Below are 57,261 nucleotides of genomic sequence, written 5' to 3'. Positions count from 1 at the left end.
CGAAAGGGACGACCCGTGTCACTCTCCCGTTCGGCACGTCTGGGGGCAGTCGCCACCGCCGCTGCCTCCCTCCTCGTCGTCGCCGCCTCCTCCGCCCCCACCCCGGGCGCCCCCGGCATCGGCGACCCCTACTTCCCGCAGCTCGGCAACGGCGGCTACGACGCCCGCCACTACGACCTCGACCTCGCCTACGCCCCGGACACCGGCCGCCTGGACGGCCGTACGACCCTCACGGCGCGCGCCACCCAGACGCTCTCCTCCTTCGACCTCGACCTGCAGCAGCTGGAGGTCACCGGCGTCCGGGTCGACGGCAGACGGGCGGAGTTCACCCGCGACGGCGACGAGATGACCGTCACCCCGCGCCGCGCACTCCCCGAGGGCCGTGTGTTCACCGTCTCCGTCACCTACGGCGGCGTACCCGAGCCCCTCGGCGGGCCCATCATCTTCGGCTCCTCCTACGGCTGGATGAAGACCGGCGACGGCGTCTTCGTCGCCTGCGAGCCCAACGCCGCCTCCACCTGGTTCCCGTCCAGCGACCACCCCGCCGACAAGGCCACCTACGACATCCGGATCAAGGCCCCGCGGGGCCTGACCGCCGTCTCCAACGGCCGGCTGGTGTCGACGTACGACAAGGGCGGCTCGACGTACACCCACTGGCGGGAGTCGAGGCCGATGGCGACCTACCTCGCCACCGCCACCATCGGGAAGTTCGACGTGCGCACCGGCCGCACCCCCGGCGGCATCCCCGTCTACGTCGCCGTCGACCCCGTGCTGAAGGACGGCAACAGCGTCGACGTCTACGGCGTCACCGCGGCCGCCACCGACTACTGGTCGGAGGTCTTCGGGCCCTACCCCTTCGAGGAGACCGGCGCGATCGTGGACGACATGCCGGAGGCCGGGTTCTCGCTGGAGGTGCAGAGCAAGCCCGCCTACTCGGCCGTGCGCAACGAGACGACCATCGTGCACGAGCTGGCCCACCAGTGGTTCGGCGACTCGGTGAGCGTGGCGCGATGGAAGGACACCTGGCTCAACGAGGGCTTCGCCACCTACGCCCAGTGGCTGTGGGCCGAGCACCGGGGCACCCGCTCCGCCCACGACTCCTTCCTCGCCGGGTACAACGCCCGCCCCGCCGACTCCGCCTTCTGGCAGATCAAGGTCGCCGACCCGCAGCGGGACACGATGTTCGCCTCGGCCGTCTACCAGCGCGGCGCGATGACGCTCCAGGCGCTGCGCGAGCGGATCGGCGACAAGGCCTTCTTCACGCTCCTGCCCGCCTGGACGCGCCTCCACAGGTACGGCAACGCGGACACCGACGACTTCGTCCGCCTCGCGGAGCGCGTCAGCGGACGGCAGCTGGACGACCTGTTCGACACCTGGCTGTTCACCACAGGGAAACCCGCCCTGTGAGCCTGGCTTTGTAAGGTTCACCCACTCCGACAGGTGAGAATGTCAGGGTGCAGCTCCAGCAACTCTTCAGTCCCTCCGTCCAGCACACGCTCGATGTGATCGGCATCTTCGTGTTCGCGATCTCCGGCGCCCTGCTGGCGGTGCGGAAGAACTTCGACGTCTTCGGCATCGCCGTGCTCGCCGAGGTCACCGCGCTGGGCGGGGGACTGTTCCGCGACCTGGTCATCGGGGCCGTCCCCCCGGCCGCCTTCACCGACCTCGGGTACTTCGTCACCCCGCTGCTCGCCACGCTCGTCGTCTTCTTCCTGCACCCGCACGTGGAGCGCATCCAGGCGGCGGTGCTGGTCTTCGACGCGGCCGGCCTCGGTCTGTTCTGCGTCAGCGGTACGACGAAGGCGTACAGCTTCGGCCTCGGCCTGACCGCGTCGGCGACGCTGGGCCTGGCCACCGCCGTCGGCGGCGGTGTCCTGCGGGACGTGCTGGCCAACGAGGTGCCCTCACTGCTGCGCTGGGACCGCGACCTCTACGCCGTCCCGGCGATCGTCGGTGCCTCGATGGTCGCGCTGTGCATCCGCTACGACGCCCTCACCCCGCTCACCAGCGGGCTCGCGGTCGTCACGGCTTTCGTGCTGCGCCTGCTCGCGATGCGGTACCACTGGCGAGCGCCGCGCGCGTGGAACCGCCGGTCGACGGTGACGGAGGAGTAGCCCCGGGGGTCGCCGCCGCGGTCCCGGGGGTGCCGGGAGCTGTCCCGGGGGCCCCGGGAGCGGTCCCGGCGACGGAGGTGTCGTGCCCCTTGGCGCGGCTCTCGCCCATCTGCAGGGTCAGCCAGCGGAAGACGGTGTCCACCTGCGGGCGCCACAGCGCCATGGTGTGACCGCCCGCACTGCGCGGCAGGAACACCACCCGCACGGTGGTCGGCGCCTTGGCGGCCGCCTCCAGGGCCAGGCCGGCCTGGTAGCCGTCGCCGGACTGGCCGGAGAGGTACAGCGCGACCGGGGGCGGGGTGGGGGCCTTGCGCAGCATCAGGTAGGGGTTGTTCGCGGCACGCAGGGCGGGGGTCTGCGCGGCGAGGGAGTTGCGCTCGCCGATCGGGTCGTTGTAGCCGGACATGCTCACCGCGGCCCGGTACCGGTCGGGATGGGCCACGGCCAGCTTGACCGCGCAGTGCGCGCCCGCCGAATAGCCGGCCACCGCCCAGCCCCGGGGGGCCGGCTCGGCCCGGAAGTTGTCCGTGACCATCTTCGGGACGTCGATGCTGAGCCAGGTGTCGGCGTTGACCTGGCCCGGGATGTTGGCGCAGCCGGTGTCCACACCGGCCAGCAGGTTGGTGCGCGGGGCGACCAGGATGAACGGCGCCACCCGGCCGCTCCGCATCAGCGGCAGCAGCTGCTCGTGGGCCTGCAGCGAGCCGAACCAGGCCTTGGCGGAGCCGGGGTACCCCGGCAGCACCTCCACCACCGGGAACTTCCTGTGCCGGTAGGCCGGGTCGTCGTACTGCGGCGGAAGCCAGACGTAGACCTCGGCGTTCACGCCGGAGACCCGGCCCCTGAGCTGGGTGACGCGCACCCCGCCGGCCGCGCGCATGCCGGGGCCCTGGGCCTCCGCGAAGGTCTGGCGCACCTTGGGCAATCGTTTCACCGCGATCCCGCCGGTGCCGTCCCGGCCGAGGTCGGCGGCCTGCTGCACGTGGTCGCCGGTGCCGAGGAGGTCGGCCCAGTTGTCGTACAGGTTGTTCTGGTTGTTGACCAGCACGAAGACCAGGGTGACGGCCGTGCCCTGGGCGAACAGCAGCATCAGCACCCGGGCCGCGGTGCGCAGCGGCCTGGGTCCGCGCATCCGTGACCACAGGACGAGCGGCAGGATCAGGGCGACCACGGACAGCACGATGGTCGTGTAGAGGAACGGAGTCCCGGTGAGGCTCATGTCCCCTTAGAGGGAGAACCGAGCCCCGGGGTTGAGGACGAGTCCGGACACTTACCGAGAAATTGCCGGACCCTCACCTGGCGGCCGCGCCCGACGCTCGCCCCAGCGAGAAAAGCTACCGCTTAGTAGTTTCCTGCTGTACCGTTCATCCATGCCAGAAGCAGCTTCCGTCCCCGCCGCCCCGGCCCTGATCGGTGACAGCGAGTTCGACCGCGACACCGCGGTCACCCGGCGAGAGCCCGGCGTCTACGACATCGACCTCTCGGCCGGCTGGACCATCATCAGCGCCGTCAACGGCGGCTATCTGCTGGCCGTGCTCGGCCGGGCCCTCGCGGACACCCTGCCGCACCCGGACCCGTTCACCGTCTCCGCGCACTACCTGACCGCCTCGCAGCCCGGCCCGGCGGTCGTCCGCACCGAGACCGTGCGCACCGGCCGCACCCTCTCCACCGGCCAGGCCTCGCTCTACCAGTACGACGACGAGGGCAACGAGATCGAACGCATCCGCGTCCTCGCCTCCTACGGCGACCTCGCCGCCCTCCCCGACGACGTCCGTACGACGGCCACCCCGCCCGCGATCCCGCCGCCGGAGCAGTGCTTCGGCCCCGAGGACGGGCCGGCCCCGGTCGACGGCAGTTCCGCGATCACCGACCGGCTGATGCTCAAGCTGGACCCCGCCACCCTCGGCTGGGCGCTCGGCGCGCCCTCCGGCAAGGGCGAGATGCGCGCCTGGTTCGGCCTCGCCGACGGCCGTGACGCCGACCCGCTCTCGCTGCTCCTCGCCGTGGACGCCCTCCCGCCCACCGCCTTCGAGCTGGGCATCAAGGGCTGGGTGCCGACCGTGGAACTCACCGTCCACGTCCGCCACCGGCCGGCCCCCGGCCCGCTGCGGGTGTCGATCACCACCCGCAACCTGGCCGGCGGCTTCCTGGAGGAGGACGCCGAGGTCTGGGACAGCGAGGACCGGCTGGTCGCCCAGTCCCGCCAGCTGGCCCGGGTCAGACTCGGCTGAGCGGCGAGCGGCCCAGCCAGGCCGCCAGCTGCTCGTACACACCGGCTCCCTCCGGCGTCTCACGGCGTGCGGCGAAGGGCGTCTCCGCGTCGCGGGGACGGGAGTCCGGCAGCACGGCGCGGGCGGTGGCGAGCGCGAACCCGGCCAGTTCCGGGTCGAGCCCGTCCCGCCGGCCGAGCGCCTCGGCGAGGTCCCAGGTGTGCGTGACGATCTCCATGACGTAGCCCGAGAGCGCCGCGTGGCCGGGGACCTCACCCCAGGGGACCCGTACCGGGGCCGTCATCCGCTCGTCGCTCTCCCAGGCCTTCAGGACCCGGACCCGCACCTCGTCGTAGGCCGCGGCCCAGCCGTCGTCCGCGACCCCCTCGGTGACCGGGTCCACGGCGAGACCGTCGCCGCCCTCGCCGACCACCGCGATCCGCCGGGTACCGCCGACGATGTGGCCCAGCAGGCCGCGGACGTCGAACTCGCTGCAGGGGGTCGGCCGGTCCAGGTCCCCGGGCCGTACCTCCTTGATCAGGGCGGCGGCCTGGTCGGTCGCGCGGACGTAGAACGGGCGCGGGTCGATGAACTCGGTGCTGGTCATGGTGTGCCTCTCCCGTGGTGGTGCTCGTGTTCGGTGGGAAGAGGATGCGCGGATAACCTGACACCTCCCGTCAACATTTGCGCGGCACTCGGCGCCCGCGGGATCCTGGGCGCGTGAAGTCCGACCGGCTGCTGTCGATCCTGCTGCTCCTGCAGACCCGGGGCCGCGTCCCCGCCCCCGAACTCGCCGACCGGCTTGAGGTGTCGGTCCGCACCATCTACCGGGACGTCGAGGCGCTGTCCGCCGCGGGGGTCCCGGTGTACGCCGAGCGCGGCCGGCACGGCGGCATCGAACTCCTCCCCGGCTTCCGGACCGACGTCACGGGGCTGACCGCCGACGAGTCCCGGGCCCTGTTCATCCTGGGGGCGCAGGGTGCCCATGCCGCGCTCGGGCTGGACGCGGCCCTCGGTTCGGCCCTGCGCAAGGTGATGGCCGCGCTCCCGGCGCCGCACCGGCCCGCCGCCGAGGTGACCAGCCGCCGCATCCTGGTCGACGCCACCCGCTGGAAGAGCGGCCCGCAGCAGGCCGTCGACCTGGACGTGCTCCAGGACGCGGTCTTCTCCGACCTGCGCCTGAGGCTCCGTTACCGGCACAGCGGGCAGCACGAGCCGCGGACGTACACCGTGGATCCCTACGGCCTCGTCGCCAAGGCCGGGGTCTGGTACCTGGTCGCCGACCGCCGCGGCCTGCCCCGGCTGTTCCGCGCCGACCGGATCCGCTCCGCCCGGCCGCTGGACGAGCCCGTACGGCGCCGGCCCGGGGTCGAACTCGGCGACGCCTGGGAGGTGTTGCGCCGGCAGGTGGAGGAACGGGAGAACACGGTCGAGGTCACCGTGCGGGTACGGCGCGAGCGGCTCGACCTGTTCCAGCGGCTGGTCGCCGCCCAGCTGACGGCCCTGCCCGACGATCCCGGCACGGGCGAGTGGGCCACCGCGCGGCTGGCCTACCCGAGCCTGCGGGCCGTACGGCAACTCCTCGGACTCTCCGACCAGGTGGAGGTCGTGGACCCGCCCGAGGCGCGGGCGGAACTGCTGGCGGCGGTGCGTTCGGTCACGGAGCTGTACGAGGGGGCCGGCCCGGGGAGCGGCAGCCGGCGGGCAGCACGGGCCCACGTGCCGCCCGGGTGACGCCGGTCGTCGGAGCCGGCTCTCGTGAAGCGTGTCCGTCTCGTCCCCGCTGCTGCCGGCCGCGTGCGGCTCGGGTGACTCGTCCTCGCCCTCGTCCCGGTCCTCGGCCTGGGGCTCCGCGGGCAGCGGCGGCGCCGGTGGGCGGCGGGGCCGTCAGGGGCCGTCCGGCACGCCCACAAGCGGGGCCGGAGGGTGCCGGCCGGAGGAGCGAGCGCCGTCGGGGGCGTCGTCCGCGAGGCCGACCGGCACGCCCGGCGGGGTGCCGAGCGGCGTGCCCGGCGGTCGGGGCGGCTCCGGCGATGGCCCGGGCGGTGCCTGCGGCGCCGCGGCGCCGCGGCGGGAGGCCCGGCAGGGCCGAAGGGCGGCTCAGTCGAGCCAGTGGCTGCGGCCGATGCTGATGAGCCGCAGCTGGCGGGCGGCGAGCTGGGTCACCCGCTCCCGCTCGTCCTCCGGGGCCTCCAGCGCCTCCAGGAACAGGGAGGCGGTGACGAGCATCTGGTCGACGTAGAGGTGCGCGAGCATCAGCAGGTCGTCCTCGCTCCACCCCTCCGCCTCCGGGTCGTTGGCCAACTCGGTCCTCACCTCCTCGGCGAACCGGGCCAGCTGCGCCCGGATGGCCTCGCGCACCGGCTGGACCCCGCCGTGCCGTTCCCGGGCGATGAAACGGACATGTGCGGGGTACTCGTCCACGTGACGGGCGATCAACTCGATGGCACGCGCGATGCGTTCCTCGCTGTCGCCCGTGGTGGACACCGTCGTCCGCACCATCGGATGCAGGCTGCCCAGCGCCTCGTCGACCAGGGCCACGCCGAGGTCGGCGGTCGAGCGGAAGTGCCGGTAGAAGGCGGTCGGGGCCACCCCGACGGCCCGGGTGACCTCGCGCAGGCCGAGGCTGCTCAGGCTCTGCTCCTCCAGCAGGGCGAGCGCCGCGTCGAGGAACGCCTGCCGGGTCTTCTGCTTCTGGGCCTGCCGGATGCCGAGGGTGTGACTCATGTCATCCAGTTAACAACTGTTCTCTGGAATTTGAAAGCCGTCGGGAGCGCTAGACTCGAAGTCAGTGAACAACTGTTACTACAACTGTTCACCGAAATTTCACACCGGCCGAAACACGAGGCACCTAGGAGGGGGATCCGATCCCATGCTGTTCCTCGTCGCCGCGCTCATGCTGCTCGGAGTCGTGCTGGGCACCGTCGCCCACGCACCGCTGACCGTCACCGCCGTCCTGGCCGCCGTCATCGCCGTCTGGCTGGGCGTCTTCGCGATCCGCGAGCGCCACGGCCGTCGCCGCCGCACCTCGGCGAACTGACCGCGGGCAGAACCCGAGACCCAGGGACCACGGACCCAAGGAGCTGAGCACCATGCAACTCACCGCACCGGCCGCCGGCCGCACCGACACCCGCCCGCGCACCCGTGACGCCGACGGCATGGCCGTCGCGTCCTTCATCCTCGGCCTCCTCGGCCTGCTCGTCCTCAACGTCTTCCTCGGGCCGGTCGCCATCGCCCTCGCGGCGGTCTCCCTCTGGCGCGGCACCAGCCGCCGGGGCCGCGCCTACCTGGGTCTCGCCCTCGGCGTCGCCGACCTGGCCGTCCTCGTCGTGGCCATGCAGATCTCGGGCACGGTCTCCTGGAGCCTGTGACCCCGGCGCGCCCCGAGGACGACGGGGCAACCGCGCCTCCTGCCGCACCGGGTGAGCCGCACCGCCGCGGACGGGCTGCGCCGCCGCACCACCACGCCGCCGTGGGCAGTCGTCCCGCAGGGAGGAACGGGTGGGCACGGCAGACAGTGCCGGGCACCTCGTCACCCGGCCCGGGTTCAGCCGACCCGGGGCCCCGAAGACCCACCCGCAGCTAATCCCGGCCGACGCCGACCGCGGGGGCCCGGCGCCGTAGAATCGGCGTCACCATGGCTTACCTCGACCACGCCGCGACCACGCCGATGCTCCCGGAGGCGGCAGAGGCGTTCACCGCCCAGTTGAGCATCACGGGCAACGCCTCCTCCCTCCACGCGTCCGGCCGCCAGGCCCGCCGTACGGTCGAGGAAGCCCGCGAGACCCTCGCCGAAGCGCTCGGCGCCCGCCCCAGCGAGGTCGTCTTCACCTCGGGCGGCACCGAGGCCGACAACCTGGCCGTCAAGGGCCTGTACTGGTCCCGCCGCTCCGCCGACCCGGCCCGCACCCGCGTCCTCGCCAGCCCCGTCGAGCACCACGCCGTCCTGGACGCCGTGCACTGGCTCGGCGAGCAGGAGGGCGCCACCGTGGAGTACCTCCCCGTCGACTCCCGTGGCCGGGTCCACCCCGACGCGCTGCGCGAGGCCATCGCCCGCAACCCCGACGACGTCGCCCTGGCCACCGTGATGTGGGCCAACAACGAGATCGGCACGGTCATGCCGGTCCGTGAACTCGCCGACGTCACCGCCGAGTTCGACGTCCCGCTGCACGCCGACGCGGTCCAGGCCTTCGGCCAGGTCCCGGTCGACTTCGAGGCCTCGGGCCTCGCCGCCATGACCGTCTCCGGCCACAAGATCGGCGGTCCGTACGGCATCGGCGCCCTGCTCCTCGGCCGTGAGCACACGCCCGTACCCGTCCTGCACGGCGGCGGCCAGGAGCGGCACGTCCGCTCCGGCACGCTCGACGTCCCGGCCATCGCCTCCTTCGCCGTCGCCGGCCGGCTCGCCGCCGAGCACCGCGAGTGGTTCGCGCGGGAGATCGGCGCCCTGCGCGACCAGCTGGTCGACGCCGTCCTCACGGCCGTACCGGACGCGATCCTCGGCGGCGACCCGGCACCCGGGGGCCGGCTCCCGGCCAACGCGCACTTCACCTTCCCCGGCTGCGAGGGCGACTCCCTGCTGCTCCTGCTGGACGCCCAGGGCATCGAGTGCTCCACCGGCTCCGCCTGCACCGCGGGCGTCGCCCAGCCCAGCCACGTCCTCCTCGCCACCGGCGCCGACCCCGACCTGGCCCGGGGCACCCTGCGCTTCTCCCTGGGCCACACCTCCACCGAGGACGACGTCGAGGCCGTGGCGAAGGCGATCGGCCCGGCGGTGGAGCGCGCCCGGGCGGCGGGCCTCACCTAGGGCCTCTCTTCCGGATCCTGCCGGGGTCGCGGGGTGCCGACGCTCCGCGTCGACGCCCTCCTCCGCCTCGCAGCCGCACGCACCCGACCCCGCTCAGGTCGGCCGACAGGCACCGTCGCCCGGAGCCGGCCTGATCCGGAGAGAGACCCCAGCCGCACGGCCCACCCGACCGCGGGCCCGCCCGGGCGGCGAGGGCACACTCCGCCCCGGCCTCGCCTCGCGGTTGGGGCCCACGCCCGCCGTGGGCCTTGCCGAGTGCCCCGGGGTCCGTCCCTGCCGTGGGCCTTGCCGAGTGCCCCGGGGCCCGTCCCCGCCGTGAGTCTTGCCGAGTGGCCCGGGGCTCGTCCCCACCGCGGCCTTGTCCAGCGGCCCGGGGTCCGTCCCTGCCGTGGGCCTTACCGAGCGGCCCGGGGCTCGTCCCCACCGCGGCCTTGTCCAGCGGCCCGGCGCCCGTCCCGCCCGTGAGCCTTGTCGAGTGGCCCGGGGTCCGTCCCCACCGCGGCCCTGTCCAGCGGCCCGGCGCCCGTCCCCGCCGTGGGCCTTGCCGAGTGGCCCGGGGCTCGTCCCCACCGCGGCCCCACCCAGCCACCGCGTCTCACCCGGCCGGCCACCGCGTCTCACCGGGCCGGCCACCGGGGCCCTACCCCGCGCGGTGCTCACCCCGCAGCGGAGGTCCTGGCGCGCTCGGTGCGGACCAGGCGCAGGTACCGCTCCCAGTCCCAGAACCGCCCCGGGTCCGTGTGGTCCGTGCCCGGCACCTCCACATGCCCGATGATGTGCTCCCGGTCCACGGGTATCCCGTACCGCCCGCATATCGCCGCCGTCAGCCGGGCCGAGGCCGCGTACATCGCGTCCGTGAACGACGCGGCGTCCTCCACGAAGCCCTCGTGCTCGATGCCGACGCTGCGTTCGTTGTACTCCCGGTTGCCCGCGTGGAAGGCGACGTCCAGCTCGCGGATCAGCTGGGTGATCCGCCCGTCCCCGCGCACGATGTAGTGCGCCGCGGCGCCGTGCGCGGGGTCCTGGAACACCTTCACCGCCGACGCGTAACCGCCCTGGGTGACATGGACGACCACCCGGTCCACCCGGTAGTCCGACGGCCGGTCCGCCCGGCGGTAGTTCGCCGCCGAGGCCGCCACCCAGCGCGCACCCCGGAAGTCCACCGCGCCCGCCACCCGCGGCTTGTCCACCCCGGGCAGCCGCCACCACAGCCGGGACAGCTCCTCCCGGGCCAGCGCCGCCGTGCCCACGGCCGCCGCGAGGCCGCCCGCCAGCAGGGCCCGCCGCCCCAGCCGCCGGTCCCCGTCGCCCGCCGGCGGCCCCGTGGCCGCCCCTGTCGTCGCCCCCATGTGATCGTCAACGGATGTGCGGCCGTCCGGGTTCCCGCGCCCCCGTACTCTGGAAGGGTTATGACTGACACCCCGCAGCGCACCCGCCCCCTCCGCGTCCTCGCCGCCATGTCCGGCGGGGTCGACTCCGCCGTCGCCGCCGCGCGGGCCGCGGAAGCAGGCCACGACGTCACCGGCGTCCACCTGGCGCTCTCCGCGAACCCGCAGTCGTTCCGAACGGGCGCGCGGGGCTGTTGCACCATCGAGGACTCGCGCGACGCCCGCCGCGCCGCCGACGTCATCGGCATCCCGTTCTACGTCTGGGACCTCGCCGACCGCTTCCGCGAGGACGTGGTCGAGGACTTCGTCGCCGAGTACGAGGCGGGCCGCACCCCGAACCCGTGCCTGCGCTGCAACGAGAAGATCAAGTTCGCCGCGCTGCTGGACAAGGCGCTGGCCCTCGGCTTCGACGCCGTCTGCACCGGCCACTACGCCCAGGTGATCGTGAACGCGGACGGCTCCCGCGAGCTGCACCGCGCCTCCGACATGGCGAAGGACCAGTCGTACGTCCTCGGCGTGCTGGACGAGAAACAGCTCGCGCACGCGATGTTCCCGCTCGGCGACACGGTCACCACCAAGGAGGAGATCCGCGCGGAGGCCGAGCGCCGGGGCCTGGCCGTGGCCAAGAAGCCCGACTCGCACGACATCTGCTTCATCGCCGACGGCGACACCCAGGGCTTCCTCGCCAAGCGCCTCGGCAAGGCCGAGGGCGACATCGTGGACGAGTCCGGCGCCAAGCTGGGCACGCACGAGGGCGCGTACGGCTTCACCATCGGCCAGCGCAAGGGCCTGCGGATCGGCACCCCGGCCCCCGACGGCAAGCCGCGCTACGTCCTGGACATCTCCCCGGTCACCAACACGGTCACCGTCGGCCCCGCCGCCGCCCTGGACGTCACCGCGCTCACCGCGATCAAGCCCCGCTGGTGCGGCACCGCCCCCACCGGCCCCGGCACCTACACCGCCCAGCTGCGCGCCCATGGCGGCGAGACCGAGGTGACCGCCGAGCCGGTCGACGGCGAGCTGCGGGTGACCTTCGCCGAGCCGGTCCGCGGCGTCGCCCCCGGCCAGGCGATCGTGCTGTACGACGGCACGCGCGTGGTGGGCTCGGCGACGATCGCGTCCACCACGCGCGCGACGGCGGCGGTCTGAGCCCAGCGGGTCCGCGGGGCCGGGTGAGGCGCCCGGCCCCTCTAGCCCGCGAGGAACTCCGCCAGCACCGGCCCCAGCACCTCCGGCTCCACCATGTGCGTCTGGCCCTGCAGGAGCCGGTAGGTGCCCTGCGGCACGGCCTCCGCGACCGCCTGGGCCGCCCGGTGCATCCACTCCGGGCTCGCGCCGCCCGCGACCGAGAGGACGGGGACACGGACCGCGGCGAGCCGGTCCCGGGGCAGCAGTCCGTCGCCCATGACCGCGTCGTCGTACGCGAGGCTGGGGGCGACGGACTCCATGCCGGCCCACATCGGCGACTGGCGGGCGCGCCGGATCATCTCCTCGGCGAGGCCCGTCAGGCGCAGGAACAGTTCCACCGCGTCCCCGCGCCGGTCCTCGGCGAGTGCCTTGGTCAGCTGCTCCTTGTAGACGGCCTCGCGCGCGGCACCGTCCGCCAGGTGGTCGGCGTACGGCACCTCGTACACCGCCGCCCGGCCGACGGGCAGTCCGCTCGCCGCCGCGTGCAGGACCAGCGCGCCGCCGGAGGAGACACCGAACAGCGCCGCGTCCCCGCCCACCGCGTCGAGCAGCGCGGCCAGGTCCTCCACCTCACGGTCGACCTCGTACGGTGGCGTGTCGCCGCTCTCGCCGCGGCCCCGGCGGTCGTAGACGACGGCCGTGCAGCTGTCCGAGAGGCGCTGCGCCAGGGGCATCATGGTGCCGCCGGTGGACATCGCGCCGCTCACGAGGATCACCGTGGGCCCCTGGCCGGTCACGTGGTACGCGAGGGAGGTGCCGTCGCGGGAAGTCGTCTTCTTGTCCATGCCCGTGCAGACTGCCGTACGACGGCGGACTCACCGGTCAGGACACGTCGGTGTCGTAGAAGCAGTAGTGGTCCTTGATCTCCGCCACCTCCGGCTTCGGGTCCGGGTACGCCCAGACGAGGTCGGGCGCGTCCGGCAGCGACCAGTAGGACGCCGTGCCCTTGAAGGGGCAGACGGTGTGCGTGTCGGAGGGCGTCAGCAGGTCGAGACGGACGTCCTCGGCGGGGAGGTAGTACCGCACCGGACAGCCCGTCTCGCGCAGCTCCAGGGCGCGGTCCGACTCGGCGAGCACCCGGCCGCCGCGCTCCACGCGCACGTGCCGCCCGCTCTTCTCGATGGTGATCGTGTGTCCATGGGTCATACCGGTTCAGCACCCGGACGGACCGTTCTTCTTCCCGCCCCGGCCGGGCACCGTACGGTAGGGAACATGAACATCTGCGTCTTCCTCTCCGCCGCCGACCTCGACGAGCGTTACACGCGCCCCGCGCGCGAGTTCGCGGAACTGATCGGCAAGGGCGGCCACACGCTGGTCTGGGGAGGCTCCGACGCCGGTCTGATGAAGGTGGTGGCCGACGGCGTGCAGGAGGCGGGCGGCAGGCTGCTGGGTGTCTCCGTGGAGTTCCTCGCGAACAAGGCGCGGCCCGGTGCCGACGAGATGGTCATCGCGGCCGACCTCGCCGAGCGCAAGAAGCTGCTGCTGGAGAAGGCCGACGCCGTGGTGATCATGGTGGGCGGCACCGGCACGCTGGACGAGGCCACCGAGATCCTGGAGCTGAAGAAGCACGGCCGCACCGAGAAGCCCGTGGTGCTGCTGAACACGGCGGGCTTCTACGACGGCCTGAGGCAGCAGTTCCACCGCATGGAGGCCGAGGGCTTCCTGCCCCGCCCGCTGGCCGAGCTGGTCTTCTTCGCGGACGAGCCGGTCGGGGCCCTGGCCTACCTGGAGGAGCAGACCGCCGCGCACTGATGCGAGCATGGCGGTCATGGCTACTCATGTGATCACCGGGGCCGGCTCCGGCATCGGCGCGGCCGTGACGCGCCGGCTGCACGCGCGCGGGGACGAACTCGTGCTGCACGCGCGCGACGCGGGCCGCGCGAAGGAGCTGGCGGCCGAGTTCCCCGGCGCCCGCACCCTCGTCGGCGACCTCGCGGACCCGGACAAGCTGTCCTGGGCGTTCTCCCACCAGACCCTCCCGGACCGGGTGGACTCCCTGCTGCACGTCGCCGGCGTCGTCGACCTCGGCGAGGTCGGCGAGCTGACCCCGAAAGCCTGGCGCCACCAGCTCAACGTCAACCTGATCGCCCCCGCCGAGCTGACCCGGCACTTCCTGCCGCAGCTGCGGGCCGCCCGCGGTCATGTGATCTTCGTCAATTCCGGTGCCGGCCTCAGCGCGAACGCCGGCTGGTCCGCGTACGCCGCCTCCAAACACGGCCTCAAGGCCCTCGCCGACTCCCTGCGCCAGGAGGAGCACGCGCACGGCGTCCGCGTCACCTCCGTCTACCCCGGCCGCACCGCCAGCCCCATGCAGGCCAAGGTCCACCAGCAGGAGGGCAAGGAGTACGACCCGACGAAGTGGATCGACCCGGAGTCCGTCGCCACGACGATCCTCATGGCCCTCGACCTGCCCCGGGACGCGGAGGTCAACGACCTGACGGTGCGGCCCGGGCGGTGACGCGGGGGAGCGGGGCCGAGGTCCGGCTCTGGCTGGCCCAGGTGTGGCCGCGGACCGAGGCCGCGCTGGTCCTCGCCGGCGGTGACGTGCGTGCCCCGCTCGCCGGCCGTCCGGTCCTGGGGGAGATCTTCGACGACGCCCGCCTCGCGGAGCTGCGCGGTCTCGCCACCGAGGGGGAGTTCACCGACGACATCTGCCGGTGCCCCGGAAGCCTGACGGTGGCCCTGCTCGACGCCCGGGGCCTGGTCGTCGGATCCGCGAGCCTCCACGGGGGCACGGACCTCGCGTGGGAGCGGGGCCGCTTCCGGAACAATCTCGCCGTGGCCGATCCGCCCGGTCTGCGCGCCCTGTTGCGCCGGTACGGCGCTCACTGGCTGTGAGATCACGGGCCGGCGTTACGTACCCTGCGGGGGTGAGCGAAAACAGCCAGTTCAGGTTCCCAGGAGCCACCGGTGTCGGGTCCCTGCCCGGGGGCGACGCCCGCGAGGCCGCCAAGACCGCCACCGGATCCTTCGAGGACTTCCCGTTCCTGCCGGAGCTGCCCGCGCGCGGGCCCGGTGCCGACATGATCGGCCGTACCGCCGGGATGCTGGTGGAGCTGTACGCGCGCGTGGAGCCCAGCGGATGGCGGATCGGGGACCGGCCCGGACGCGACACCAAGCGGGCGCGGTCCTGGCTGGGGGAGGACCTGGACGCCCTGGAGGAGTTCACCCAGGGCTACGAGGGCGATCTGAAGGTGCAGGCCGTCGGCCCGTGGACCCTGGCCGCCGCCCTGGAGCTGAGGAACGGCGAGGCCGCCCTGGCGGATCCCGGCGCCTGCCGTGACCTCGCCGCCTCCCTCGCCGAGGGCCTGCGCCTCCACCTCGCCGAGGTGCGGCGGCGCGTGCCCGGCGCCCGGCTCGTGCTCCAGCTCGACGAGCCCTCCCTCACCGCCGTCCTGCGCGGACAGGTCAGGACCGCCAGCGGTTACCGCACCCACCGCGCCGTGGACCGGCAGATCGTGGAGGCCACCCTGCGGGACGTCGTCGGCGCGCACGCCGGCGGGCCCGTGGTGGTGCACTCCTGCGCCCCCGACGTCCCGTTCGCGCTGCTGCGCCGGGCCGGCGCGGCGGCCGTCTCCTTCGACTTCGCCCTCCTCACCGAGCGTGACGACGACGCGATCGGCGAGGCCGTCGAGGGCGGCACCAGGCTCTTCGCCGGTGTCGTGCCGGGCACGGACGGCCCGTTGTCAGACCCTGCCGGTAGCGTCATGGGTGTCAGGACGCTGTGGCGCAGGCTGGGCCTGCATCCGGGGCTGCTCGCCGAAGCGGTCACGGTGACTCCGGCGTGCGGCCTGGCGGGGGCCTCCCCCGCCTACGCACGCCAGGCGCTCGCCCACTGCGTCCGGGCGGCGAGATCCCTCGCGGACAACCCAGAGTAACGGGAGGACAACACGGTGGCCGGCGATAAGCAGCAGGCGGAGACGGCAGTGCCCGCCGAGGCACGTGACAAGCACGCGCAGCTCGCTGAGCAGATCGAGGAGCACCGCTTCCGGTACTACGTGAAGGACGCTCCCGTCGTCAGCGACGCGGAGTTCGACCGGCTCCTGAAGTCCCTGGAGGCCCTGGAGGAGCGGTATCCGGAGCTGCGCACCCCGGACTCGCCCACCCAGAAGGTCGCGGGGTCGTACGAGACGGAGTTCACCGCGGTCGAACACCGCCAGCGGATGCTCTCGCTGGACAACACGTTCAACGACGACGAGCTGGCCGCCTGGGCCGACCGCATCGCCCGGGAGCTCGGCGACCAGACGTACCACTTCCTGTGCGAGCTGAAGGTGGACGGCCTCGCCGTCAACCTCACCTACGAGAAGGGCCGCCTCACCCGCGCGGCGACCCGCGGCGACGGCCGCACCGGCGAGGACATCACGCCGAACGTACGGACGATCGCGGAGATCCCGGACCGTCTGGCGGGCGACAAGGTGCCCGACCTGGTGGAGATCCGCGGCGAGGTGTACTTCCCGATGGAGAAGTTCCTCGAACTCAACGAACGCCTGGTCGCGGCCGGCGACAAGCCGTTCGCCAACCCCCGCAACGCCGCCGCCGGTTCGCTGCGCCAGAAGGACCCGCGGGTCACCGCCACCCGGCCGCTGCACATGGTCGTCCACGGCATCGGCGCCCTGGAGGGCTACTCGGGCATGACCCGGCTCTCCCAGGCCTACGACCTGCTGAAGACCTGGGGCCTGCCCACCTCCCCGCACAACCGCGTGGTGGACGACCTCGACGGCGTACGCGGGTTCATCGCCCACTACGGCGAGAACCGCCACTCCGTCGAGCACGAGATCGACGGTGTCGTGGTCAAGCTGGACGAGATCCGCCTCCAGGGGCGGCTCGGCTCCACCGCCCGGGCCCCCCGCTGGGCCATCGCGTACAAGTACGCGCCGGAGGAGGTCAACACCAAGCTGGTCGACATCAAGGTGGGCGTCGGCCGCACCGGCCGTGTCACGCCGTACGCCCAGGTCGAGCCGGTCACGGTCGCCGGCAGCGAGGTCGAGTTCGCCACGCTGCACAACCAGGAGGTCGTCAAGGCCAAGGGCGTCCTCATCGGCGACACGGTCGTGCTCCGCAAGGCCGGTGACGTCATCCCGGAGATCCTCGGCCCGGTGGTGGACCTGCGGGACGGCACCGAGCGGGAGTTCGTGATGCCGGGCGAGTGCCCCGAGTGCGGGACGGCGCTCAGGCCCATGAAGGAGGGCGACATCGACCTCCGCTGCCCCAACGCCCGTGCCTGTCCCGCGCAGTTGAGAGGCCGTCTCGCGTACCTGGCGGGCCGGGAGTGCCTGGACATCGAGCACTTCGGTGACGTGGCCGCCGCCGCGCTCACCCAGCCGCTGGAGCCGGCCGACCCGCCGCTGGTGGACGAGGGCGACCTGTTCGACCTGACGGTGGAGAAGCTGCTGCCCATCAAGGCGTACGTGCTCGACCCGGACAGCGGTCTGCCCAAGCGCGACCCCAAGACGGGTGAGGAGAAGGTCGTCACGGTCTTCGCCAACCAGAAGGGCGAGCCGAAGAAGAACACCCTCGCCCTGCTGGCGAACATCGAGGCGGCCAAGTCCCGTCCGCTCGCCCGCTTCCTGAACGGGCTGTCGATCCGGCACGTCGGCCCGGTCGCCGCGCAGGCCCTCGCGCGCGAGTTCCGGTCGATCGACCGCATCGAACAGGCGACCGAGGCGGAGCTGGCCGCCGCCGACGGCGTCGGCCCCATCATCGCCGCCGCGCTCAAGCAGTGGTTCGCCGAGGACTGGCACCGCGAGATCGTCCGCAAGTGGAAGGCCGCGGGCGTCCCGCTGGAGGACGAGTCGTCCGGCGAGGACGAGGGACCGCGTCCGCTGGAGGGGCTCACGGTCGTCGTCACCGGAACGCTGGAGAACTTCACCCGGGACGGAGCCAAGGAAGCGCTGCAGGGCCGGGGCGCGAAGGTGACCGGTTCGGTGTCGAAGAAGACCTCGTTCGTCGTAGTGGGTGACAACCCCGGATCGAAGTACGACAAGGCGATGCAGCTGAAGGTTCCCGTGCTGAACGAGGACGGTTTCCGCGTCCTTTTGGAGCAGGGCCCCGAAGCCGCGGCCGAAGTCGCGCTTCCGACCGAGGAGTAGCGGTTGAAGGCCACCCGATCGGCGCATATCAGTTGCATACGGGTGGCCCGGGCGCATTCGGGCAACCGTCGGAGACCGCTGCCCGTGGAAGCCTTCCGCGGCCTACTGTTGAGATGTGCGCCTGCCGTGCCCAGCTGCGGCTGGGGCATCGCCGTGCTCTCCAGGAGCGCGGGGAAGGTTTCTTCGACGCGGAGCCGCTGATGGTTGTCGGGCACCGGGCCGCGTGGCGTGGGCACCGCCGGCTGTGAGAGGGACGGGAATGGAACCGACCGAGAGCGCCGCCCCGGACTCACGGCTGCGCCTGCGCCGCCGCGCGGTCGCGTGGCGGGGGTACCGGTGGACGGGGCGCGCCGACGGGCGTACGGGCGCGCAGCCCCGCCCGGCCGGCCCGGGCACCGCCGCCGAGTCCCACGCGCCGCTGCCGGCCATCGAGCCCGCCCGCGGCCTGGCCGGAGCCGACACCGAACGGCAGCCGTCCTGGCCGGCCCTGCCCGCGGCCCTCGTCGCCGCCGCGGGATGCGCCCTGGGCGCCGGCTTCTACCGCGCCTACACCGGCCACCACGCCCTCTTCCCCTGCGGCACCGTCGGCTGGGCGCTGGCCCTGCTGACCGGCGTCATCGTCGGCCACCTCGTCATGCTGGGCCGCGCCCGCTGGTGGGGCGGCACCGGATCGGGCGCCGCCCTCACCCTCGCCGTCCTGCTGCTGTACGGCTGGCTGCCCGCCGGCCTGGTCAGCCTCACCGTCGTCGTCCTGGTCGGCATCGCCCGCCGGCACCGCTGGCGGCAGGGAGTGCTGCACGGCGCGGTGGACGTCCTCGGCATCGGCGCCGGCGCCCTGCTGCTCGGCGCGTTCGGCCGGGTGCCGAGCGTCGAGCACCCCTGGCGGCCCGGCAGCTGGACCGCCGCCACCGCCCCGCAGGTCGTCCTGGTCGCGGTCGCCTACCTCGCGGTCAGCCGCGGCCTGCTGTGGTACCTGCACGCCCCGCGCGGCGGCGGCGTGCCCACCGTCGCCCGTACCGCCCTGGTCAGGCAGGGGCTGGTCGCCGTGGCGCTGCTCGGCATCGCGCCCCTGCTGTGCGTCGTCGCCGACGCCCAGCCGATCCTGCTGCCGCTGTTCGCCATCCCGCTCATCGCCCTGGACTCCACGCTGTGGATGGCCCGCGCCCGCGCCGAGGAGCAGCTGCGCGACCCGCTGACCGGGCTGCCCAACCGGCAGTGGCTGCTGGAGCGGATCTGGACCGCCCTGGACGACGCCGAGCGCATCGGGGCCCGCGCCGCCCTCATGCTGATCGACCTCGATCGTTTCCGTTCGGTGAACGACACCCTCGGCCATCTGGCCGGCGACCGCCTGCTGCTCCAGATCGCCGACCGGCTCCGGCTCGCCCTGCCGCGCGGCGCGGAGGCCGCCCGGCTCGGCGGTGACGAGTTCGCCGTCTTACTGCCCGTCGCCGACTCCACCACGTCGGCCACGCGCGTCGCCCGCGGCCTCGTCTCCGCCCTCAGCTCCCCGCTCGACCTGGACGGACTCACGCTCGTCCTGGAGGCCAGCGCCGGCGTCGCCGTCTTCCCCGATCACGCCCTGGACGCCGAGGGACTGCTGCGCCGCGCCGACGTCGCGATGTACCAGGCGAAGCGGGACCGCACGGGCGTCGAGGTCTACGAGTCCAAGCGGGACTCCAACACCCCGGACCGCCTCGGCCTGCTGGGCGACCTGCGCCGGGCGCTGGACGCGCACGAGGTGCAGCTGCACTACCAGCCCAAGGTCCGCTTCGACGGACAGGTGGCCGGTCTGGAGGCGCTGGTGCGCTGGGTGCACCCGGAGCGCGGCAAGGTGCCGCCCGACGAGTTCATAGCGATAGCCGAGTCCTCCGGGCTGATGCCCCACCTCACCGAGTACGTGCTGGAGACCGCCCTGGCACAGGTCGCCCGGTGGCGCGCCCAGGGGCTCAGGGTGCCGGTCGCCGTCAACGTCTCCCCGCGCGACGTCCACACACCCGGCTTCGCCGGATCCGTCGCCGCCCGCCTCGCCCGGCACGGGGTCCCCGCCGGAGCGCTCCAGCTGGAGATCACCGAACACGTCCTGCTGGAGGACCCGCAGCGGGCCGCCGACACCCTCGCCGGCCTCACCGCGCACGGCGTGAAGATGTCCCTGGACGACTTCGGCACCGGCTACTCGTCCCTGGTCCACCTGCGGCGGCTGCCGGTCAGCGAGCTGAAGATCGACCGCTCCTTCGTGGCCCGGCTGGCGGTCGACACCGAGGACGCCGAGATCGTGCGCTGCACGGTGGACCTGGCGCATTCCCTGGGCCTGCTGGTCGTCGCCGAGGGTGTGGAGGACGACGAGACCTGGGAGCGGCTGCGGGACCTGGGCTGCGACGCGGTGCAGGGCTGGCTGGTCGCCGCGGCGATGCCGCCCGAGGAGACCACGGCGTGGCTGCTGGCGCGGGGGTCCCGCGGCTGGCAGCGACCGCGCGCCGCGCTGCCCGCCGCCGAGTAGGCCCCGCCTCCGGGACGGCCGCACCCCGTCTGCCGTGAAGTGGCCGACCGGCAGCGTCCGCCGTCGCGGGTGCGCGTGCTCATCCGGCCCGGCGGTCCGGCCGGACCCGTGCGACGGCGGCACGACGCCGTCGCCTCCGGGATCCACTTCGCCACCTCGATCGTCGTACCGATCGGTGCGGGACCGCTCCTCGCCGCCGGACGGCATCTCGTACGACGTCACCTCACAGGAGGAGATCCACCGTGTCGCTGTTCGTGCCCAGGTTCGATGAGACCGTGCTCGTCCGGGACGCCGAGGCCGAAGTGGTCGGCGGGGCGCCCGTCGGGGTCAGACTGCTCGCCGACAGCAGCGCCACCGGGGGCGCGCTGTCCACCGTGCGGGTCACGCTCGCCGAGGGCGCGGACGGGGCCCGCCCGCATGTGCACCACAACTCCGCGGAGATGTTCTACCTGCTCGACGGCGAGGCGGAGGTCCTCTCCGGCGACGACGTCGTGACCGCCGGCCGCGGCGACCTGATCGTCGTCCCGCCGGACCGCCCGCACGCCTTCGCCGCCGCCCCCGGCAGCACCGCGGACCTGCTCATCGTCATCGCGCCGGGCGTCGAGCGCTTCGCGTACTTCCGCCACCTGCAGCGCATCCGCCTCGGCGAGGCCACCCCGGAGAGCATCCTGGAGGTGCAGGAGCTGTACGACAACCACTTCCTGAAGAGCCGGGCGTGGGACGGGCGGCGGCGCTGAGCGGGAGGCCCGGGGCAAACCGTTTCACGGGCACGGGTCCCGGCCCCATAGGATTGGGCCCAAACCACACACACTCACCCCAGAGGATCGCTGCATGCCTGGCATCACGCGCGAGGAGGTCGCCCACCTCGCCCGGCTGGCGCGTCTGGAGCTGAAGCCCGAAGAACTCGACCACTTCGCAGGCCAGCTGGACGACATCATCGGCGCGGTCGCCCGCGTCAGCGAGGTCGCCGACCAAGACGTACCGCCGACCTCGCACCCGCTCCCGCTGACGAACGTCATGCGGCCGGACGAGGTCCGTCCCTCGCTCACCCCCGAGCAGGCGCTCTCCGGCGCCCCCGCCCAGGAGCAGCAGCGTTTCAAGGTGCCGCAGATCCTGGGGGAGGACTGATCCCATGACGGACATCATCAAGCTGACCGCCGCCGAGACCGCCGAGAAGATCGCTTCGGGCGAGCTGACGGCCGTCGAGGTCACCGAGGCCCACCTCGCCCGCATCGAAGCGGTCGACGAGAAGGTGCACGCCTTCCTGCACGTCGACCGCGAGGGCGCGCTCGCCCAGGCCCGCGCCGTGGACGACAAGCGCGCGCGTGGCGAGAAGCTCGGCCCGCTGGCCGGCGTCCCGCTCGCGCTCAAGGACATCTTCACCACCGAGGGCGTGCCCACGACCGTCGGCTCGAAGATCCTGGAGGGCTGGATCCCGCCGTACGACGCGACGGTCACCCAGCGGCTGAAGGCCGCCGACGTCGTCATCCTCGGCAAGACCAACATGGACGAGTTCGCCATGGGCTCCTCCACCGAGAACAGCGCCTACGGCCCGACCGGCAACCCGTGGGACCTCACCAAGATCCCCGGCGGCTCCGGCGGCGGTTCCTCCGCCGCGCTGGCCGCGCACATGGCCCCCCTCGCCATCGGCACCGACACCGGCGGCTCCATCCGCCAGCCGGCCGCCGTCACCGGCACCGTCGGCGTGAAGCCGACCTACGGCGCGGTGTCCCGCTACGGCATGGTGGCGTTCTCCTCCTCCCTCGACCAGGGCGGTCCCTGCGCCCGTACGGTCCTGGACGCGGCCCTGCTGCACGAGGTGATCGCCGGACACGACCCGCTGGACTCCACCTCCATCGACGCCCCGGTCCCGCCGGTCGTCGAGGCCGCCCGCAACGGCAGCGTCCGGGGGATGCGCGTCGGCGTGGTCAAGCAGTTCCGCGGCGAGGGCTACCAGGCCGGCGTCGTCCAGCGCTTCGACGAGTCGGTCGAGCTGCTGAAGGAGCTGGGCGCCGAGATCGTCGAGCTGGACTGCCCGTCCTTCGACCTCGCCCTGTCGGCGTACTACCTGATCGCGCCGTCCGAGTGCTCCTCCAACCTCGCCCGCTTCGACGGTCTGCGCTACGGCCTGCGCACGGGCGACGACGGCACCCACTCGGCCGAGGAGGTCACCTCCCTCACCCGTGAGGCGGGCTTCGGCCCCGAGGTGAAGCGCCGCGTCATGCTCGGCACGTACGCCCTGTCGAGCGGTTACTACGACGCGTACTACGGTTCCGCGCAGAAGGTCCGCACGCTCATCACGCGTGACTTCGAGAAGGCCTTCGAGCAGGTCGACGTGATCGTCTCCCCGACGACCCCGACCACCGCCTTCGCGATCGGCGAGCGCACCGACGACCCGATGGCGATGTACCTCGCGGACCTGTGCACCATCCCGACCAACCTGGCGGGCAACGCGGCCATGTCCCTGCCCTGCGGCCTCGCCCCGGAGGACAACCTCCCGGTGGGCCTGCAGATCATCGCCCCGGCGATGAAGGACGACAGGCTGTACAAGGTGGGCGCCGCCGTCGAGGCCGCCTTCGTGGAAAAGTGGGGTCACCCGCTGCTGGAGGAGGCACCGTCGCTGTGAGCGCACTGACCAAGGCCAAGGGCTTCAAGAAGTCCAAGTCCGGTACGTACCTGTCCATGGCCGCCACCGCGTTCGGCGCGGTCGGCGCCATGAAGCAGATCAAGAAGGCCCGCGCCGAGAACGACACGCTGCGGCTCGTCGACGCCGTCGTCACCGCCGCCGGCATCGCCACCGGCCTCGCCATCCTCTACCGCGAGCTGAAGCGGCTGGGCGACGACGACGTCCTGCTGGGCTGAGAGGGAAGTTTTCACCGTGACCACCACGACCGACCTGGTGTCGTACGAGGACGCGCTGGCGTCGTACGACCCCGTCATGGGCCTCGAGGTCCATGTCGAACTCGGCACCAAGACCAAGATGTTCTGCGGCTGTTCGACCTCGCTCGGCGCCGGTCCGAACACCCAGACCTGCCCGGTCTGCCTCGGCCTGCCCGGCGCGCTCCCGGTCGTCAACGCGACCGGCGTCGAGTCCGCGATCAAGATCGGCCTCGCGCTGAACTGCGAGATCGCCGAGTGGTGCCGCTTCGCCCGGAAGAACTACTTCTATCCGGACATGCCGAAGAACTTCCAGACCTCCCAGTACGACGAGCCGATCGCCTTCAACGGCTACCTCGACGTGCAGCTGGAGGACGGCGAGACCTTCCGCGTGGAGATCGAGCGCGCCCACATGGAGGAGGACACCGGCAAGTCGACGCACGTCGGCGGCGCCACCGGCCGCATCCACGGCGCGTCCCACTCCCTGCTGGACTACAACCGCGCCGGCATCCCGCTCATCGAGATCGTCACCAAGCCGATCGTGGGCGCCGGCGAGCGCGCCCCCGAGGTGGCGAAGGCGTACGTCCGCGAGCTGCGCGAGCTGATCCGTGCCCTCGGCGTGTCCGAGGCCCGCATGGAGATGGGCCAGATGCGCTGCGACGTGAACCTCTCGCTGATGCCGAAGGGCAGCGAGAAGTTCGGCACGCGCTCGGAGACGAAGAACGTCAACTCCCTGCGCTCGGTGGAGCGCGCGGCCCGCTTCGAGATCCAGCGGCACGCGGCCGTCCTCTCCGGCGGCGGCACGATCGTCCAGGAGACCCGCCACTTCCACGAGGACACCGGGTCCACGACCTCGGGCCGCGTGAAGGAGGAGGCCGAGGACTACCGGTACTTCCCGGAGCCCGACCTGGTGCCGGTCGCGCCCTCGCGCGCGTGGGTCGAGGAGATCCGCGCGGCCCTGCCCGAGCTGCCGCTGGCCCGCCGTACCCGGCTGCTGGCCGAGTGGGGCATCTCCGCCACCGACATGCAGGCGATCCTGAACGCCGGCGCGCTGGACCTGATCGTCGCCACGATCGACGCCGGTGCCGACGCGGCCTCCGCCCGCAAGTGGTGGATGGGCGAACTGGCCCGCAGCGCCAACGAGTCCGGCAAGACGCTGGACGAGCTGGCGATCACGCCGCAGCAGGTGGCGCGGGTCACCGAGCTGGTCGCCAAGGGCGACCTGAACGACAAGCTGGCCCGTCAGGTCATCGAGGGCGTCCTCGCCGGCGAGGGCACCCCGGACGAGGTCGTGGACAAGCGCGGTCTGAAGGTCGTCTCGGACGAGGGCGCGCTGACCGCCGCCGTCGAGGAGGCCATCGCCGGCAACCCGGGTGTCGCGGACAAGATCCGCGGCGGCAAGGTGGCCGCGGCCGGCGCCCTGGTCGGCGCGGTCATGAAGGCCACCCGCGGCCAGGCCGACGCGGCCCGCGTCAAGGAGCTGATCCTGGAGAAGCTGGGCGTCGCCGAGGGCTGAGCCCCGTTCCGCCGTACGGCCCCGGAGGCGCGCCCTCCGGGGCCGTACTGCTGTCCGCGCGTCCCCGGCCGAGGGCGCCGCCCCCCTGCCGGGGCCTCCCCACCGGAGGCGGTACGCTCGCCCGCCATGAGTGGACGCACTGATTCCGGCACCGAGCCTCCGATAACCGCGGCCGGCGGCGAGCACGAGGAGCTCGAGGAATACGAGGAATACGAGGCCTACGACGAGCACGAGGAGCACGGGGAGCACGCCGGGGATGCCCGTCGGGCGCGGTGGGCCGCGGCCGGCACCGGCGCGCTGCTGACGCTCGCCGGGCTGGCCGCCGCGCTGCTCAGGGCCGCCGGTTCCGCCCCGGTGCTCGTACCCGCCGCCTACGCCCTCGGTGCCGCCGTCTGCTCCCTCGCGGGGGTGCTCGGCCTCCGGGGCCGTACCCGCAGGGCCCTGTGGCTGCTGGTCGCCGGGACGATGGTCATGGCGCTCGGAGACCAGTTCGACTGACGTCCCGCCTCCGCACGGTACGGACGGATCCCGCAGCCACTGCGGGCTACATCCGGTTTATGGGTGTTTGTTCCCGGCGAAAGATCACACATCGTCTTCTGGGAGCATGCCCGTGGCAGACCTCGCGCGCTGGTGTGTCCGGCACCGCCTGACCACCGTCCTGCTGTGGCTCCTCGCCTTCGGCGGGGTCACGGCGGGCGCGGCCCTGGCCGGTTCGGCGTACACGGACGACTACGAGGTCCCCGGCACCGAGTCCGGCAGCGCGGCCCGGCTGCTCCAGGACGCCTTCCCGGGCCTGGCCGGCGACAGCGACACCGTCGTCTGGCACACCGCCGGCGGCACGGTCCGCGCCCCCGACGTCGAGCAGACCATGACCCGCACCCTGCGCCGGATCGCCGCCCTGCCCGGCGTGGCCTCGGTCTCGGGGCCGTACGGCGACCAGGACACCCACCGGATCAGCGCCGACGGCCGTACCGCCTACGCCACCGTCACCTTCGCCCGGCCGGCCGAGGACGTCGACCCGGCCGAGGCCGAGGCCGTCGTACGCACCGCCCGGGCCGCCGCGGGCGGGGGACTCCAGGTGGAGCTGGGCGGCGGCGCGATCGGGCGCACCGAGTCCCCGCGCGGGCACACCGCCGAGGTGGTCGGGGTGCTCGTCGCGGCCGTCGTCCTCTACCTCGCCTTCGGTTCGCTCGCCGCCTCGTTGCTGCCGATCGCCACCGCGCTGGTCGGTGTCGGCACCGCGTACGCGGGCACCGGGCTGCTCGGACACGTCATGACGGTCGCCGACTTCGCGCCCGTGCTCGGCACGCTGATCGGCCTCGGCGTGGGCATCGATTACGCCCTGTTCATCGTCACCAGACACCGGCGCGCCCTGAAACGCGGCCTGGGCGTCGCCGAGGCCGCCGAGCACGCCGTCGCCACCACCGGACGCGCCGTCGTCTTCGCGGGCGCGACGGTGTGCATCGCCCTGCTGGGGATGCTGACACTGCGGCTGGGCTTCCTGGACGGGGTCGCCGTCGCCGCCTGCCTGACGGTCGTGCTCACCGTCGCCGCCTCCGTGACCCTGCTGCCCGCCCTGCTGTCGTACCTCGGCACGCGCGCGCTCAGCCGCCGCGAACGGCGCCGGCTCGCCGAGGAGGGGCCACGCCCCGAGCTGCCCACCGGTCTCGCGGCCCGCTGGTCGGCCCTGGTCGAACGCCACCCCAAGCTGCTCGGCTCGCTCGCCCTCCTGGTCGTCGCGGTGCTCGCCCTGCCTTCCCTCTCGCTCCGCCTCGGCACCTCCGACCAGGGCAACGACCCCCGCACCGCCACCACCCGCAAGGCCTACGACCTGCTCGCCGAGGGCTTCGGACCCGGTGTGAACGGGCCGCTGACGCTGGTGACCCGGGTCGACGGAGGCGACGACAAGCTCGCCCTGGACAACCTCGACGCCACCCTGCGCGCCACCCCGGGCGTCGCCTCCGTCACCCCGGTGACCTACGCCACCGGCGGGGACACCGCGTACCTCACCGTCGTCCCCGGGTCCGCGCCGCAGTCGGAGGCCACCAGCGACCTGGTCGACCGGCTGCGCACCCGTGTGCTCCCGCGCGCGCGGCACGGCACCTCGCTGGACGTGCGGGTGGGCGGGGTCACCGCCGGCTACGACGACTTCGCGGAGGTCATCGTCGGCAAACTGCCGCTGTTCGTCGGCGGGGTGGTCGGCGTCGGCTGCCTCCTGCTGCTGGTCGCCTTCCGCTCGCTCGGCGTGCCGCTGAAGGCCGCCGCGATGAACGTCGCCGCCGTCGCCGCCGCGTTCGGCGTCGTCGTCGCCGTGTTCCAGTGGGGCTGGGGCGGCGAACCGCTCGGCCTCGGCCGCGCGGGCCCCGTCGAACCCTTCCTGCCGGTGGTCATGGTCTCGGTGCTCTTCGGGCTCTCCATGGACTACCAGGTCTTCCTGGTCGGCCGGATGTACGAGGAGTGGCTGGCTACCGGCGACAACCGGCGCGCCGTCCGCGTGGGCCTCGCCGAGACCAGCCGGGTGATCAACTCGGCCGCGGTCATCATGATCTCGGTGTTCCTCGCCTTCGTGCTCAGCGGTGACCGGGTCATCGCCATGTTCGGCATCGCGCTCGCCTCCGCGGTCGCCGTCGACGCCTTCGTCCTGCGTACGCTCCTCGTGCCCGCCCTGATGCACCTGCTCGGCGCCGCCAACTGGTGGCTGCCCCGCTGGATGCGGCGCCGCCTGCCGCGCGTCGGCATCGAGCCGCCCGAGCGCCGTGCCGCGCATGAGAGGCTCGGCCCGGTCCCGGTGCACGAACTGCGGAAGGAAGAACGGCACGATGTACGCGATATCGCTCGGTGAGGACGGCGCCGAACTGCGGCCCCTGGAGGTGTGGCACGCCGAGGAGCTGCTGGCCAACATCGACCGGGGGCGGGAGTTCATCGGCCGGCACATCGGCCTGGCGGACGCGGTGGCCGACCTGGCCGGCGCCCGTGCCTGGCTGAAATCGTACGCCGACAAGCGCGGTGCCGACGCCGGCAGCCTGCACGGGATCTGGCTGGACGGCACGCTCGTGGGCGGGCTGCTGTTCCGCGTCTGGGACACCCCGAGCGGGGTCTGCGAGGCCGGCTGCTGGCTGGAGCCGGCGGCGGCCGGACGGGGGCTGGTCACCCGAGGGATGCGGGTGCTGCTCGACTGGGCCGTCGAGGAGCGCGGGATGCACCGGGTGGAGTGGCGCGTGTCCTCGGCCAACGAGCCGAGCATCAACGTCGCCCGGCGGCTCGGGATGACCCGCGAGGGCGTGCTCCGCGAGAACTACCCGCACCACGGGGCGCGCACCAGCACCGAGATCTGGGCGGTGCTCGCACCCGAGTGGCGTGCGGCACGCGCGCGCAGCGCGCGCGACGATCATTAAGACACCTCTCAGACAGCGTCCGTACGGTGCCGGGCATGGCAACGAAGACAGCGGAAGGCGCCGAGGCCGGCACCGAGGCGCACAAGGACGACGGGACGGTGGCGGCCGGCACCACCGAGGAGGGGACCGGGGCGCAGGCCGCGGTGGACGACACCGGCGAGGGCGAGGCGCTCGCCTCCCCGGCGGAGGGCGACGAGCCGGAGGACGCGGCCGGTGACCGCGTGCCCTCCGGGGCCGGCCAGGGCGCCGGAGCCGTCGTCTCCGCGGCCCTCGGACTGGTCTCGCTCAGCGGCGGCTGGGTCGGCACCGTCGCCGGCGCCCGGGAGCAGCTCGTCGGCCAGCTGCACACCTCCACCGGCGCGAGCGTCGCCACGCAGCTCAAGGAGGTCTACGGCGACGCCTGGCACACCACCGCCCTGTGGGCCGGCCTGTTCGCGCTGGCCGCGCTGGTCACCGGCGTGGTCGTGCTGGTCCGGCCCGCGTTCGGCGTCCCCGGCCGCCCGCAGGTCCCCTGGATCAGGTCGGTCGCCTGGGCGGGTGTCTCGCTCGGCGTCATCGGCCTGCTCCTGGCCGTCCTGAAGTACTCCGACGCGCTCCTCGGCCTGCCCTCGGCCGGCTGACGGACCGCAGCTCCCAGGGGCCTTAGGGAGTCCGTGAGCATCTCACGGGCCTCCTAAGGCCCCTTACGCGCGCGTACGGGACGCAGGCCGGCCGAAGATGCGGAACTCTCCCGATGTGGCGGACCCCGCCGGAGGACGAAAGTGGAGTCATCGCAGAACGCGAGGCACGACCACCACGAAACCGGCTCCTCGGAAGGACCCGCCATGTACGAGCTCGAACTCCACCGGATGCGGTCCGCGGAACTGCGCCGCGAGGCGCAGCAGCACCGCCTGGCCCGCGAGGCCGTCCGCGCCCTCCGCGCCGCCCGCCGCGCGGACGCCGGCCACGGGGCCGCGGCCGCCGAGTCCCATACGGACCGCCCCCGACGGCTGCGGTCCCCGCGCACCGCGTGACCACGGGGGCGCGGGGCGGCCGTACGGGGGTCGGCCGCTCGACGGAACAGGGTCGTACGGCTCTCCGGCAGGGGAGCCGTACGGCCCTTCCGGCCGTGGGCGCGACTTCGCGGCCCACCGGTACGGCTCCGGCCGCCGGTGCTGCTCCGGCCGCGGACGGTGTCGCTCCGGCCGTGGACCGTGCGACTCCTCCGGCCGTCGGTACGACGATCACACCGGGGCTGTGGAAAACCGGTGACCGGTCGTCCCGCCCCCGTGCGATGCTCGGGCCCGTGGAGACCAGGTCCGTCAGTCCCGTGTTCGTCGGCCGCACCGACGAGTTGGACACGCTCGACGACGCGCTCGCCCGTGCCGCCGCGGCCGAGCCGCAGGCGCTGCTGCTCGGCGGCGAGGCAGGCGTCGGCAAGACCCGCCTCGTGGAGGAGTTCGCCGCGGCCGCGGCCCGGCAGGGTGCCGTCGTCGCCGCCGGCGGCTGCGTGGAGATCGGCGCCGACGGGCTGCCCTTCGCCCCCTTCTCCACCGCACTGCGCGCCCTCCGTGACGCCCTGACCGAGGAGTTCGCCGCCGCCGCGGCCGGCCAGGAGGAGGAGCTGGCCCGGCTGCTGCCCGACCTCGGCGAGGCCGGCGCCGGCCGCCACGACGAGCAGGGCATGGCCCGCCTGTTCGAACTCACCGCCCGGCTGCTGGAGCGGGTCGCCGCCGCACACCCGGTCGTCCTCGTCCTGGAGGACCTGCACTGGGCCGACGCCTCCACCCGCCACCTCCTCGCCTACCTCTTCCGCACCCTGCGCGCCGGCCGCCTCCTCGTCCTGGCCACCTACCGCTCCGACGACATCCACCGCCGCCACCCGCTGCGCCCCCTGCTCGCCGAACTGGACCGGCTGCGCACCGTCCGCCGCATCGAACTCGCCCGCTTCACCCGCGAGGAGGCCGGCCGGCAGATCGCCGGCATCCTCGCCGCCGAACCCACCCCGGCCCAGGTGGACGAGATCTACGCCCGCTCCGACGGCAACGCCTTCTTCATCGAGGAACTCGCCGTCGCCGCCGCCCGGGGCGACTGCGCCGGGCTCACCGACTCCCTGCGCGACCTGCTCCTGGTCCGGGTCGAGGCACTGCCCGAGAGCGCCCAGCGGGTCGCCCGCGTCGTCGCCGAGGGCGGCTCCACGGTGGAGTACCGGCTCATCGCCGCCGTGGCCCAGCTCACCGAGGACGACCTCATCGAGGCGCTGCGGGCCGCCGTCGGCGCCAACCTCCTCGCCGTCGCCCGCTCCGGCGACGGCTACCGCTTCCGGCACTCCCTGGTCCGCGAGGCCGTCGCCGACGACCTGCTGCCCGGCGAACGCTCCCGGCTCAACCGCCGCTACGCCGAAGCCCTGGAGGCCGATCCGACGCTGGTCCCCGCCGACGCCCGCGTGATGCGCCTGGCCAGCTACTGGTACCACGCCCACGACGCCGCCAAGGCCCTGCCCGCCGTCCTGGCCGCCGCCGTCGTCGCCCGCCGCCGGCACGCCTACGCCGAGCAACTCGGGCTGCTGGAGCGGGCGATGGAACTGTGGGACACCGCCCCGGAGGAGGTGCGCCGCGCCCTGCGCCCGGTCGACTACACCGAGGTCTACCCCCCGTGCGGCTGCGACCCGGCCACCACCCCGCTGCGCTACCTCGACCTGATGGCCGAGGCGGCCGTCGCGGGCCGCTTCGGCGGGGAACGCGAACGCGCCCTGAAGATCACCAAGCGCGCCCTGCGCCTCCTGGCCGAGGAGCCCGACCCCCTGCGCGCGGCCTGGTTCTGGGTGCAGCGCGCCCGGCTGGTCCAGGCCCTGGCGCGCGGCGACGGCTGGCAGGAACTGGGCACCGCCCAGGACCTGGTGCGCGGCCTGCCACCGTCCGAGGTGCACGCCGAGGTACTGGCGGTCGCCGCCAGCTGGTCCATGCAGCGCCGCCCCGGCCCCGACGCCCTCGCCGCCGCCGAGCGGGCCGTGGAGTACGCGCGGATGGTGGGCGCCCGCGAGACCGAACTGCACGCCCGCCTCACCCTCGGCGTGCTGACGGTGGAGTCCGGCGACCCGGAGACCGGGCTCGCGCAGATGCGGCAGGTCCTCGGCGACACCCGCGCGGAGGGCATGCACCACGTCACGGGCCGCGTCTACGTGAACCTGCCGTCCGCGCTGCAGAGCGTCGGCCGGGACCGGGAGGCCGTCCCCCTGCTGCGCGAGGGCATCGAGTTCTGCCGCGGGTACGGACTGCTGGACTCCGGGGCGTGGGCGTGGGCCAACCTGTCCGAGGCCCTGTACTCCCTCGGTCAGTGGGCGGAGGCAGCCGAGGCCGCCGCGCACGCGACCCGGATCGGCCACAGCGCCAAGCCCCGCGGCGCGGGTGCCCTGCGCCTGGCCCACCTCGCCCTGGGCCGCGGCGACCTCGCCGAGGCGGGCCGGCACCTCGCCGCCGCCCACGCCCGGTACGGCACGCACGACCCGATGCCCCAGCACCTGCTGCCGCTGACCCGCATCACCCTGGGGATCGCCGCCGCCGAGGGCCGGATCACCGACGCCCGCGCGGCCCTGCTCCCGGCCGTGGACGCCGGGTTCCCGACCGGCACCCACCGCTACGGCTGGCCGCTGCTGCTGGCCGCCGCCACCGCGGAGGCCGACGCCCGCACCCTGCCCGCCGCACGGCCCGGCCGCGCGGAGATCCTCGACCGGCTCTCCGCCGCGGTACGGACCCTCACCACCGGCGTGCCGCTCTGGCAGGCCTACGCCCAGTGGACCCGCGCCGAACTGCTCCGCGCCGAGGGCCGGGACACCCCGGACACCTGGTCCCCGGTCGTCGCCGCCTTCGAGTGCCTGGACCGGCCCTACGACCTCGCCCGGCTCCGCCACCGGCTCGCCGCGGCGCTGCTGGCCGAGGGCGGCGACGACGAACGCGACCGCGCGGGCGAGCTGCTCCGGCTCGCCGCCGCCGTCGCCGCCCACCTCGGCGCCCGGCCCCTGGCCGACGCCGTCACCCGGCTCGCCCAGCGCGCCCGCCTCACCCCGGCCGGCGCCGGCCGCCGGGCCCCCGCGGACCCGGTCGCGGCGCTCGGCCTCACCAACCGTGAGCGGGACGTGCTCGGCCTGGTCGCGGCCGGCCGCACCAACCGCCAGATAGCCGAGGCACTGTTCATCTCCCCGAAGACCGCGAGCGTCCACGTCTCCCACATCCTCGGCAAGCTCGGCGTCTCGGGCCGCGGCGAGGCTGCGGCGGTGGCGCACCGGCTGGGACTGTTCGCGGCCGGGACGCTCGGGGCCGAAACGCCGGGATGAGACCTACGCTGAAGGAAACCGGCACTGAGGGGGAGCCGTGTTCGACGCGTTCGAGGAACTGTTCGCACCCGGTCGTCAGCACACCCGGGACGAACGGAGACGACTGGAACTGACCCGCGAGGACGTGGGCGACAGCGACCCCGGTCGCGGCCCGATCGACCTCGCCTCCGGCAGAGCGGTGATACGCCTGCCGGAACCGGACCCGGCCGGGACCGAACCGGCCGGTCCGGAGCCGGAGGAGCGGCCGGCAGGCACCGTCGCCCGGAGCCGGACTGATCCGAAAGAGAGGCCCTAGCGCACCCGCACCTCCAGCACCCGGTCGTCCCCCTTCTTCGGGGTGCCACGGCCGTCCGTGTTGCTGGTCACCAGCCACAGCCGGTCCCCGCCCGCCGGGACGACCGTGCGGAGGCGGCCGTAGGTGCCCGTGAGGAAGGCCTGCGGGCCGGCCGCCGCCGAGGTGCCGTTCAGCGGGACGCGCCACAGGCGCTCGCCCTTCAGGCCCGCCGTCCAGATCACGCCGTCCACCCAGGCGATGCCGCTGGGGGAGGCGTCGTCGGTGTGCCACTGGGCCAGCGGGTTCTGGAAGCGGGTGTCGGAGGACCGGCCCTCGGCCTCCGGCCAGCCGTAGTTCCCGCCCGGCTTGATCGCGTTCAGCTCGTCCCAGGTGTCCTGCCCGAACTCCGAGGCGAACAGCCGCTGCCGGTCGTCCCAGGCCAGGCCCTGCACATTGCGGTGGCCCAAGGAGTACACCGGTGAGCCCGGGAAGGGGTTGCCCGGGGCCGGTTCGCCGTCCGGGGTCAGCCGCAGGATCTTGCCGCCCAGCGACTTCCCGTCCTGCGCCAGGCCCTTCCGCCCGCTCTCGCCGGTGCCCGCGTACAGCATGCCGTCCGGGCCGAAGGCGATCCGGCCGCCGTTGTGGACGAGACCCTTCGGGATGCCCTTGAACACCGTGTCGGGGGCGCCCAGCTGCTCACCGGCCGGCTTCTTGTCGTCGTACAGCATGCGCACGACGCGGTTGTCCGAGGCGGAGGTGAAGTAGGCGTAGATCATGTGGTCCTTGGCGAAGCCGGGGGAGAGGGCGATGCCCAGCAGGCCGCCCTCGCCGGCCGGAGAGACCCCGGAGACCGTGCCCAGCTCGGTGGTCCGGCCCGTCTTCCCGTCGATCCTGCTGATCGTGCCCTCGTCCCGGGAGGACACCAGCAGCCCGCCCCCGGGCAGCGGCGCCAGCCCCCACGGGGTCTTCAGCCCCTCGGCCACCGTGCGCAGCACCCGCACCGAGCCCTTGGCCGGAGGCGGGGAACCGGTGGCCCGCGGGGCGGAGGCGCCCGGCGCGCTCCCGGTCGCCGTCCGCCCGCCGCCGTCCGTCCCGCCGTCCCCGCCGGAGGAGCAGCCGGCCGTCAGCAGCAGGGCGGTCACGGCCAGGGCGGCCGGTACAGCTCGACGTCGCACGATCACGGTCCCTTCGACGCGGCGGTCCGCACGGCACGCTCTTTCCCCGTCCAACACCGCTCGTACCCCGCCGGGTTCCCGGACCGCGGCACCCGTCGGGGGGAACCTCAGTCCCACGACCCCTGGGCCGCCGGCAGCCGGGCCACCTCCGCCAGGTCCTGCGGGGTCAGCCGCAGTCCCGCGGCCGCCGCGTTCTGCGCGGCCCACCGATCCCGCTTGGTGCCCGGCAGCGCGATCACATGCGGGCCCTGCGCCAGCACCCAGGCCAGCGCCACCTGGGCCGGGGTGACGTCCTCACCGTGCCGGCGCGCGATGCGCCGCAGCCCCGCCACGATCGGCTGGTTCGCCGCCATCATCTCGGCGGTGAACCGGGGGTGCCGGGCCCGTACGTCGTCCGGTTCGAAGCCCTCGCCCGGCGTCAGCGTCCCGGTCAGGAAGCCGTTGCCCAACGGCATCGCCGCCAGGAAGCCCACGCCCCGCGCCTCGCACCACGGCAGCAGCGCCCGCAGCGCCTCCGGCGACCACACCGACAGCTCCGCCTGCACCGCGCTCACCGGGAACACCTGCTGCACGCGCTGCAACTGGCGCAGCGTCGTGTCGTACAGCCCCGCGCCCGTGCGGCGCCCGCCGCGCGCGCCCACCGCGCACAGGCCCAGCGCCCGCACCTTCCCGGCCCGCACCAGGTCCGCCATCGCGCCCCAGGTCTCCTCGACGGGCACCTCCGGATCGGCGCGGTGCAGCTGGTACAGGTCGATCACGTCCGTCTGGAGCCGGCGCAGCGAGGCGTCGCAGGCCCGCCGCACATAACCGGGGCGGCCGTTGGCCACGATGTGCTGCTCGCCCACCAGCAGCCCCACCTTCGTCGACACGAAGGCCTCCCGGCGCCGCTCCCTCAGCACCCGGCCCAGCAGCAGCTCGTTGGTGAACGGGCCGTACATGTCCGCGGTGTCCAGGAGGTCCGAGCCCAGGTCGAGGGCCCGGTGCACGGTTCTGAGCGACTCCTCCCCCCGCTGCCGGGAACCGCTGTACGCCCAGCTCATCGGCATGCACCCGAGTCCGACGGCCCCCACCGCGAGTCCCCCCGCGCCGATCGTCCTGCGCTCCACCTGCTCGTGAACCTCCCTCTGCCCGGCCCCCAACCTAACCTCTGCGCGCACGGGCGCCTGACATAGCCTCCTGGCATGACTTCAGACGTCTGGCTTCCCATTCCGCCCGAGGAGATCGAGGGGCTTCCCGACGGGCTCCGGTACCTGTTCTGGGACGGCGGGGACGACGGCCGCCAGCCGTTCCCCGGCGACCCGGCGGAGTGCGCCGTGTACGTGGTGCCGTACATGAAGCGGCTGTCGGTCCGGGTGGGGCCGCTGGAGCACCTGACGAACGTCCGGGTCGTCCAGACGCTCACCGCCGGCGTGGACGACATCACCTCCCGGCTGTCGGTGATCCCGCCGGGGGTACGGCTGTGCAACGCGCGCGGGGTGCACGAGACGAGCACCGCCGAGCTGGCACTCACCCTGACCCTCGCCTCGCTGCGCGGCATCCCGCAGTTCGTCCGCGACCAGCAACAGCAGCGCTGGGCCGGCGGTTTCCGTCCCGCGCTCGCCGACAGGAACGTCCTGATCGTCGGGTACGGGGCCATCGGCGCCGCCATCGAGGACCGGCTCGTGCCCTTCGAGGTGGCGCGGGTGGCGCGCATCGCGCGCTCCCAGCGCACCACGGCGCGCGGTCTTGTGCACCCGATCACCGATGTGCTCTCCCTGCTCCCGGACGCGGACGTCGTGATCGTCTGCACCCCGCTCACGGAGGCCACCAGGGGCCTCGTCGACGCCGACTTCCTGGCCCGGATGAAGGACGGCGCACTGCTCGTGAACGTCGCGCGCGGAGCCGTCGTGGACACCAAGGCGCTCCTCGCCGAGCTGGAACGGGGCCGGATCACCGCCGCCCTGGACGTGACGGACCCGGAGCCGCTGCCCCCCGGCCACCCCCTGTGGCAGGCGCCCGGAGTGCTGATCAGCCCGCATGTGGGCGGACCCTCCTCGGCCTTCCTGCCGCGTGCCGAGCGGCTGCTGGCCGACCAGTTGACCCGCTACGTGAACCAGGAGCCGCTGCGCAACGTGATCCTGACGACCGGGCCGGGAACGGCGGGAGCAACCGGGCGGTAAGCCCCGTCCGGCACCCTCCGCAACCTTTCGGGCGCACCCCGTACCCGCATCCTCGCTGGTCGTCACGGAGCGTAGAGAAGCTATGTCCCTGAGTGACGATCCTGGTGTATCGTCCCGACAGGGGCTGCGCCGCTGACCGTTCGGCGCCGGGGATGGACATTTCAGATTCGTGAGGGGGGCGACGGGCGATGCACGGCCTATGGACGAACGATCCGACGCGGCGGAGCCGCCGACGGCGACCCTGGCGCACGGCGGCGCGCAGGCGCGGCCACCACACCAGCCACCACAGTCACCAGCAGCGCAGGCACAGCGGCCGCCGCAGGCACGCGCATCCAGCGCACCGGGACCGTCGGGACCCGGGAGCGGCGCAGACCGGGAGGCCCCGGTGAGCGCCCCGCCCTCGGTCACGACCCCCCTCGACGGAGCGGTGCGCGCACCGCACCCGCACGAGGCGCCGCCACCCCGCCGGCCGGCCGCCGGCGACAGCACCCGGCTGGCGGAGCAACTCGTCCTCGCCCTGGTCTGCGCGGCCTACGCCGTCGGAGCCGCGTTCGACTGGGGCACGCACGAAGTCGCGCTGATCATGGGCGACTTCGGCCTGACGGCCGCGGCGGGCGCCGCCGCCGTCTCCTGCTTCGTGTACGCCCGCAGCCGGCGCGTCCGCTTCCGCTCGGCCTGGCTGCTGTTCGCCCTCTCCTCGACCATGGCCGCGCTGGGCAACGCGGTCTGGGGCTGGTACGAGGTGGTGCTGGACCGGCCCGTGCCCAGCCCCAGCTACGCCGACCTGTTCTTCCTGTGCTTCGCCCCGCCCGCCATCGTCGGCCTGCTGGTGCTCGCCAAGCGGCCGGTGACCCGGGCGGGCTGGATCTGCCTGGGCCTGGACGCCTGGCTGATCGGCGGCTCGCTGCTCACCCTCTCCTGGAGCCTCGCGCTCGCCCAGGCCGCCCGCATCGACGGGTCGAGCGTGGCGCACGCCGCGCTGTCGCTGGCGTACCCGCTGCTCGACATCGCGCTCGTCAGCATGGTCCTCGCACTGCACTTCCGCCGCGCCCCGGGCAACCGTACGGCGGTGAACACCGCGATCGGCGCGCTCGCGCTCACCGTGATGTGCGACGCGCTGTTCACCTCCCCGCTGCTGCACAGCAGCTACCGCTCCGGGCAGCTGCTGGACGCGGGCTGGTTCGCCGGTTCGCTGCTGCTCGCCTACGCCCCCTGGGCCGCCCCACGGCGCCGGAGCGCGCAGGGGGCACGCGCGGCCGAGGGCCACACGCGCGTGGTGCACGAGCACGTGCCGGGCCAGCGGAGCACGGGCCACCTCCCGCCGCTGCCCGCGCCCGGCGGCGAGCACAGCCGGTACCCGTCCGGCCGGCCGCTCACCGGCTCCCTCGCCGCCCTCACCCCGTACCTCGCCGCGGCCGTGTGCACGCTGGGCATCCTGTACAACGTCCTGAACGGCCGCAGGCCCGACCACGTGGTGCTGATCACCGCGGGCGCCGTGGTGCTGGCGCTCGTCATCCGGCAGGGCATCATGCTGCTGGACAACATCACCCTCACCCAGGAACTGGCCCAGAAGGAGAACCACTTCCGCTCCCTGGTGCAGGGCTCCAGCGACGTCATCATGATCGCCGCGCCCAACGGCATCCTGCGGTACGTCTCCCCGGCCGCCGCCGGGGTGTACGGCCGGCCCGCAGAGGAGCTGGTGGGCACCGAGCTGGCCGCGCTCATCCATCCCGAGGACCTGGGCTGCGTGGTGCACGAGGTGCGCCGATTCCTCGCCGCGAATCCGCTGGAGGAGCCCACCACGCGCATCGAGTGCCGGTTCCGCTCCGGCGACGGCGGCTGGCTCAACGTCGAGTCGACCGTCAACCGGCACCACGGCGGCCTCATCTTCAACAGCCGGGACGTCACCGAGCGGGTGCGCCTCCAGGCCCAGTTGCAGCACAACGCCGAGCACGACCCGCTCACCGACCTGCCCAACCGCGCGCTGTTCACCCGGCGCGTGCAGCAGGCCCTGTCCGGCCGCCGCGCCACCGACCGGGGCGCCGCCCTGCGCGGTACGGCGGTGCTCTTCATCGACCTGGACGGCTTCAAGGCCGTCAACGACACGATCGGCCACCAGGCCGGGGACGAACTGCTCATCCAGGCCGCCCGCAGACTCCAGGACGCGGTCCGGCAGGGCGACACCGCCTCCCGGCTGGGCGGTGACGAGTTCGCGGCCCTGATCGCCGGGGACGGAACCCGGGACCGGGCCGCCCGGGAGCGGAACATCCTGGAGCTGGCCGACCGCCTCAGGGGGACCCTCTCCCAGCCGTACGCCATCGACGGCAACGATGTCCGGGTCAACGCCTCCATCGGCGTCGCGTTCGCCGAACCGGGCCTCGGCGCGGGCGAACTGCTGCGCAACGCCGACCTCGCGATGTACCGCGCGAAGTCGGCCGGAAAGGGCCGGGTCGAGCTGTACAAACCGCAGATGCAGCAGGACGTCGTCCGCAAGGCGGAGCTGGCCACGCGCCTGCGTGCCGCGCTCCACGACGGCGAGTTCACGCTGCTGCACCAGCCCGTGGTGTGCCTGCAGAACGGCCGGATCACGGCGGTCTCCGCACAGGCGCGCTGGCGTTCCTCGCAGGGCGTGCTGTTCACCCCGGCCGAGTTCCTGCGGGTGGCCGAGGACGGCGACAAGACCGCCGAGCTGGACCGGTGGATCTTCCAGGAGGCCGTGGAGCAGGCGGCCGAGCGGGCCGCGACCGGGCTCGTCGTGCCGGTGGCGGTCCGGATGAGCGCCCGGCGGCTGCTGGACCGCTCCACGCCGTTCGGCTCGGTGGAGGCGCTGCTGACCCGGCACGGGCTGCCGCCCGGCGCGCTGGTCGTCGAGCTGTCCGACACCGATCCCCGGGTCCCGCTGGACGAACTGGAGCGGCGGCTGACCGCGCTGAGCCGGCTCGGGGTGCGGATCGCGCTGGACGGCTTCGGCAGCGGCTACGCGGCCATCACGGCGCTGCGCAGGCTGCCCGTGGACATCCTCAAGCTCGACCGCGGCCTGGTCGAGGGCGTGGTGGAGTCGGCGCGGCTGCACAAGATCACCAGTGGTCTGCTGCGGATCGCCGGCGATCTCGGCCTCCAGTCGGTGGCCGAGGGCGTGGACCTGCCCGAGCAGGTGGTCGCGCTGCGCGCGATGGGCTGCACACACGGACAGGGCATGGCGTTCACCGGTCCGCTGGACGAGTACCGGCTGCGCCGGGCGCTCGGATCCGGCCACTATCCGGTGCCGCACGCCCCGGCCGAACCGGCGTTCGCGGGCAAGGGATCCCGGGTGTACACAGGGGGTGTGTCTGCTGTCATCGGAGGCGGGAGTGCCCTTCGTTCACATTCTGAGACGCCCGTCCCACCCACTTGACACGTGGTGCGTGCCGGGGGGAGGGTCAGTCCCATGCGCACCCGAATTCTCGTACTTGGACAGCGCGTCGGCTGAGCTGGGACCCACCGGAGGACGATCCGGAATCCCCAGCGACCTCACCGGCGCGCTCCCCTCGCTTGCCTTGCGGCACGAGGGGTTTTTTGTTGCACGAGTGCCTTTCGTGCAATGCGTGCACTCCGCCCGAACCTCGCAAAAACCCTCAGCATCGAGAAGAGAATGCCGATGACCGAGCAGGCCACCGGGGCCCACCATCCGCAGCCGCGGCCCCGTTCCGGAGGACAGCAGTCCGCCCCCGTCGAGCACGTCACGGGTGCGCAGTCCCTCATCCGCTCCCTCGAGGAGGTCGGCGCGGACACGGTATTCGGCATTCCCGGCGGCGCGATCCTGCCCGCGTACGACCCGCTGATGGACTCCACCCGGGTGCGCCACGTCCTGGTCCGCCACGAGCAGGGCGCCGGCCACGCGGCCACCGGCTACGCGCAGGCCACCGGCAAGGTCGGCGTCTGCATGGCCACCTCCGGACCGGGCGCCACCAACCTGGTCACGCCGATCGCCGACGCGCACATGGACTCGGTGCCGCTGGTCGCGATCACCGGCCAGGTGTCGTCGAAGGCGATCGGCACCGACGCCTTCCAGGAGGCGGACATCGTCGGCATCACCATGCCGATCACCAAGCACAACTTCCTGGTCACCAAGGCCGAGGACATCCCGCGGGTCATCGCGCAGGCCTTCCACATCGCCTCCACCGGCCGCCCCGGCCCGGTCCTGGTCGACATCTCCAAGGACGCGCTCCAGGCGAAGACCACCTTCACCTGGCCGCCCACCATGGACCTGCCCGGCTACCGCCCGGTGACCAAGCCGCACGCCAAGCAGATCCGCGAGGCCGCCAAGCTCATCACCGCCGCCCGCCGGCCCGTCCTGTACGTCGGCGGCGGCGTCCTCAAGGCGCAGGCCACGGCCGAGCTGAAGGTCCTCGCCGAGCTGACCGGCGCTCCGGTCACCACCACCCTGATGGCGCTCGGCGCGTTCCCCGACAGCCACCCGCTGCACCTGGGCATGCCCGGCATGCACGGCAGCGTCGCCGCGGTCACCGCGCTGCAGAAGGCCGACCTGATCGTGGCCCTCGGCGCCCGCTTCGACGACCGCGTCACCGGCAAGCTGGACAGCTTCGCCCCCTACGCCAAGATCGTCCACGCGGACATCGACCCGGCCGAGATCGGCAAGAACCGCGCCGCCGACGTGCCGATCGTCGGCGACGCCCGCGAGGTCATCGCCGACCTGGTCCAGGCCGTGCAGAAGGAGCACGCCGAGGGCCACCAGGGCGACTACACCGCCTGGTGGAGCGACCTGAGCCGCTGGCGCGAGACGTACCCGCTCGGCTACGACCAGCCGGAGGACGGCTCGCTCTCCCCGCAGGCGGTCATCGAGCGGGTCGGGCAGCTCGCCCCCGAGGGCACGATCTTCGCGGCGGGCGTCGGCCAGCACCAGATGTGGGCCGCGCACTTCATCCAGTACGACAAGCCCGCCACCTGGCTGAACTCCGGCGGCGCCGGGACGATGGGCTACGCGGTCCCGGCCGCGATGGGCGCCAAGGCCGGGCAGCCGGAGCAGACGGTCTGGGCGATCGACGGCGACGGTTGCTTCCAGATGACCAATCAGGAGCTGACCACCTGCGCCCTGAACAACATCCCGATCAAGGTCGCCATCATCAACAACGGCGCCCTCGGGATGGTCCGCCAGTGGCAGACCCTCTTCTACAACCAGCGCTACTCCAACACCGTGCTGCACAGCGGCCCCGACGACGTCAACCCGGAGGCCAAGGGCACGCGGGTGCCGGACTTCGTGAAGCTGTCGGAGGCCATGGGCTGCGTGGGCCTGCGCTGCGAGCGCCCGGAGGACCTGGACAAGGTCATCGCGGAGGCGAACTCCATCAACGACCGCCCGGTCGTCGTCGACTTCATCGTCCACGAGGACGCGATGGTCTGGCCGATGGTCGCCGCCGGCACCTCCAACGACGAGATCATGGCCGCCCGGGACGTCCGCCCCGACTTCGGCGACAACGAAGACGACTGAGCGAGGAAGACCCCTTAGACATGTCCAAGCACACGCTCTCCGTCCTGGTGGAGAACACGCCGGGCATCCTCGCCCGCATCGCCGCCCTGTTCTCCCGGCGCGGCTTCAACATCGACTCGCTCGCGGTCGGCGTCACCGAGCACCCCGACATCTCCCGCATCACCATCGTGGTCGGCGTCGAGGAGCTCCCGCTGGAGCAGGTGACCAAGCAGCTCAACAAGCTCGTCAACGTGCTGAAGATCGTCGAGCTGGAGCCCGGACAGGCCGTCCAGCGCGAACTCGTCCTGGTGAAGGTCCGCGCCGACAACGAGACCCGCTCCCAGATCGTGGAGATCGTCCAGCTGTTCCGCGCCAAGACCGTCGACGTCTCCCCGGAGGCCGTGACCATCGAGGCCACCGGGTCCGGCGAGAAGCTGTCCGCGATGCTCAAGATGCTGGAGCCTTACGGCATCAAGGAGCTGGTGCAGTCCGGCACGATCGCGATCGGCCGCGGTGCCCGTTCGATCACGGACCGGTCGCTGCGCGCTCTCGACCGGACGGCGTAAGACTGAGAACGGGCGGCCGGCGCACCACGGCCGCCCGTATGCCGAGACCCCCGAACTTCCTGCCCGCCCGCCGTCATACGGTGGGACGCACCACCTGCACACAAGGAGAGAACCCAAAGTGGCCGAGCTGTTCTACGACGCCGACGCCGACCTGTCCATCATCCAGGGCCGCAAGGTCGCGGTCATCGGCTACGGCAGCCAGGGCCACGCCCACGCCCTGTCGCTGCGTGACTCCGGTGTGGACGTGCGTGTCGGTCTGCACGAGGGGTCGAAGTCCAAGGCCAAGGCCGAGGAGCAGGGTCTTCGCGTGGTGACCCCGGCCGAGGCCGCCGCCGAGGCCGACGTGATCATGATCCTCGTCCCGGACCCCATCCAGGCCCAGGTCTACGAGGAGTCCATCGCCCCGAACCTGAAGGACGGCGACGCGCTGTTCTTCGGCCACGGCTTCAACATCCGCTTCGGCTTCATCAAGCCCCCGGCCGGCGTCGACGTCGCCATGGTCGCCCCGAAGGGCCCGGGCCACCTGGTCCGCCGTCAGTACGAGGAGGGCCGCGGCGTTCCCTGCATCGCCGCCGTCGAGCAGGACGCCTCCGGCAACGCCTTCGCGCTGGCCCTGTCGTACGCCAAGGGCATCGGCGGCACCCGCGCCGGCGTCATCAAGACGACCTTCACCGAGGAGACCGAGACCGACCTCTTCGGCGAGCAGGCCGTCCTGTGCGGTGGCACCGCGGCCCTGGTCAAGGCGGGCTTCGAGACCCTGACCGAGGCCGGCTACCAGCCGGAGATCGCCTACTTCGAGTGCCTGCACGAGCTGAAGCTGATCGTGGACCTCATGTACGAGGGCGGCCTGGAGAAGATGCGCTGGTCGGTCTCCGAGACCGCCGAGTGGGGCGACTACGTCACGGGCCCGCGCATCATCACCGACGCCACCAAGGCCGAGATGAAGAAGGTCCTCGCCGAGATCCAGGACGGCACCTTCGCCCGGAACTGGATGGACGAGTACCACGGCGGTCTGAAGAAGTACAACGAGTACAAGCAGCAGGACTCCGAGCACCTGCTGGAGACCACCGGCAAGCAGCTGCGCAAGCTGATGAGCTGGGTCAACGAGGAGGCGTAAGCCGTTCGACAGGGGCCGGGGCGCACTGCTCCGGCCCCTGTTGTCCACCTCGTCCAGCCCCGGACGGGTGATCCTTCCGCAGAGGCGTAATACGACCCCCGCCTCAGCACTACACTGCTGCACAACACGCGTCAGGCCCACAGCGTCGTGCGTCTTCCGCGGCTAGCCCCCCTCCTCCGCCTGCGGCCGTCGGGACGGCCGTCCGCATCGCACATGTGAGGACTCACGTGAGCTCGAAACCTGTCGTACTCATCGCTGAAGAGCTGTCGCCCGCCACCGTCGACGCACTCGGTCCGGACTTCGAGATCCGGCACTGCAACGGAGCGGACCGCGGCGAGCTGATTCCGGCCATCGCCGACGTGGACGCGATCCTGATCCGCTCCGCCACCAAGGTCGACGCCGAGGCCATCTCCGCCGCGAAGAAGCTCAAGGTCGTCGCCCGGGCCGGTGTCGGCCTGGACAACGTCGACGTCTCCGCCGCCACCAAGGCCGGCGTGATGGTCGTCAACGCCCCGACCTCCAACATCGTGACCGCCGCCGAACTGGCCTGCGGTCTCATCCTCGCCACCGCCCGCAACATCCCGCAGGCCAACGCCGCTCTCAAGAACGGCGAGTGGAAGCGCAGCAAGTACACGGGCGTCGAGCTCGCCGAGAAGACGCTGGGCGTCGTGGGCCTGGGCCGCATCGGTGCCCTCGTCGCGCAGCGCATGTCCGCGTTCGGCATGAAGGTCGTCGCCTACGACCCCTACGTGCAGCCCGCGCGGGCCGCCCAGATGGGCGTCAAGGTGCTCTCCCTGGACGAGCTGCTGGAGGTCTCCGACTTCATCACCGTCCACCTGCCCAAGACCCCCGAGACCCTCGGCCTCATCGGCGACGAGGCGCTGCGCAAGGTCAAGCCGACCGTGCGCGTCGTCAACGCCGCCCGCGGCGGCATCGTGGACGAGGCGGCGCTGTTCGCGGCGCTGAAGGAGGGCCGGGTCGCCGGCGCCGGCCTCGACGTGTACGCCAAGGAGCCCTGCACCGACTCCCCGCTCTTCGAGCTGGACCAGGTCGTCTGCACCCCGCACCTGGGCGCGTCGACGGACGAGGCGCAGGAGAAGGCCGGTATCGCCGTCGCCAAGTCCGTCCGCCTCGCCCTCGCCGGCGAACTGGTGCCGGACGCGGTGAACGTGCAGGGCGGTGTCATCGCCGAGGACGTCAAGCCGGGCCTGCCGCTGGCCGAGCGCCTCGGCCGGATCTTCACCGCGCTCGCCGGAGAGGTCGCGGTCCGCCTCGACGTCGAGGTCTACGGCGAGATCACCCAGCACGACGTGAAGGTGCTGGAGCTGTCGGCGCTCAAGGGTGTCTTCGAGGACGTCGTCGACGAGACCGTGTCCTACGTCAACGCTCCGCTGTTCGCGCAGGAGCGCGGGGTCGAGGTCCGTCTCACCACCAGCTCCGAGTCGGCCGAGCACCGCAACGTGGTGACCGTGCGCGGCACCCTCGGCACCGGCGAGGAGGTGTCGGTCTCCGGCACGCTGGCCGGCCCGAAGCACGTCCAGAAGATCGTCGCGGTCGGTGACTACGACGTCGACCTGGCCCTCGCCGACCACATGGTCGTCCTGCGCTACGAGGACCGTCCGGGTGTCGTCGGCACCGTCGGCCGCATCCTCGGCGAGGCCGGCCTCAACATCGCCGGCATGCAGGTCGCCCGCGCGGCGGTGGGCGGCGAGGCGCTCGCCGTGCTGACCGTGGACGACACGGTGGGCGCCGGCGTCCTGGCCGAGGTCGCCTCCGAGATCGGGGCCACGTCGGCTCGGTCGGTGAACCTCGTCTGATCCTCCCCTTTCCCCGAGAACGCCGGGCGGGCTGACTTCCGTCAGCCCGCCCGGCGTTCTCGGCGTTCTCGTCGTTCCCTACGCGTCCGGCACCTCCGCCTTCCGCAGCGTCACCCCCGCCGCCACCGCGGCCAGCGCGAGCACCGCCGCGCCCGCGATCGCCGCCCCCTGCATCCCGCCGGTGAACGCCTCCCGCGCCGTGGCGAGCAGGGACGCGCCGTCCCGGCCGGGCGCGTGCGCCGCGTCGGCCAGTGCCCCGCCCAGGGTCTCCCGGGACGCCGCCGGGGCCGTGTCCGGCATCGCGTGGCGGTAGAGGGCCGTACCGATCGAGCCCAGGACCGCCATGCCCAGCGCGCCGCCGAACTCGGTGCCGGTCTCCAGGAGGGAGGAGGCGGCGCCCGCCCGCTCCACCGGCGCCCCGCTCATCGCCAGGTCGGTCAGCTGGGACATCACCATGACCGCGCCGCAGGCGAGGACGCCCGCCGCGGTCAGCACCAGCCACAGGGAGTCGGTGCCGGCGAGGGACAGCAGGCCGTAGCCGGCGGCGCCGACCGCGAAGCCGGCGGCGACGACGTGCCCGCGGTGGACGCCCCGCTGGACGAGCTGGGCGGTGACGGGGCCCGCGATGCCGATGAGCACCGACGGGAGCAGGCTCCACAGCGCCGCCTCCAGCGGGCTCTTGCCGAGGACCGACTGCAGGTACTGCGTGGTGAAGACGGCCGAGCCCATCATCCCGAACGCGCACACCAGGGTCAGCACCAGCGCCGGGGTGAAGCCGTGGCCCCGGAACAGCGACGGCGGGATCAGCGGTGAGGTGCCGGTGCGCTGGCGGTGGGCGAAGAGGGCCGCGAAGAGCAGGCCGACGGTGACGCAGAGGACGTACCGCGGGTGCCAGCCCTCGGAGGGGATCTCCTTGAGGCCGTAGACCACGGGGAGCACGGCGGCCAGGGAGAGCGGGACGCCGAGCCAGTCGAACCGGCCGGGCGCGGGGTTCTTCGACTCGGGCAGCAGCACCGGGCCGAGGACGAGCAGCAGCGCCATCGCGGGCAGGTTGACCAGGAAGACCGAGCCCCACCAGAAGTGCTCGACCAGGACGCCGCTCATCACCGAGCCGAGGGCGATCCCGCCGGTCATCACGCCGGACCACAGCCCGATCGCCTTGGCCCGCTGGGCCGGGTCGGTGAACAGCGTGCGCAGCAGGGCCATCGTGGACGGCATCAGGGTGGCGCCACCGATGCCGAGGACCGCGCGGGCCGCGATCAGGGTCTCGGCGCTGTCGGCGTAGGCCGCGAGGAGCGAGGCCCCGCCGAAGGCCGCCGCTCCCATGAGCAGGAGCCTGCGGCGGCCGATGCGGTCGCCGAGCGAGCCCATCGTCATCAGCAGGCCGGCCAGCACGAAGCCGTAGATGTCGAAGATCCACAGCTGCTGGGTGCCGCTCGGACGCAGGTCCGCGTTGATCGCGGGGGTCGCGAAGTACAGGACCGAGACGTCCATGGAGACCAGCAGGAGCGGCAGCATCAGCACGCCGAGCGCGGTCCAGGCGCGGCGTCCGGCGCGGACGGGGGTGGCGGTGCTCGTCGCGTTCATCGTCATGCCTAGAACTGTACGAGCGTCTTAAACAGTTGTCTAGAACGTTTGTATAGGTCATCTGTCTAGGACGGTCGTATGGACCCTGGGTAGGGTGACGGCATGGGACACCGTGAAGATCTGCTCGAAGGCGCCAAGCGCTGCCTGCTGGAGAAGGGCTTCCTGCGGACGACCGCGCGGGACGTCGTCAAGGAGTCGGGCACCAACCTGGCGTCGATCGGCTACCACTACGGTTCGAAGGACGCGCTGCTGGTGCAGGCGTACATCTCGCTGATCGAGGGCGTGGGGGAGCGGTTCGACCCGGGGTTCGGCGCGGAGGTGACACAGCCCCCGGGCTCCCTGGAGCGCTTCCGGGAGGTGTGGGCCGCGGTCATCCGCACGGTGCCCGAATCCCGGCCGATCTGGCTGCTCAGCTTCGAGCTGATGTTCCAGGACGAACGGCTGCAGGAGGTGCGCAAGCTCCTCGCGGAGGCGCAGCGCGAGGGGCGCGCGGGCCTCGCCGCCATGTTCACCGGCGTCCCGGAGGCGGACCTCGACCCCGAGACGGTCGAGACCGAGGGCCGGCTCTACCAGACCCTCCTCAACGGGCTCATGGTCCAGTGGCTCTTCGACCCCGACTCCGCGACCACCGCCGACCAGCTCACCGAGGGGCTGCGGCGGGTGATCGGGGACGTCACGGAGGACTGACCCGGTCCCCGCGTCCGCCGGGCACCGGCCGGTCCCGTACCGCCGGGGCCAGCGCGCCCAGCATCACGGCCGCCGTCAGCGCGAACGCCCAGGGATATCCCGTGCGCCCGGCCAGGACACCGAACACCGCGGCTCCCGCGCCCATGCCGGCGTCGTAGGCGAGGTTCCACAGGGCGGTCACCGTGCCGTAGGAGGCGCGGGAGACCCTGCCGTACAGGAGCGCGAGCGTGGCGTTCTGGGTGACGCCGAAGCCCGTGCCGAACACCGCCGCACCGGCGACGACGGCGACCGCGCTGGAGGTCGCGGCGGTGAGCAGCATCCCGGCGGCCGACACCAGCAGCCCGGGCAGCACCAGCCGCCCGGAGCCCTTCCGGTCGCCGTACCGGCCCGCCGCCCAGCGGGCCGCGGTGGTGGTGGCGGGCTGCACCAGCAGCGCCACCGCCACCGCGCCCGCCGCCGCCGGCGCCACGGCCAGCGGCAGGAACGTCACCAGGACACCGGCGGCGAGCGCGGTCGTGCCGAAGACGAGCGAGGGCCGGCGCAGCGGCGCCGAACGCAGGGCGGCGACCATGCCGAGGCTCTTCCGGCCGGCGTCCCGGGACGCCGCCGTCGCGCCCGGCGCGCCGCGGTCGTTCGCGGTGTCCACCGGCCCTGGCGCGGTGGGTGCCGCCGATCCGCCTCCGTGGCCGTCCGGCGCGCCGACACCGTCCGCGGTCCCCCTCAGCCCCGGGACCGTGGGCACCGCGGCCAGCGCCGCCGCCCCGGCCGCCAGCGCGACCGGTGCGAACCCCACCTGGTGGGACAGCCACAGGCCCAGCGGCAGCGCGGCCAGGGACGGGATCCCGCCGACCACGCCCACCAGCGCGAGACCCTCGCCCCGGCGCTCGGCCGGGATCAGTGCCGCCGTCAGGGCGCCCCCCGCGACGATCGTCAGCGCGAACCCCAGCCCCCGGACCAGACACACCGTCAGCGTCCAGGCGAGCGCGGCGGAGAGGGGCATCAGCAGCGCGGGCGCGCCCAGCAGGAACAGCCCGGCCGCCAGCGGCCCCCGGGTGCCGTACCGGGCGACGATCCGGGGCGCGGCCAGCTCGCCCAGCACCGTGGTCAGCATCAACGCGCCGGTGGCGAGCCCCGCCCCGCCCCGGCCGGCGTGCGCGGGCACCGCCGACAGCAGCAGGTGGAAGCTCACCGAGGCGCCGACCATGCTCACGAACCGCAGGGCCAGTGCGCGGGTCATCAGGGGCGGCCGTACGGCCGAAGTCGCCTCTCGGGACGGGGAGTTCGTCATGAGGCCGACGCTAGGCGGCGACCGGACCCCCGGTAAGCTCCAATTCCATGCCTGTGCAGTGGGCCGGTCTGTCCCCCGAGTTGCTGCTGTCGGTCGACCGCGGCAGCGGCGAACAGCTGCGCGCCCAGCTGGAACGGCAGTTGAGGGACGCGATCCGCACCGGACGGCTCCGGCCCGGCGAACGGCTGCCGTCCTCCCGGGAACTCGCCCGCGCCCTCGGCCTCTCCCGCGGCCTGGTCCAGGACGCCTACGCCCAGTTGCAGGCCGAGGGATACCTCGTCACCCGCGTCGGCTCGGCCACCCGCGTGGCCCCCTCCGCGCCGGCGCAGCCCGCCGCCGCACCGCCGCCCACGCCCCCCGCGGCCGCGCCGCGACTGATCGCGGACTTCCGGCACGGCGTCCCCGACCTGGCCTCCTTCCCGCGCGGCGACTGGCTGTGGGCGGTCCGGGAAGCCGCCCGGACCATGCCGACCGCGGACCTCGACTACGGCGACCCGCGCGGCAGCCGGGCGCTCCGCGAGATCGTCGCCGCCTATCTGCGCCGGGTCCGCGCCGCCGCCGCCGACCCCGCGTACACGGTCGTCGTGTCCGGCTACGCACAGGGCCTGTCCCTCGCCTTCCAGGTCCTGGCCCGGGCCGGGGTGCGGGCCGTCGCCCACGAGGAGCCCGGCGCCCCGGCCACCGTGACGGCGGCCGCCCGCGCCGCGGGCCTGAGCGCGGTCCCGGTCCCGGTCGACGCGGACGGCCTCGACGTGACCGCGCTGGAGGCGACCGGGGCCACGGCCGTGGTCGTCACCCCGGCCCACCAGTGGCCGACGGGTGTGGCACTGGCGCCGGCCCGCCGCCGTGCCCTGGCCGCGTGGGCGCTGCGCCGGGACGCCCACGTCATCGAGGACGACTACGACGCCGAGTTCCGCTACGACCGGGAGCCGGTCGGCGCGCTCCAGGGCCTCGCGCCGGACCGGGTGATCTCCATCGGCACGGTCAGCAAGTCCCTGGCCCCCGCCCTGCGCATCGGCTGGCTGCTGAGCCCGCCCGCGCTCACCCCCCGTCTGGTGGAGGCGAAGCGGATCGCCGACCGCGGCACGCCCACCCTCGACCAGCTGGCGCTCGCCCTGCTCATCGAGTCCGGCCGCTACGACCGCCACCTGCGCCGCATGCGCACCACCTACGCGGCCCGTCGCGCCACCCTGGTCGCGGCCCTCGCCGAGCACGCCCCGCGGGTACGGCTGACCGGGCTCGCCGCCGGCTTCCACGCGGTGGCCCACCTCCCGGACGGGGCCGAGGAGGACACGGTGATCGGCGCGGCCCTGGCCCGCGGTGTCGGCCTGTATGGCATGAGCGCCTGCCGTACCCGGCCGTCGGCCGGCCCGGCACGCCTCGTCCTGGGCTTCGGGGACGTGCCCGAACGCGCGATCGCGGAGGGGATCGCGCGGGTCGGGGACCTGCTCGGCTGACCGCACCCCGTCACGGACGGCCGCCCGGCACGCGGCAGCAGTCCCGTGGTCCGCGCGAACGGGCCCCGGCCCCGGCGTCACCAAGCGCTCCGCCGTCCTCACCGGCTTCGGCGCCCCGGCCGGACCCGCGCACCCCGGCACGGAGCGCGGCCCCGCCGTCGCCGGTCCGCCGGCAGGTCACAGTCGCGCCCGCTTCAGCGCCATGTGCAGCAGCAGCCGGTCCTCGCCGTCGTCCAGGTCCAGGCCGGTCAGCTGTTCCACCCGGGACAGGCGGTAGTAGAGCGTCTGGCGGTGGATGCCCAGCTCGGACGCCGTGCGCCCGGCCTGGCCCGCGCAGTCGAGGTAGACCTCGGCCGTGCGGGCCAGCTCCCGGTGTGCGGGGGAGAGGAGCGGGCCGACCACGCGGTCGTGCGCGGCCTCCGGCGGCAGCGCGGTCAGCAGCCGGTACGCCCCGATCCGCGCCCACTCGGCGACCGGCCCGTACCGCGGCTCGGCCAGCGCGGCCCGCGCCGCGGCCGCCGCCTCCTGCCAGACCGTGCCCAGCTCGGCCAGTCCGGTGCGGGGCTCGCCGACCCCGGCGGCGCAGCCGGCGACCGCGGCGCCCGGGGTGAACCCCGCGGCGACCGCCGCCGCCACCCGCGCCCCGGTCCCGCGTGCCGTGCCCCCCGCCGCCCCGCGCGCCGCTTCGGCCTCCTTCAGCAGCCGGGTGGCCGCCGCCACCGCGGGCGTGCTCGTCTCCGTGGTCCGCAGCCGTACCAGCAGGGCGAGACTCTGTCCGGCCGCACCCCACGGCAGCGTGCACAGCGCCGTGGCGTGCGGGATCGTCCGGGCGGCCGGGGCGTCGTCCGGGTCGGCCGACGGCCAGGGCGCGACACAGACCAGGGTGTGCGGGCCGTCCGCGCGGGGCCCCAGGGCGGTGCGCAGCTCGGCCACCGCCATGTCCCGCTGCCAGCCGCTCTCCGCGGTGAGCACCGCCCGCAGCTCACGGCTCAGCCCCGCCCCGGCCTCCGCCTCGTCGGCGAGCAGCGCGCCGATCCGCCCGGCGACTCCCATGGCGGCGGCCAGCTGGGCGTCGGTCGGCCCGGGGTCGCCGTCCAGCAGCCAGACGTAGCCGAGGACCACGCCCCGGTGCCGGACGGGCAGGCAGATCCGGCCGCGGTAGACACCCGCCTCGGTGCTCGCCGGGATGCGGACCGGACCGGTCGCGCGGGTGATGCCGAAGCCCTCGAACCAGGCCCGGACCGTGGCCGTGGAGCGCCGGGTCAGGATCGAGCGGGTGCGCACCGGGTCCAGCGCGGACGGGTCCAGCTCGCCCTCGCTGTCGTAGGCCCCGAAGGCGATCAGCTCGAAGTCGCGGTTCTCCAGGGTCGCGGGCACCCCCAGCAGCTCGGAGATCTCGTCCACCAGCTCCTGGTAGTCCGCCTTGAATTCAGCCGCCACCCGGGCATTCTCCCCCATGTCCCCGCCGCCTTCATACAGATGTCTGAGATCCCGGGCACGGATGCGTGACAGCTGTCGATGGCCGACGATCAAAGAGATCCATAGGTTTCACGGTGGTTCTCCGTGCCGTACCCGAATCGTCGGGTGACGGCCGAATTCGGTGCTTGTCTGTGGAGGTGCCCCGTGCTGGGTCCCGTGATTCTCGCCGCGTCGCGCAGCGACCGGATGCGACGCCTGATCTCGGCGGCCCCGGTCACCAAGCAGGTCGTCGACCGCTTCATCCCCGGCGAGACCGTGGCCGACGTCGTGCCGATCATCGAGGAGCTGACGGCCAAGGGCCTGGAGCTGACGATGGACGTCGTCGGCGAGGACATCACCACCCCCGAGCAGGCCACCGCCGCCCGGGACGCCTACCTCACGCTGATCGACCACCTCAAGGAGCTGGAGCTCGGCGAGAAGGTCGAGATGTCGGTCAAGCTGTCGATGTTCGGCCAGGCCCTGCCCGGTGGTCACGAGCTGGCCCTCGCCAACGTCCGCCCGGTGGTCGAGGCCGCCGCCGCCATCGGTACGACGGTGACCCTGGACGCCGAGGACCACACCACCCTCGACTCGATGTTCGCCATCCACGAGGAGCTGCGGAAGGACTTCCCGCAGACCGGCTGCGTCATCCAGGCCTACCTGTTCCGCACCGAGGCCGACGCCCGCCGCCTCGCCGAGTCCGGCAGCCGCGTGCGCCTGGTCAAGGGCGCCTACAAGGAGCCCGCCGAGGTCGCCTACCAGCAGAAGCACGAGATCGACAAGGCGTACGTCCGGGTCCTGCGCATCCTGATGGAGGGCGAGGGCTACCCGATGATCGGGTCGCACGACCCGCGCCTGATCGCCATCGCCCAGGAGCTGGCCCACCAGGCCGGCCGTAAGCTCGACGAGTACGAGTTCCAGATGCTGTACGGCATCCGCGGCGAGGAGCACCTGCGGCTCGCCGCCGAGGGCCACCGCATGCGTGTCTACACCGCCTACGGCACCGACTGGTACGGCTATTTCATGCGCCGCCTGGCGGAGAAGCCGGCCAACCTCCGGTTCTTCCTCCGTTCCATGGTCAGCAAGGGCTGAGCCCGCACACCCGCTCACGTACAAGGAGTTACGGATCTCATGGACGCTGTGACCCAGGTCCCCACCCCCGTCAACGAGCCGGTGCACGGCTACGCCCCCGGCTCGCCCGAGCGCGCCCGGCTGGAGGTCAAGCTCAAGGAGCTGGCCGAGAACCCGATCGAGCTGCCCATGACGATCGGCGGCGAGAAGCGGCTGGGCGGCGGCGAGCCGTTCGAGGTCGTGCAGCCGCACAACCACAAGGCCGTCATCGGCACCGGCCGCCACGCCACCCGGCAGGACGCGCAGGACGCCATCGACGCGGCCCTGGCCGCCGCGCCGGCCTGGCGCGCGATGTCCTTCGACGACCGCGCCGCGATCATCCTGCGCGCCGCCGAGCTGCTGGCCGGCCCCTGGCGCGAGACCCTCGCCGCCTCCACGATGCTGGGCCAGTCCAAGACCGCGCAGCAGGCCGAGATCGACACGCCCTGCGAGCTGGTCGACTTCTGGCGCTTCAACGTCCACTACGCCCGCCAGATCCTGGCCGAGCAGCCCCCGGCGAACTCCCCGGGCGTGTGGAACCGCCTGGACCACCGCCCGCTGGAGGGCTTCGTCTACGCGATCACGCCGTTCAACTTCACGGCGATCGCCGGCAACCTGCCCACCGCCCCCGCCCTGATGGGCAACGTGGTGGTCTGGAAGCCGTCCCCGACGCAGACCCACGCGGCCGTGCTCCTCATGCAGCTGCTGGAGGAGGCGGGCCTGCCCAAGGGCGTCATCAACCTCGTCACCGGCGACGGCATCGCGGTCTCCGAGGTCGCCCTGAACCACCGCGACCTGGCCGGCATCCACTTCACCGGTTCGACCAAGACCTTCCAGTACCTGTGGAAGACGGTCGGCACCAACATCGAGAAGTACCGTTCGTACCCCCGCCTGGTCGGCGAGACCGGCGGCAAGGACTTCCTCGTCGCGCACCCGTCGGCCGACCGCGCGATCCTGAAGACCGCCCTCACCCGGGGTGCCTTCGAGTACCAGGGCCAGAAGTGCAGCGCCACCTCCCGCGCGTACATCCCGGCCTCCATCTGGAACTCCGGCTTCAAGGAGGAGTTCGCGGCCGAGGTCGACTACCTGACCATGGGTGACGTCACCGACCTGTCGAACTTCATCGGCGCCGTGATCGACGACCGCGCGTTCGCCAAGAACAAGGCCGCGATCGACCGCGCCAAGACGGACCCGTCCTGCACGATCGTCGCGGGCGGCAGCTACGACGACTCGGTGGGCTACTTCGTCCGTCCGACCGTCATCGAGTGCACCGACCCGGAGAACGAGGTCTTCACGACGGAGTACTTCGGCCCGATCCTCGCGGTCCACGTCTACGAGGACGACAAGTACGACGAGGTGCTGACCCAGATGGAGTCGGTCTCGGACTACGCCCTCACCGGCTCCGTCATCGCGAACGACCGCGCGGCGGCGGCCTACACGATGGAGAAGCTCCGCTACGCGGCCGGCAACTTCTACATCAACGACAAGTCGACCGGCGCCGTCGTCGGCCAGCAGCCCTTCGGCGGCGGCCGTGCCTCCGGCACCAACGACAAGGCCGGCGCCCCCCAGAACCTCCAGCGCTGGACCCTGACCCGCGCCATCAAGGAGACCCTGGTCCCGCCGACCGACTACGCGTACCCGCACATGGGCTGATCCCCGGCCCCCCGGACCCGGGCCGGGAAGCCTGCCGCCGAGCGGGCTTCCCGGCCCGTCGCCATCTCCACCCCGAGCGCCGAGTTCAGCCGAACGAAGTCCGGCCCGGCACACCGTTCCCTTGCTACTCTGGAACGGCGTCGGCAGGCAGACGTGCTCCTTGCACTCGGGGTCCCGGCAACCTCGAGGGGATCGAAGGGCTCTCGCGAACCCACCTGTACTCCACGGAAGCCGTCAGGATGTACGCATCTCCTCAGTGACCATGCCGGGAGGTCGCAGGAGGACGTATGTCCAAGAAGCAGGACAACTTCGGACGTGCTGCGCGAGCCTGCCGCCGTGCTACCGGTGTGTCGTACAACCGTTGCTGGGAATGGGCCCACGCCGGCCGTATCTCTCGGCGGCTGCCTGTGCCCGACGCGTGCTCTCCGGAACAGCGGCGATTCGAGGCGCTGATCGCGCACACGTTGACCGGTCCTCTTCGTGATGGCCAGCTCGACGGCGCCGTTCTGGGAGTCCAAGGGGTTCTCCCGGACGGTGACGCGCTCACGCTCTCTGTGCATCCCACGATGGCGAACGTCGTGGTGGCCGCACTGCTGCCGCGCTTCGACGCGCTCTACGGAGGGCTCCGTGGCGTTCCGGGGCTGCGGCTGGAACGCCGGCACGGGGCATGGGCACTGGTCGACACGGCCAGTTCGGCGGTGGTCCGTCTGAGGCATGACGACCCGGGGTGGCAGCCGTCGTTGCCCGGCCGTGAGAGGGGCATCACTCGTATCTGGGCCGACGCGCCGACCCGGCTCTCTCGTCCCGAGGGTGAAGAGCTGGCCGAGTGGATGAGCGACAGGAGGACGCGCCCCCGGGCCGCCGCGCGTGATCTGCTGTTCAGCCGGGTGCTTCGCAGACCTCTTCTGATCAATACGGCAGCCCGCTCTCATGGTTGGGCCAACACCTATACGCACCACACCTTTGACATCGTCATCGAGTGGTGCTGCGGGGTGCCTGCCACAGACGTCGCCGACGCGTTGCGCCGAAGCGGTATGACGGCGGAACGGGAGGGTGTCGACAGCAGCCCGAGTGACCACCGCGAACCCCACCCCGAGCGGATCGATCTCGGTGACGCCTCGCTTGTTCTGAGATGCCTGCGGGCCAGCTGGTGCCGACGAGGAGTGGGTGATTTCAGTCTTGCGGCACTTGCCACCGAGATCCGTAGGCGGTACCGGTGACAGCCCTTGAAATGGTCGGTGCCTTGGTGCTGCTGCTCGGCGTTCTGCTGGCGCTGGCGAAGGTATGCCGTGATCTGCTGATCATGCGACAGCTGAGGGCCGTTCTCTCCGACTGTTCGCCGGAGGAGCGCATTCGGATTTGTATGCACTTGGCGTGCGCGCTGAACGGGTCCGCCTGGAGCCCGGTCGGGTCAGGGCAGTCCGCGGGTGAGGAAGTCCGTCATCCGTGAGGCGATCCGGCCGGCGTGGGTCTCCAGATGAAGTGGCCCGTGGGGAGCAGGTGGATCTCCGCCTCCGGGAGGTCCCGGCGGAAGGCGAGGGCGCCTTCCGCTGCCACCTGACGCCGTCCGGCGTGTAGATCTCCCGCACCGGCGCCTCGGTCTCCGGCGTGCGCTTCTCGATCAGCGCCGGCACCGGGGCCCCGGCGCCGAGCCCCTCCTCGTAGGCGTTGCCGTTCTGCGTGACGATCGCGGTGACCCGGCCGGGGTGGGCGAGCGCGAGCCGCAGGCCGATCGGGGCAGCCGGGTGAACCACCCGGTACCGGTCGGCGAGCAGCGGGATGAGGTCCCGGAACATGTGCGAGCTGCCCGGGAAGCCGTGCAGGAGATATGGCTAACCGGTCAGGATGATTTCAAGGGTTAGGCGTGATACTGGGGGCATGACTTCTCGACTCCGTCTCGCCCACACCGCCGACCTGGACCCCGCCGAACTCCGCGCCGTCCGCGTCCTGTTGGACGACGCGTTCGACGGGGACTTCTCCGACGAGGACTGGGAGCACGGGCTCGGCGGCCTGCACGTGCTGGTGCGGGACGGGGGCGGGCTCGCCGCCCACGGGGCGCTGGTGATGCGCCGGGTCCGGCACGGGGGACGCTGGCTGCGCGCCGGGTACGTGGAGGCCGTCGCCGTACGGGCCGACGTGCGGCGGACGGGGCTCGGCGGGCGGGTGATGGCCGAACTGGAGCGGGTGGTCGACCGGGCCTACGACCTCGGCGCGCTCTCGGCCAGTGACGAGGGCGCCCTGCTGTACACCGCCCGTGGCTGGCGGCAGTGGCCCGGCCCGGTGCACGCCCTCTCGCCGGACGGGATCGTACGACTGCCGGACGAGGAGGGCGGCGTGTACGTGCGGGGCGCGCTGGACCCGGCGGGGGAACTGGTCCTCGACTGGCGGGACGGCGACGTCACCTGACGAACGCGCGGGCGGCGCACGGGCGTTCGCACGGCACGGGCGGGGCTTCCCTCGAACGCACGAACGCACGAACGCCCAGTTCAGCGGGGTGTGACCCGTTCCGCCGTCTCAGATAGTAGGAAGTCCGAGTAATGGGGCAGACAGACGCGGGCCGCTCCCTTAATTTGAAAGGAGCCGAACGTCTCGCTCCATCCAGCGAACGGCGGTCGTGAGCCGGGCCCCGTGCAGGCAACCCCTGCGGCCGAGCGCTCCCCGCCCCTTCCGGCGTCTCGTCACCCCTCACTGCCGTGCTCCACGCAAGCCCAAGGAGTCGATTGCCATGGCCGAGACGACCGTCCGCCGCCGAGTCCGTCACACGCCCCGCACGAGCGAGTCCGACCGCAAGAACGCCGCCGCCGCGCTCCAGCGCGCCCTGGACCGCCGGGACAACGGCGGCGCCACCGGCCACTGAGCCGGACGCCGGCCGCGACCACCAGCCGGGAGCCGCACCCGTCGGGGTGGGGGGGGGGGGGGGCGCCCCCCCCCCCCCCCCCCCCCCCCCCCCCCCCCCCCCCGGGACGCCGGAGCGCTGGCCCGCTTCGTCAACGCGGCGATCGGCGGCATGCGGATCTCCAGCCAGGGCGGTGCCGACCGGGCCGCGCTGGAGT

50 protein-coding genes and 1 pseudogene are annotated in these 57,261 nt (G+C 73.1%); 40 read left to right on the top strand and 11 right to left on the bottom strand.

Going from position 1 to position 57,261, the window contains the following annotated elements:
• Positions 1–15 precede the first annotated feature (15 nt).
• Both ACZ4VF_RS36285 and ACZ4VF_RS36280 read left to right on the top strand, forming a co-directional pair.
• Positions 16–1,407, top strand: coding sequence for a M1 family metallopeptidase (locus ACZ4VF_RS36285; protein WP_467931388.1), 1,392 nt, complete (start codon positions 16–18; stop codon positions 1,405–1,407).
• A gap of 47 nt (positions 1,408–1,454) precedes the next feature.
• On the top strand, positions 1,455–2,114 hold the full coding sequence (locus ACZ4VF_RS36280; RefSeq protein WP_467931387.1) for a trimeric intracellular cation channel family protein: 660 nt from the start codon (positions 1,455–1,457) through the stop codon (positions 2,112–2,114).
• Here ACZ4VF_RS36280 and ACZ4VF_RS36275 read toward each other — a convergent pair.
• Positions 2,023–3,333, bottom strand: a complete 1,311-nt coding sequence (locus ACZ4VF_RS36275; protein ID WP_467931385.1) for an alpha/beta hydrolase — start codon at positions 3,331–3,333, stop codon at positions 2,023–2,025. The genes ACZ4VF_RS36280 and ACZ4VF_RS36275 overlap by 92 nt on opposite strands.
• A 151-nt stretch (positions 3,334–3,484) precedes the next feature.
• On the opposite strand from ACZ4VF_RS36275, the gene ACZ4VF_RS36270 reads away from it, so the two are divergent.
• On the top strand, positions 3,485–4,345 hold the full coding sequence (locus tag ACZ4VF_RS36270) for a thioesterase family protein (RefSeq protein ID WP_467931384.1): 861 nt from the start codon (positions 3,485–3,487) through the stop codon (positions 4,343–4,345).
• Here the strand turns inward: ACZ4VF_RS36270 and ACZ4VF_RS36265 are convergent.
• On the bottom strand, positions 4,332–4,931 hold the full coding sequence (locus ACZ4VF_RS36265) for a TIGR03086 family metal-binding protein (protein WP_467931383.1): 600 nt from the start codon (positions 4,929–4,931) through the stop codon (positions 4,332–4,334). The genes ACZ4VF_RS36270 and ACZ4VF_RS36265 overlap by 14 nt on opposite strands.
• A gap of 113 nt (positions 4,932–5,044) precedes the next feature.
• Between ACZ4VF_RS36265 and ACZ4VF_RS36260 the strand changes: the two genes are divergently transcribed.
• Complete coding sequence (locus ACZ4VF_RS36260; protein ID WP_467931381.1) at positions 5,045–6,058, top strand: helix-turn-helix transcriptional regulator; 1,014 nt, start codon at positions 5,045–5,047, stop codon at positions 6,056–6,058.
• A gap of 366 nt (positions 6,059–6,424) precedes the next feature.
• Here the strand turns inward: ACZ4VF_RS36260 and ACZ4VF_RS36255 are convergent, their stop codons facing one another.
• Complete coding sequence (locus ACZ4VF_RS36255; protein ID WP_467931380.1) at positions 6,425–7,051, bottom strand: TetR family transcriptional regulator; 627 nt, start codon at positions 7,049–7,051, stop codon at positions 6,425–6,427.
• Between the two features lie 145 nt (positions 7,052–7,196).
• On the opposite strand from ACZ4VF_RS36255, the gene ACZ4VF_RS36250 reads away from it, so the two are divergent.
• The 3 genes from ACZ4VF_RS36250 to ACZ4VF_RS36240 all read left to right on the top strand — a co-directional run bounded on the left by ACZ4VF_RS36250 (position 7,197) and on the right by ACZ4VF_RS36240 (position 9,131).
• Positions 7,197–7,364 (top strand): hypothetical protein, encoded by a 168-nt coding sequence (locus tag ACZ4VF_RS36250; RefSeq protein ID WP_171152597.1) that lies wholly within the window; start codon positions 7,197–7,199, stop codon positions 7,362–7,364.
• 52 nt (positions 7,365–7,416) lie between these two features.
• On the top strand, positions 7,417–7,695 hold the full coding sequence (locus tag ACZ4VF_RS36245; protein WP_467931379.1) for a DUF4190 domain-containing protein: 279 nt from the start codon (positions 7,417–7,419) through the stop codon (positions 7,693–7,695).
• Between the two features lie 266 nt (positions 7,696–7,961).
• On the top strand, positions 7,962–9,131 hold the full coding sequence (locus ACZ4VF_RS36240; protein WP_467931377.1) for a cysteine desulfurase family protein: 1,170 nt from the start codon (positions 7,962–7,964) through the stop codon (positions 9,129–9,131).
• A 656-nt stretch (positions 9,132–9,787) separates the two neighbouring features.
• On the opposite strand, the gene ACZ4VF_RS36235 is transcribed toward ACZ4VF_RS36240, so the two are convergent.
• Positions 9,788–10,480 (bottom strand): N-acetylmuramoyl-L-alanine amidase, encoded by a 693-nt coding sequence (locus ACZ4VF_RS36235; protein WP_467931376.1) that lies wholly within the window; start codon positions 10,478–10,480, stop codon positions 9,788–9,790.
• A gap of 60 nt (positions 10,481–10,540) precedes the next feature.
• On the opposite strand from ACZ4VF_RS36235, the gene mnmA reads away from it, so the two are divergent.
• On the top strand, positions 10,541–11,668 hold the full coding sequence (gene mnmA / locus ACZ4VF_RS36230) for a tRNA 2-thiouridine(34) synthase MnmA (RefSeq protein WP_467931375.1): 1,128 nt from the start codon (positions 10,541–10,543) through the stop codon (positions 11,666–11,668).
• A 41-nt stretch (positions 11,669–11,709) separates the two neighbouring features.
• Here the strand turns inward: mnmA and ACZ4VF_RS36225 are convergent, their stop codons facing one another.
• Positions 11,710–12,492 (bottom strand): alpha/beta fold hydrolase, encoded by a 783-nt coding sequence (locus ACZ4VF_RS36225; protein ID WP_467931373.1) that lies wholly within the window; start codon positions 12,490–12,492, stop codon positions 11,710–11,712.
• Positions 12,493–12,529: 37 nt separating this feature from the next.
• The gene (locus ACZ4VF_RS36220; RefSeq protein WP_467931372.1) at positions 12,530–12,853 is read right to left on the bottom strand and encodes a DUF427 domain-containing protein; all 324 of its coding nucleotides are present in this window, start codon (positions 12,851–12,853) and stop codon (positions 12,530–12,532) included.
• A gap of 66 nt (positions 12,854–12,919) precedes the next feature.
• On the opposite strand from ACZ4VF_RS36220, the gene ACZ4VF_RS36215 reads away from it, so the two are divergent.
• The 18 genes from ACZ4VF_RS36215 (at position 12,920) to ACZ4VF_RS36130 (ending at position 32,688) form a co-directional block, all read left to right on the top strand.
• Positions 12,920–13,459, top strand: coding sequence for an LOG family protein (locus ACZ4VF_RS36215; protein WP_467931371.1), 540 nt, complete (start codon positions 12,920–12,922; stop codon positions 13,457–13,459).
• A gap of 7 nt (positions 13,460–13,466) precedes the next feature.
• Positions 13,467–14,165: an SDR family oxidoreductase gene (locus ACZ4VF_RS36210; protein ID WP_467931370.1), complete on the top strand. Its 699-nt coding sequence runs from the start codon at positions 13,467–13,469 to the stop codon at positions 14,163–14,165.
• Positions 14,162–14,545, top strand: a complete 384-nt coding sequence (locus ACZ4VF_RS36205) for a hypothetical protein (RefSeq protein ID WP_467931368.1) — start codon at positions 14,162–14,164, stop codon at positions 14,543–14,545. The genes ACZ4VF_RS36210 and ACZ4VF_RS36205 overlap by 4 nt, the downstream gene beginning before the upstream one ends.
• Before the next feature lie 32 nt (positions 14,546–14,577).
• Positions 14,578–15,585 carry a methionine synthase gene (locus ACZ4VF_RS36200; RefSeq protein WP_467931367.1) on the top strand — a complete coding sequence of 336 codons (1,008 nt, stop codon included), beginning with the start codon at positions 14,578–14,580 and terminating at the stop codon, positions 15,583–15,585.
• 15 nt (positions 15,586–15,600) lie between these two features.
• Entirely contained in the window at positions 15,601–17,796 is a 2,196-nt protein-coding gene (gene ligA, locus ACZ4VF_RS36195) for an NAD-dependent DNA ligase LigA (protein ID WP_467931366.1), read from the top strand.
• Between the two features lie 259 nt (positions 17,797–18,055).
• Positions 18,056–20,293 carry a putative bifunctional diguanylate cyclase/phosphodiesterase gene (locus tag ACZ4VF_RS36190; RefSeq protein ID WP_467931364.1) on the top strand — a complete coding sequence of 746 codons (2,238 nt, stop codon included), beginning with the start codon at positions 18,056–18,058 and terminating at the stop codon, positions 20,291–20,293.
• Between the two features lie 242 nt (positions 20,294–20,535).
• Positions 20,536–21,030, top strand: a complete 495-nt coding sequence (locus tag ACZ4VF_RS36185; RefSeq protein ID WP_467931363.1) for a cupin domain-containing protein — start codon at positions 20,536–20,538, stop codon at positions 21,028–21,030.
• A gap of 94 nt (positions 21,031–21,124) precedes the next feature.
• Positions 21,125–21,421: an Asp-tRNA(Asn)/Glu-tRNA(Gln) amidotransferase subunit GatC gene (gene gatC / locus ACZ4VF_RS36180; RefSeq protein ID WP_031117542.1), complete on the top strand. Its 297-nt coding sequence runs from the start codon at positions 21,125–21,127 to the stop codon at positions 21,419–21,421.
• A 4-nt stretch (positions 21,422–21,425) separates the two neighbouring features.
• Complete coding sequence (gene gatA / locus ACZ4VF_RS36175) at positions 21,426–22,919, top strand: Asp-tRNA(Asn)/Glu-tRNA(Gln) amidotransferase subunit GatA (protein WP_467931362.1); 1,494 nt, start codon at positions 21,426–21,428, stop codon at positions 22,917–22,919.
• On the top strand, positions 22,916–23,155 hold the full coding sequence (locus tag ACZ4VF_RS36170) for a hypothetical protein (RefSeq protein WP_161292640.1): 240 nt from the start codon (positions 22,916–22,918) through the stop codon (positions 23,153–23,155). The genes gatA and ACZ4VF_RS36170 overlap by 4 nt, the downstream gene beginning before the upstream one ends.
• A gap of 16 nt (positions 23,156–23,171) precedes the next feature.
• Positions 23,172–24,686: an Asp-tRNA(Asn)/Glu-tRNA(Gln) amidotransferase subunit GatB gene (gene gatB / locus ACZ4VF_RS36165; protein ID WP_467931360.1), complete on the top strand. Its 1,515-nt coding sequence runs from the start codon at positions 23,172–23,174 to the stop codon at positions 24,684–24,686.
• Between the two features lie 126 nt (positions 24,687–24,812).
• On the top strand, positions 24,813–25,184 hold the full coding sequence (locus ACZ4VF_RS36160) for a hypothetical protein (RefSeq protein WP_467931359.1): 372 nt from the start codon (positions 24,813–24,815) through the stop codon (positions 25,182–25,184).
• Between the two features lie 112 nt (positions 25,185–25,296).
• Positions 25,297–27,528, top strand: a complete 2,232-nt coding sequence (locus ACZ4VF_RS36155; RefSeq protein WP_467931446.1) for an MMPL family transporter — start codon at positions 25,297–25,299, stop codon at positions 27,526–27,528.
• Positions 27,506–28,081, top strand: a complete 576-nt coding sequence (locus ACZ4VF_RS36150; RefSeq protein WP_467931358.1) for a GNAT family N-acetyltransferase — start codon at positions 27,506–27,508, stop codon at positions 28,079–28,081. Before ACZ4VF_RS36155 ends, ACZ4VF_RS36150 begins: the two co-directional genes overlap by 23 nt.
• Before the next feature lie 35 nt (positions 28,082–28,116).
• The gene (locus tag ACZ4VF_RS36145; RefSeq protein WP_467931356.1) at positions 28,117–28,701 is read left to right on the top strand and encodes a hypothetical protein; all 585 of its coding nucleotides are present in this window, start codon (positions 28,117–28,119) and stop codon (positions 28,699–28,701) included.
• Positions 28,702–28,905: 204 nt separating this feature from the next.
• On the top strand, positions 28,906–29,094 hold the full coding sequence (locus tag ACZ4VF_RS36140; RefSeq protein ID WP_467931355.1) for a hypothetical protein: 189 nt from the start codon (positions 28,906–28,908) through the stop codon (positions 29,092–29,094).
• A gap of 260 nt (positions 29,095–29,354) precedes the next feature.
• Positions 29,355–32,393 (top strand): helix-turn-helix transcriptional regulator, encoded by a 3,039-nt coding sequence (locus ACZ4VF_RS36135; protein ID WP_467931445.1) that lies wholly within the window; start codon positions 29,355–29,357, stop codon positions 32,391–32,393.
• Between the two features lie 37 nt (positions 32,394–32,430).
• Positions 32,431–32,688: a DUF6191 domain-containing protein gene (locus ACZ4VF_RS36130; RefSeq protein ID WP_467931354.1), complete on the top strand. Its 258-nt coding sequence runs from the start codon at positions 32,431–32,433 to the stop codon at positions 32,686–32,688.
• Here ACZ4VF_RS36130 and ACZ4VF_RS36125 read toward each other — a convergent pair.
• The gene (locus ACZ4VF_RS36125; protein ID WP_467931352.1) at positions 32,685–33,848 is read right to left on the bottom strand and encodes a PQQ-dependent sugar dehydrogenase; all 1,164 of its coding nucleotides are present in this window, start codon (positions 33,846–33,848) and stop codon (positions 32,685–32,687) included. The genes ACZ4VF_RS36130 and ACZ4VF_RS36125 overlap by 4 nt on opposite strands.
• A 101-nt stretch (positions 33,849–33,949) precedes the next feature.
• Positions 33,950–34,948: an aldo/keto reductase gene (locus ACZ4VF_RS36120; protein ID WP_467931351.1), complete on the bottom strand. Its 999-nt coding sequence runs from the start codon at positions 34,946–34,948 to the stop codon at positions 33,950–33,952.
• Positions 34,949–35,023: 75 nt separating this feature from the next.
• Between ACZ4VF_RS36120 and ACZ4VF_RS36115 the strand changes: the two genes are divergently transcribed.
• The 6 genes from ACZ4VF_RS36115 to serA all read left to right on the top strand — a co-directional run bounded on the left by ACZ4VF_RS36115 (position 35,024) and on the right by serA (position 44,968).
• Entirely contained in the window at positions 35,024–36,001 is a 978-nt protein-coding gene (locus ACZ4VF_RS36115; RefSeq protein ID WP_467931350.1) for a 2-hydroxyacid dehydrogenase, read from the top strand.
• Positions 36,002–36,386: 385 nt separating this feature from the next.
• Complete coding sequence (locus ACZ4VF_RS36110) at positions 36,387–39,395, top strand: putative bifunctional diguanylate cyclase/phosphodiesterase (protein WP_467931348.1); 3,009 nt, start codon at positions 36,387–36,389, stop codon at positions 39,393–39,395.
• 243 nt (positions 39,396–39,638) lie between these two features.
• Entirely contained in the window at positions 39,639–41,489 is a 1,851-nt protein-coding gene (locus ACZ4VF_RS36105; RefSeq protein ID WP_467931347.1) for an acetolactate synthase large subunit, read from the top strand.
• 20 nt (positions 41,490–41,509) lie between these two features.
• Positions 41,510–42,034, top strand: coding sequence for an acetolactate synthase small subunit (gene ilvN, locus ACZ4VF_RS36100; protein WP_121786755.1), 525 nt, complete (start codon positions 41,510–41,512; stop codon positions 42,032–42,034).
• A 118-nt stretch (positions 42,035–42,152) separates the two neighbouring features.
• A complete protein-coding gene (ilvC, locus tag ACZ4VF_RS36095) occupies positions 42,153–43,151 on the top strand; it encodes a ketol-acid reductoisomerase (RefSeq protein WP_467931346.1) in 999 nt (332 codons plus the stop codon).
• A gap of 227 nt (positions 43,152–43,378) precedes the next feature.
• Positions 43,379–44,968 (top strand): phosphoglycerate dehydrogenase, encoded by a 1,590-nt coding sequence (serA, locus tag ACZ4VF_RS36090; RefSeq protein WP_467931345.1) that lies wholly within the window; start codon positions 43,379–43,381, stop codon positions 44,966–44,968.
• 78 nt (positions 44,969–45,046) lie between these two features.
• On the opposite strand, the gene ACZ4VF_RS36085 is transcribed toward serA, so the two are convergent.
• Entirely contained in the window at positions 45,047–46,561 is a 1,515-nt protein-coding gene (locus ACZ4VF_RS36085; protein ID WP_467931343.1) for an MFS transporter, read from the bottom strand.
• A 96-nt stretch (positions 46,562–46,657) separates the two neighbouring features.
• Between ACZ4VF_RS36085 and ACZ4VF_RS36080 the strand changes: the two genes are divergently transcribed.
• The gene (locus ACZ4VF_RS36080; RefSeq protein WP_467931342.1) at positions 46,658–47,242 is read left to right on the top strand and encodes a TetR/AcrR family transcriptional regulator; all 585 of its coding nucleotides are present in this window, start codon (positions 46,658–46,660) and stop codon (positions 47,240–47,242) included.
• Here the strand turns inward: ACZ4VF_RS36080 and ACZ4VF_RS36075 are convergent.
• Positions 47,229–48,530: an MFS transporter gene (locus ACZ4VF_RS36075; protein WP_467931341.1), complete on the bottom strand. Its 1,302-nt coding sequence runs from the start codon at positions 48,528–48,530 to the stop codon at positions 47,229–47,231. The two genes, ACZ4VF_RS36080 and ACZ4VF_RS36075, sit on opposite strands and share 14 nt — an antisense overlap.
• A gap of 47 nt (positions 48,531–48,577) precedes the next feature.
• On the opposite strand from ACZ4VF_RS36075, the gene pdxR reads away from it, so the two are divergent.
• Entirely contained in the window at positions 48,578–49,987 is a 1,410-nt protein-coding gene (gene pdxR / locus ACZ4VF_RS36070) for a MocR-like pyridoxine biosynthesis transcription factor PdxR (RefSeq protein WP_467931339.1), read from the top strand.
• A 177-nt stretch (positions 49,988–50,164) separates the two neighbouring features.
• Here pdxR and ACZ4VF_RS36065 read toward each other — a convergent pair whose 3' ends face one another.
• A complete protein-coding gene (locus ACZ4VF_RS36065; protein ID WP_467931338.1) occupies positions 50,165–51,445 on the bottom strand; it encodes a PucR family transcriptional regulator in 1,281 nt (426 codons plus the stop codon).
• Positions 51,446–51,610: 165 nt separating this feature from the next.
• On the opposite strand from ACZ4VF_RS36065, the gene ACZ4VF_RS36060 reads away from it, so the two are divergent.
• The 6 genes and pseudogenes from ACZ4VF_RS36060 to ACZ4VF_RS36035 form a co-directional block, all read left to right on the top strand.
• Entirely contained in the window at positions 51,611–52,537 is a 927-nt protein-coding gene (locus tag ACZ4VF_RS36060; protein ID WP_467931336.1) for a proline dehydrogenase family protein, read from the top strand.
• A 39-nt stretch (positions 52,538–52,576) separates the two neighbouring features.
• Positions 52,577–54,208 carry an L-glutamate gamma-semialdehyde dehydrogenase gene (pruA, locus tag ACZ4VF_RS36055; protein ID WP_467931335.1) on the top strand — a complete coding sequence of 544 codons (1,632 nt, stop codon included), beginning with the start codon at positions 52,577–52,579 and terminating at the stop codon, positions 54,206–54,208.
• A gap of 287 nt (positions 54,209–54,495) precedes the next feature.
• Positions 54,496–55,428 carry a hypothetical protein gene (locus tag ACZ4VF_RS36050; RefSeq protein ID WP_467931334.1) on the top strand — a complete coding sequence of 311 codons (933 nt, stop codon included), beginning with the start codon at positions 54,496–54,498 and terminating at the stop codon, positions 55,426–55,428.
• A 625-nt stretch (positions 55,429–56,053) separates the two neighbouring features.
• A complete protein-coding gene (locus ACZ4VF_RS36045) occupies positions 56,054–56,614 on the top strand; it encodes a GNAT family N-acetyltransferase (protein ID WP_467931333.1) in 561 nt (186 codons plus the stop codon).
• 319 nt (positions 56,615–56,933) lie between these two features.
• Entirely contained in the window at positions 56,934–57,065 is a 132-nt protein-coding gene (locus tag ACZ4VF_RS36040; RefSeq protein ID WP_467931331.1) for a hypothetical protein, read from the top strand.
• Between the two features lie 102 nt (positions 57,066–57,167).
• Positions 57,168–57,261, top strand: a pseudogene (locus ACZ4VF_RS36035) (TetR family transcriptional regulator); the annotation flags it as partial.

The sequence above is a fragment of the Streptomyces sp. NPDC029151 genome (genome assembly GCF_055564315.1).
This window is presented reverse-complemented; position numbering and strand designations above follow the sequence as displayed.

Bases quoted from the DNA above. Each gene is read 5' to 3' on its own strand.
- ACZ4VF_RS36045 (WP_467931333.1), top strand. From the start codon at position 56,054: ATGATTTCAAGGGTTAGGCGTGATACTGGGGGCATGACTTCTCGACTC.
- ACZ4VF_RS36150 (WP_467931358.1), top strand. From the start codon at position 27,506: ATGTACGCGATATCGCTCGGTGAGGACGGCGCCGAACTGCGGCCCCTG.
- ACZ4VF_RS36220 (WP_467931372.1), bottom strand. From the start codon at position 12,853: ATGACCCATGGACACACGATCACCATCGAGAAGAGCGGGCGGCACGTG.
- ACZ4VF_RS36050 (WP_467931334.1), top strand. From the start codon at position 54,496: ATGTCCAAGAAGCAGGACAACTTCGGACGTGCTGCGCGAGCCTGCCGC.
- mnmA (WP_467931375.1), top strand. From the start codon at position 10,541: ATGACTGACACCCCGCAGCGCACCCGCCCCCTCCGCGTCCTCGCCGCC.
- ACZ4VF_RS36040 (WP_467931331.1), top strand. From the start codon at position 56,934: ATGGCCGAGACGACCGTCCGCCGCCGAGTCCGTCACACGCCCCGCACG.
- ACZ4VF_RS36235 (WP_467931376.1), bottom strand. From the start codon at position 10,480: ATGGGGGCGACGACAGGGGCGGCCACGGGGCCGCCGGCGGGCGACGGG.
- ACZ4VF_RS36240 (WP_467931377.1), top strand. From the start codon at position 7,962: ATGGCTTACCTCGACCACGCCGCGACCACGCCGATGCTCCCGGAGGCG.
- ACZ4VF_RS36075 (WP_467931341.1), bottom strand. From the start codon at position 48,530: ATGACGAACTCCCCGTCCCGAGAGGCGACTTCGGCCGTACGGCCGCCC.
- gatA (WP_467931362.1), top strand. From the start codon at position 21,426: ATGACGGACATCATCAAGCTGACCGCCGCCGAGACCGCCGAGAAGATC.
- ACZ4VF_RS36225 (WP_467931373.1), bottom strand. From the start codon at position 12,492: ATGGACAAGAAGACGACTTCCCGCGACGGCACCTCCCTCGCGTACCAC.
- ACZ4VF_RS36105 (WP_467931347.1), top strand. From the start codon at position 39,639: ATGACCGAGCAGGCCACCGGGGCCCACCATCCGCAGCCGCGGCCCCGT.
- gatC (WP_031117542.1), top strand. From the start codon at position 21,125: ATGCCTGGCATCACGCGCGAGGAGGTCGCCCACCTCGCCCGGCTGGCG.
- ACZ4VF_RS36250 (WP_171152597.1), top strand. From the start codon at position 7,197: ATGCTGTTCCTCGTCGCCGCGCTCATGCTGCTCGGAGTCGTGCTGGGC.
- ACZ4VF_RS36265 (WP_467931383.1), bottom strand. From the start codon at position 4,931: ATGACCAGCACCGAGTTCATCGACCCGCGCCCGTTCTACGTCCGCGCG.
- ACZ4VF_RS36190 (WP_467931364.1), top strand. From the start codon at position 18,056: ATGGAACCGACCGAGAGCGCCGCCCCGGACTCACGGCTGCGCCTGCGC.
- pruA (WP_467931335.1), top strand. From the start codon at position 52,577: ATGGACGCTGTGACCCAGGTCCCCACCCCCGTCAACGAGCCGGTGCAC.
- ACZ4VF_RS36275 (WP_467931385.1), bottom strand. From the start codon at position 3,333: ATGAGCCTCACCGGGACTCCGTTCCTCTACACGACCATCGTGCTGTCC.
- ACZ4VF_RS36215 (WP_467931371.1), top strand. From the start codon at position 12,920: ATGAACATCTGCGTCTTCCTCTCCGCCGCCGACCTCGACGAGCGTTAC.
- ACZ4VF_RS36270 (WP_467931384.1), top strand. From the start codon at position 3,485: ATGCCAGAAGCAGCTTCCGTCCCCGCCGCCCCGGCCCTGATCGGTGAC.
- ilvN (WP_121786755.1), top strand. From the start codon at position 41,510: ATGTCCAAGCACACGCTCTCCGTCCTGGTGGAGAACACGCCGGGCATC.
- ACZ4VF_RS36065 (WP_467931338.1), bottom strand. From the start codon at position 51,445: ATGGGGGAGAATGCCCGGGTGGCGGCTGAATTCAAGGCGGACTACCAG.
- ACZ4VF_RS36115 (WP_467931350.1), top strand. From the start codon at position 35,024: ATGACTTCAGACGTCTGGCTTCCCATTCCGCCCGAGGAGATCGAGGGG.
- ACZ4VF_RS36255 (WP_467931380.1), bottom strand. From the start codon at position 7,051: ATGAGTCACACCCTCGGCATCCGGCAGGCCCAGAAGCAGAAGACCCGG.
- ACZ4VF_RS36245 (WP_467931379.1), top strand. From the start codon at position 7,417: ATGCAACTCACCGCACCGGCCGCCGGCCGCACCGACACCCGCCCGCGC.
- ACZ4VF_RS36140 (WP_467931355.1), top strand. From the start codon at position 28,906: ATGTACGAGCTCGAACTCCACCGGATGCGGTCCGCGGAACTGCGCCGC.
- ACZ4VF_RS36135 (WP_467931445.1), top strand. From the start codon at position 29,355: ATGCTCGGGCCCGTGGAGACCAGGTCCGTCAGTCCCGTGTTCGTCGGC.
- ACZ4VF_RS36210 (WP_467931370.1), top strand. From the start codon at position 13,467: ATGGCGGTCATGGCTACTCATGTGATCACCGGGGCCGGCTCCGGCATC.
- ACZ4VF_RS36080 (WP_467931342.1), top strand. From the start codon at position 46,658: ATGGGACACCGTGAAGATCTGCTCGAAGGCGCCAAGCGCTGCCTGCTG.
- ACZ4VF_RS36160 (WP_467931359.1), top strand. From the start codon at position 24,813: ATGAGTGGACGCACTGATTCCGGCACCGAGCCTCCGATAACCGCGGCC.
- ACZ4VF_RS36085 (WP_467931343.1), bottom strand. From the start codon at position 46,561: ATGACGATGAACGCGACGAGCACCGCCACCCCCGTCCGCGCCGGACGC.
- ACZ4VF_RS36145 (WP_467931356.1), top strand. From the start codon at position 28,117: ATGGCAACGAAGACAGCGGAAGGCGCCGAGGCCGGCACCGAGGCGCAC.
- pdxR (WP_467931339.1), top strand. From the start codon at position 48,578: ATGCCTGTGCAGTGGGCCGGTCTGTCCCCCGAGTTGCTGCTGTCGGTC.